This window comes from Paenibacillus sp. ov031, assembly GCF_900143165.1.
In the GTDB taxonomy this organism is placed as follows: Bacteria; Bacillota; Bacilli; order Paenibacillales; family Paenibacillaceae; genus Paenibacillus; species Paenibacillus marchantiae.
On record NZ_FRDO01000011.1, the window covers coordinates 57,672 to 115,342 of the forward strand.

Annotated in this window: 46 protein-coding genes (2 of these 46 cut by a window edge); 40 read left to right on the plus strand and 6 right to left on the minus strand. The window is 47.6% G+C overall.

Annotation, left to right across the window (positions count from 1 at the left end):
- The 8 genes from BUA17_RS28900 to BUA17_RS28935 all read left to right on the plus strand — a co-directional run.
- Positions 1–1,204, plus strand: partial view of a macrolide family glycosyltransferase gene (locus BUA17_RS28900; protein WP_072735770.1) — the 3' portion only. It extends 47 nt beyond the left edge of the window; 1,204 of the gene's 1,251 nt are visible here — the last part of the coding sequence; its start codon lies off the left edge, out of view; its stop codon occupies positions 1,202–1,204.
- 167 nt (positions 1,205–1,371) lie between these two features.
- Positions 1,372–2,226, plus strand: a complete 855-nt coding sequence (locus tag BUA17_RS28905; protein ID WP_072735771.1) for an aldo/keto reductase — start codon at positions 1,372–1,374, stop codon at positions 2,224–2,226.
- A gap of 335 nt (positions 2,227–2,561) precedes the next feature.
- On the plus strand, positions 2,562–4,139 hold the full coding sequence (locus BUA17_RS28910; protein WP_072735772.1) for an extracellular solute-binding protein: 1,578 nt from the start codon (positions 2,562–2,564) through the stop codon (positions 4,137–4,139).
- Positions 4,140–4,219: 80 nt separating this feature from the next.
- Entirely contained in the window at positions 4,220–5,146 is a 927-nt protein-coding gene (locus tag BUA17_RS28915; RefSeq protein ID WP_072735773.1) for an ABC transporter permease, read from the plus strand.
- Between the two features lie 29 nt (positions 5,147–5,175).
- Positions 5,176–6,060, plus strand: a complete 885-nt coding sequence (locus tag BUA17_RS28920; RefSeq protein ID WP_072735774.1) for a carbohydrate ABC transporter permease — start codon at positions 5,176–5,178, stop codon at positions 6,058–6,060.
- Positions 6,061–6,109: 49 nt separating this feature from the next.
- The gene (locus BUA17_RS28925) at positions 6,110–8,443 is read left to right on the plus strand and encodes a helix-turn-helix domain-containing protein (protein ID WP_072735775.1); all 2,334 of its coding nucleotides are present in this window, start codon (positions 6,110–6,112) and stop codon (positions 8,441–8,443) included.
- Positions 8,444–8,476: 33 nt separating this feature from the next.
- Positions 8,477–9,604, plus strand: coding sequence for a glycoside hydrolase family 88 protein (locus tag BUA17_RS28930; protein WP_072735776.1), 1,128 nt, complete (start codon positions 8,477–8,479; stop codon positions 9,602–9,604).
- Positions 9,605–9,754: 150 nt separating this feature from the next.
- Positions 9,755–10,264, plus strand: a complete 510-nt coding sequence (locus BUA17_RS28935) for a GNAT family N-acetyltransferase (protein WP_072735777.1) — start codon at positions 9,755–9,757, stop codon at positions 10,262–10,264.
- 203 nt (positions 10,265–10,467) lie between these two features.
- Here the strand turns inward: BUA17_RS28935 and BUA17_RS28940 are convergent, their stop codons facing one another.
- From BUA17_RS28940 to BUA17_RS28960, 5 genes are all read right to left on the minus strand, one after another.
- Positions 10,468–12,228 carry a sulfatase family protein gene (locus tag BUA17_RS28940; protein ID WP_170867964.1) on the minus strand — a complete coding sequence of 587 codons (1,761 nt, stop codon included), beginning with the start codon at positions 12,226–12,228 and terminating at the stop codon, positions 10,468–10,470.
- A gap of 144 nt (positions 12,229–12,372) precedes the next feature.
- Positions 12,373–13,374 (minus strand): 4-hydroxythreonine-4-phosphate dehydrogenase PdxA, encoded by a 1,002-nt coding sequence (pdxA, locus tag BUA17_RS28945; RefSeq protein WP_072735778.1) that lies wholly within the window; start codon positions 13,372–13,374, stop codon positions 12,373–12,375.
- Entirely contained in the window at positions 13,371–14,666 is a 1,296-nt protein-coding gene (locus tag BUA17_RS28950) for a four-carbon acid sugar kinase family protein (RefSeq protein WP_072735779.1), read from the minus strand. The genes pdxA and BUA17_RS28950 overlap by 4 nt, the downstream gene beginning before the upstream one ends.
- Positions 14,667–14,728: 62 nt before the next feature.
- On the minus strand, positions 14,729–15,715 hold the full coding sequence (locus tag BUA17_RS28955; RefSeq protein ID WP_072735780.1) for a 2-keto-3-deoxygluconate permease: 987 nt from the start codon (positions 15,713–15,715) through the stop codon (positions 14,729–14,731).
- 166 nt (positions 15,716–15,881) lie between these two features.
- Positions 15,882–17,564 (minus strand): sigma-54-dependent transcriptional regulator, encoded by a 1,683-nt coding sequence (locus BUA17_RS28960; RefSeq protein WP_072735813.1) that lies wholly within the window; start codon positions 17,562–17,564, stop codon positions 15,882–15,884.
- A gap of 384 nt (positions 17,565–17,948) precedes the next feature.
- Here BUA17_RS28960 and BUA17_RS28965 point away from each other — a divergent pair, with 384 nt between their 5' ends.
- The 27 genes from BUA17_RS28965 (at position 17,949) to BUA17_RS29090 (ending at position 51,107) form a co-directional block, all read left to right on the plus strand.
- A complete protein-coding gene (locus BUA17_RS28965; protein WP_072735781.1) occupies positions 17,949–18,899 on the plus strand; it encodes an alpha/beta fold hydrolase in 951 nt (316 codons plus the stop codon).
- 206 nt (positions 18,900–19,105) lie between these two features.
- Positions 19,106–19,810, plus strand: a complete 705-nt coding sequence (locus tag BUA17_RS28970; protein WP_170867965.1) for a PspA/IM30 family protein — start codon at positions 19,106–19,108, stop codon at positions 19,808–19,810.
- 44 nt (positions 19,811–19,854) lie between these two features.
- On the plus strand, positions 19,855–20,886 hold the full coding sequence (locus BUA17_RS28975; RefSeq protein WP_063566469.1) for a TFIIB-type zinc ribbon-containing protein: 1,032 nt from the start codon (positions 19,855–19,857) through the stop codon (positions 20,884–20,886).
- A 74-nt stretch (positions 20,887–20,960) separates the two neighbouring features.
- Positions 20,961–21,689: a TPM domain-containing protein gene (locus BUA17_RS28980; protein WP_244552248.1), complete on the plus strand. Its 729-nt coding sequence runs from the start codon at positions 20,961–20,963 to the stop codon at positions 21,687–21,689.
- A gap of 71 nt (positions 21,690–21,760) precedes the next feature.
- Complete coding sequence (locus BUA17_RS28985; RefSeq protein ID WP_072735783.1) at positions 21,761–22,777, plus strand: SPFH domain-containing protein; 1,017 nt, start codon at positions 21,761–21,763, stop codon at positions 22,775–22,777.
- A gap of 203 nt (positions 22,778–22,980) precedes the next feature.
- Positions 22,981–23,208, plus strand: coding sequence for a DUF896 domain-containing protein (locus tag BUA17_RS28990; protein WP_063566529.1), 228 nt, complete (start codon positions 22,981–22,983; stop codon positions 23,206–23,208).
- A gap of 68 nt (positions 23,209–23,276) precedes the next feature.
- Positions 23,277–24,239, plus strand: coding sequence for a ring-cleaving dioxygenase (locus tag BUA17_RS28995; protein ID WP_072735784.1), 963 nt, complete (start codon positions 23,277–23,279; stop codon positions 24,237–24,239).
- 58 nt (positions 24,240–24,297) lie between these two features.
- Positions 24,298–25,386 (plus strand): low temperature requirement protein A, encoded by a 1,089-nt coding sequence (locus tag BUA17_RS29000; RefSeq protein WP_072735785.1) that lies wholly within the window; start codon positions 24,298–24,300, stop codon positions 25,384–25,386.
- Between the two features lie 223 nt (positions 25,387–25,609).
- Positions 25,610–28,396, plus strand: coding sequence for a glycoside hydrolase family 3 C-terminal domain-containing protein (locus tag BUA17_RS29005; protein WP_072735786.1), 2,787 nt, complete (start codon positions 25,610–25,612; stop codon positions 28,394–28,396).
- A gap of 101 nt (positions 28,397–28,497) precedes the next feature.
- Complete coding sequence (locus tag BUA17_RS29010) at positions 28,498–28,686, plus strand: hypothetical protein (RefSeq protein WP_024629467.1); 189 nt, start codon at positions 28,498–28,500, stop codon at positions 28,684–28,686.
- A gap of 187 nt (positions 28,687–28,873) precedes the next feature.
- Positions 28,874–29,044 (plus strand): hypothetical protein, encoded by a 171-nt coding sequence (locus tag BUA17_RS31405; protein ID WP_161490621.1) that lies wholly within the window; start codon positions 28,874–28,876, stop codon positions 29,042–29,044.
- Positions 29,045–29,159: 115 nt separating this feature from the next.
- Positions 29,160–30,602, plus strand: coding sequence for an alpha-L-fucosidase (locus tag BUA17_RS29015; protein ID WP_072735787.1), 1,443 nt, complete (start codon positions 29,160–29,162; stop codon positions 30,600–30,602).
- Positions 30,603–30,744: 142 nt separating this feature from the next.
- Positions 30,745–31,611, plus strand: a complete 867-nt coding sequence (locus BUA17_RS29020; RefSeq protein WP_072735788.1) for a sugar phosphate isomerase/epimerase family protein — start codon at positions 30,745–30,747, stop codon at positions 31,609–31,611.
- Positions 31,612–31,870: 259 nt separating this feature from the next.
- The gene (locus BUA17_RS29025) at positions 31,871–32,929 is read left to right on the plus strand and encodes a Gfo/Idh/MocA family protein (RefSeq protein ID WP_072735789.1); all 1,059 of its coding nucleotides are present in this window, start codon (positions 31,871–31,873) and stop codon (positions 32,927–32,929) included.
- A 364-nt stretch (positions 32,930–33,293) separates the two neighbouring features.
- Positions 33,294–34,706 carry an alpha-L-fucosidase gene (locus BUA17_RS29030; RefSeq protein WP_072735790.1) on the plus strand — a complete coding sequence of 471 codons (1,413 nt, stop codon included), beginning with the start codon at positions 33,294–33,296 and terminating at the stop codon, positions 34,704–34,706.
- A 313-nt stretch (positions 34,707–35,019) separates the two neighbouring features.
- Entirely contained in the window at positions 35,020–36,000 is a 981-nt protein-coding gene (locus BUA17_RS29035; protein WP_082704297.1) for an ABC transporter permease, read from the plus strand.
- 15 nt (positions 36,001–36,015) lie between these two features.
- Positions 36,016–36,924, plus strand: a complete 909-nt coding sequence (locus BUA17_RS29040; RefSeq protein WP_231952803.1) for a carbohydrate ABC transporter permease — start codon at positions 36,016–36,018, stop codon at positions 36,922–36,924.
- A 128-nt stretch (positions 36,925–37,052) separates the two neighbouring features.
- Entirely contained in the window at positions 37,053–38,690 is a 1,638-nt protein-coding gene (locus BUA17_RS29045; protein ID WP_083584905.1) for a type 2 periplasmic-binding domain-containing protein, read from the plus strand.
- A 196-nt stretch (positions 38,691–38,886) separates the two neighbouring features.
- Positions 38,887–41,109, plus strand: coding sequence for a helix-turn-helix domain-containing protein (locus BUA17_RS29050; RefSeq protein ID WP_072735792.1), 2,223 nt, complete (start codon positions 38,887–38,889; stop codon positions 41,107–41,109).
- Positions 41,110–41,153: 44 nt separating this feature from the next.
- A complete protein-coding gene (locus BUA17_RS29055) occupies positions 41,154–43,466 on the plus strand; it encodes a glycoside hydrolase family 3 N-terminal domain-containing protein (protein WP_072735793.1) in 2,313 nt (770 codons plus the stop codon).
- Positions 43,463–46,564 (plus strand): alpha-mannosidase, encoded by a 3,102-nt coding sequence (locus tag BUA17_RS29060; protein ID WP_072735794.1) that lies wholly within the window; start codon positions 43,463–43,465, stop codon positions 46,562–46,564. Before BUA17_RS29055 ends, BUA17_RS29060 begins: the two co-directional genes overlap by 4 nt.
- Positions 46,565–46,703: 139 nt before the next feature.
- Complete coding sequence (locus BUA17_RS29065; protein WP_063566456.1) at positions 46,704–47,579, plus strand: sugar phosphate isomerase/epimerase family protein; 876 nt, start codon at positions 46,704–46,706, stop codon at positions 47,577–47,579.
- A 12-nt stretch (positions 47,580–47,591) separates the two neighbouring features.
- Complete coding sequence (locus BUA17_RS29070) at positions 47,592–48,464, plus strand: sugar phosphate isomerase/epimerase family protein (protein ID WP_072735795.1); 873 nt, start codon at positions 47,592–47,594, stop codon at positions 48,462–48,464.
- A 214-nt stretch (positions 48,465–48,678) separates the two neighbouring features.
- Positions 48,679–49,470 carry a carbohydrate-binding protein gene (locus tag BUA17_RS29075; protein WP_072735796.1) on the plus strand — a complete coding sequence of 264 codons (792 nt, stop codon included), beginning with the start codon at positions 48,679–48,681 and terminating at the stop codon, positions 49,468–49,470.
- Positions 49,471–49,588: 118 nt separating this feature from the next.
- Positions 49,589–49,816: a hypothetical protein gene (locus BUA17_RS29080; RefSeq protein WP_053782996.1), complete on the plus strand. Its 228-nt coding sequence runs from the start codon at positions 49,589–49,591 to the stop codon at positions 49,814–49,816.
- A gap of 79 nt (positions 49,817–49,895) precedes the next feature.
- Positions 49,896–50,456 (plus strand): hypothetical protein, encoded by a 561-nt coding sequence (locus BUA17_RS29085; protein ID WP_072735797.1) that lies wholly within the window; start codon positions 49,896–49,898, stop codon positions 50,454–50,456.
- Between the two features lie 219 nt (positions 50,457–50,675).
- Positions 50,676–51,107, plus strand: a complete 432-nt coding sequence (locus BUA17_RS29090; RefSeq protein ID WP_064641272.1) for a VOC family protein — start codon at positions 50,676–50,678, stop codon at positions 51,105–51,107.
- A gap of 121 nt (positions 51,108–51,228) precedes the next feature.
- On the opposite strand, the gene BUA17_RS29095 is transcribed toward BUA17_RS29090, so the two are convergent.
- Complete coding sequence (locus BUA17_RS29095; RefSeq protein WP_063566451.1) at positions 51,229–52,107, minus strand: hypothetical protein; 879 nt, start codon at positions 52,105–52,107, stop codon at positions 51,229–51,231.
- Between the two features lie 370 nt (positions 52,108–52,477).
- Here BUA17_RS29095 and ytxJ point away from each other — a divergent pair, with 370 nt between their 5' ends.
- The 5 genes from ytxJ to kdpC form a co-directional block, all read left to right on the plus strand.
- Positions 52,478–53,017 carry a bacillithiol system redox-active protein YtxJ gene (ytxJ, locus tag BUA17_RS29100; RefSeq protein WP_170867966.1) on the plus strand — a complete coding sequence of 180 codons (540 nt, stop codon included), beginning with the start codon at positions 52,478–52,480 and terminating at the stop codon, positions 53,015–53,017.
- A 308-nt stretch (positions 53,018–53,325) separates the two neighbouring features.
- Positions 53,326–53,388 (plus strand): potassium-transporting ATPase subunit F, encoded by a 63-nt coding sequence (locus BUA17_RS29105; RefSeq protein WP_231952816.1) that lies wholly within the window; start codon positions 53,326–53,328, stop codon positions 53,386–53,388.
- Positions 53,389–53,451: 63 nt separating this feature from the next.
- Positions 53,452–55,131 carry a potassium-transporting ATPase subunit KdpA gene (kdpA, locus tag BUA17_RS29110; RefSeq protein ID WP_072735798.1) on the plus strand — a complete coding sequence of 560 codons (1,680 nt, stop codon included), beginning with the start codon at positions 53,452–53,454 and terminating at the stop codon, positions 55,129–55,131.
- A gap of 67 nt (positions 55,132–55,198) precedes the next feature.
- Positions 55,199–57,337, plus strand: a complete 2,139-nt coding sequence (gene kdpB, locus BUA17_RS29115) for a potassium-transporting ATPase subunit KdpB (protein WP_240321502.1) — start codon at positions 55,199–55,201, stop codon at positions 57,335–57,337.
- Positions 57,338–57,561: 224 nt separating this feature from the next.
- Positions 57,562–57,671, plus strand: the 5' end (the start) of a protein-coding gene (gene kdpC, locus BUA17_RS29120) for a potassium-transporting ATPase subunit KdpC (RefSeq protein ID WP_063566449.1). 451 nt of this gene lie beyond the right edge of the window; 110 of the gene's 561 nt are visible here — the first part of the coding sequence; the start codon lies at positions 57,562–57,564; the stop codon falls past the right edge of the window.

Here is a 57,671-nt window from a genome sequence, read left to right on the forward strand (position 1 = left end):
TCCGACGCTCGGAATAATTAAGGAACTGATAGAGAACGGAGATGAAGTCGTCTACTGTTGTACGGAAAAATATCGGACGAAGATTGAAGCGTTAGGCGCACAATTTAAAGCGTACTCCTTCAACGAGGCAAGCCTGCTCAACAACCCAGATATGAAGCCATTTGAAATCAAGCACCCTTACCAATTTTTATATATGGTTTTGAAAAAAATTATTCAGCGGTTTATTCCGGATGTTCTGAATCTGATCGAAAATGAAACCTACGATTATTTAATTTTTGACTCCATAATAGGCTGGGGAGGACAAATTTTAGGTGAAAAGCTGGGTATACCAGCGGTATGCTCAACCACAACTTTTGTTTTTGTGGAGCCTCTCGGATCAGGTAATCAAAATCAACTGAAGGATGACGATGAGGAGGTTAAGGAGCTATATAACAGCATCATCGAGATGTCCCAGCAACTAGCTTCTCAGTTCAATGTAGCTGTTCCTTCTCTAGCGGATCTTTCAGGGCACCCAGGACAACTGAAGATTGTTTATACAAGCCGTTATTTTCAACCCATGGGGGACAAGCTGGATGACAGCTTTGTGTTCACTGGGCCATCTATTACACCCCGCAAGGATGCACCATCCTTTGCAAAGGAATCTCTGCAAGCCGTTTATAAACAGGCGGTTTATATTTCGATGGGAACCATTTTAAATAAAGATCTTGATTTTTATAAGCTGTGCTTTACGGCTTTTGGTGATTTGCCTGTGCAGTTTATATTGTCTTCAGGGAAGGATACTGATTTGGAGCCCATTGCTGATCTTATTCCTGACAACTTCATCATCAGACCCTATCTCCCACAATTGGAAGTGCTGCAGGGTGTAGATGCTTTTCTGACACATGCGGGCATGAACAGTGCAAGTGAAGCTTTGTATTATAATGTACCGTTGGTTATGCTCCCGTTAACCTCGGATCAGCCACGTGTAGCAGGCCGGGTGCAGGAGCTCGGAGCAGGTGTCATCGTGGATAAAAATAACCTTACACCTGACGTACTGAGAACCGCGGTGTTAGAAGTGCTCGGTAATGCCTCCTACAAGGAACATGCTGAGGTTATTGGGAAAACGTTACGCGATGCTGGTGGGTACAAGCAAGCTGCTATCGCCATTCAGAACTTTATGGGCCAGCGGTCGTTATCGGCCACGCCCATCTCTTCGCTTGAATAAAGAGGCGACTTGCCTCTATTAAAATTAGACGAGAAAGCCACCACCCCGTTAACGGGGTGGTGGCTTATATTTGATTCATCCGCGTATGGAGGGGTAGAATAAACGGAGAGGGCATATCACCTTTTCCATATCGTTTTAGTATATCTTTCGCAAAGGAGAGTTTACAGATGAATCATACAATTCCGGAATATATGTTGAATGATGGCTTAAAGGTACCTGCCATTGGCTTTGGTACCTATAGCTTAAAAGGAGAAAAAGGTGTTAAATCCATAGCGTCCGCGATGGATGCAGGTTACCGACTAATTGATACAGCGTATAACTATGAGAACGAGGCGACTGTTGGGAAGGCCATTAAACAGAGCTCCGTTTCCAGAGAAGACCTGCTCATTTCATCTAAACTGCCAGGGCGTTACCATGCCTTTGAAAAGGCGATTGTAGCCATCCAAGAATCTCTATACAGAGCAGATCTTGATTATTATGATCTATATCTGATTCACTGGCCAAATCCCAAGCAGGATATGTATGTGGAAGCGTGGCAGGCACTCATTGAGGCGAAGAAACGCGGATATATCCGTTCAATCGGAGTTAGCAATTTCCTTCCGGAACACAATGAACGCCTGATTAAGGAGACCGGAGTAGCGCCAAGTCTGAATCAGATTGAACTGCATCCATTCTTTGATCAAGCGGATCAGCGGGAGAAGGATTCGCAGCATGGCATTGTTAACGAATCGTGGAGTCCGATTGGTCGTGGCAATGATGCTGTACAAGATATCGTAAAAGATGAGCAGATCCTTCGTATTGCCGAGGCTCATGGCAAAACGGGTACGCAGGTTATTTTGCGCTGGCATACCCAGCTTGGGTCAATTCCGATCCCTAAAGCAGGCTCGCTTCAACACCAGCAAGAGAATATCGATATTTTTGATTTCGAGCTGAGCGAGAAGGAAATGGAAGTCATTTCTTCTTATAATCGTAAAGATGGACGGTTGTGGAATCAGGACCCGAGTGAATACGAAGAATTTTAAAAGGCTTATCATAAAAAGTTCGATTCACCTTACGGTGGGTAGAATGGTATAAAATAAATATGGCCTCCTAATCTACAGGAATGTAAATTAGGAGGCTTTTTGATGTATTTTTTTACAAACGTTTCATCACTTTCATGCTCACCGTTCAATCTGGATATATGATCTTGATCTCTTGCATTCATGTGCAAATCCTGCGCTGCACAAGGAAATATCAAATTTTGGATATGTCGGCAAGAATGGAGGATAGCCAATATAGCGGGCAAACGGTAACTTTATGGAGAGCGATGAGAGGGCTGCTTATCCACGATACAAATTCAATGGGGGGACGTGAAGTGATGAAAAGGTCATGGAGAAAACGACTGACAATTGGAATCTGCCTAATGATGAGCATTGCTGCTCTTGGGGGCTGTTCAGGAGACAACGGAAGTGCAGGTGAAGCAGGAGGAGATGGACCTACCCCCATTTCAATCTGGATGTCGATGAATACCAATGCTTCCATCACACTCAAAAGCATGAATGAAATCACGGCGATTAAGGAATGGGAGAAGAAAACCAATACCAAAATCGAATTCCAGCATCCCGCTGTGGGTGCCGAGACCGAACAGTTCAATGTCATGATTGCCTCGAATCAGCTGCCTGATGCCATGTTTGTCAATGGAGATTACGCCAAGCTATTCAATGATGGTATCATCATTCGACTTAACGATCTTATTGATGAATACGCTCCCAATTTGAAAAAGATCCTGGACGACAATCCCGAGGTTGCCAAACAGTTAAAAGCCGACAACGGAGATATCTATGCGATACCGCATCTGCGGCTGGGGGAATACAAAACCTTCGGCGGTACGTTCATCCGTCAGGATTGGTTGGATGAGCTGAAGCTGGAGAAACCGGAAACGATTGAGGAATGGGAAACGGTACTCAAGGCCTTCAAGGAGAAAAAAGGCGTAGCAGCGCCGCTATTGTTTGGTGCACCACCCAAAATGAGCACGATGGGACCAGCCGCACCGACATATCTGGAGGCTTACGGCATCACTAATAATACGTTTATGAAAGATGGCAAGGTGGTCTATGGACCAATCGAGCCAGAATATAAGGAATTTCTAACCATGTTCCATCGCTGGTATCAGGAGGGATTGGTTGATCCCGATTTTGCTACCAATGACCAGAAAACATACGACGCCAAAATTTTGAGCAGTCAAGCTGGTGCATTTTTCACCTTCATCGGTGGAGGTGTAGGCCGCTACCTGCCCGCTCTGCAGGAAACGGATCCGAACGCCAACCTGACAGCCACTCAATATCCAGTGCTGAATAAGGGTGATGAACCACTGTTTACCGGACGTTCCTGGGAGTGGAGCAGTAGCGGCGTTGTGCTCACCAATAGCAACAAACATCCGGAGGAAACGGTCAAAGCACTCGATTATTTCTTCAGTGAAGAAGGACATATGCTCAAAAATTTCGGTATGGAGGGCCTCACCTTTACGATGAAGGACGGTTACCCGACCTATACTGATGAGATTTTGAAAAATCCAGACGGTCTGTCGGTTGCTCAGGCCATGGCCAAACATTTTATTGCGAACTATCCCTTCGTGGGGGAGGATGACGATAGGTACAACGAGCAATATTATCAGCTCCAACAGCAGAAGGATGCGGCGGTTCTGTTCTCCAAATACAGCGAGAATACACTGAAGGTGGGCCTTCCTCCAACCAGTCTGACAACAGAAGAATCTACGGAGTACAGCAAGATCATGAGTGATATTGGAACCTACCGGGACGAGATGTTCGTCAAATTTGTCATTGGGGTTGAGCCGATTGAGAACTTTGACAAGTTTGTGGATCAGATCAACAAGTTTAACGTGAAACGGGCTGTTGAAATTCAGCAAGCTGCCCTGGACCGTTATAAAGCCAGATAAGGAAGAGATGTCCACGGTGGTGTAGCCGTTTTACGACTTTGCTGCCGTGGATGCCCTCTTTGGAATGAAAAAGGAAGGGGATGAAAGAGTTGTCGCACAAGCTTTCCTTGTTATGGCTCAATTACAAAAAGAATAAAGCCATCTATTGGATGGCTCTTCCCGTCGTTTTATATTTTCTCGTCTTCAAATACCTGCCGATGTACGGAGCCATCATTGCGTTCAAAGACTACTCGGTGGGCAAAGGCATATGGGGCAGTGATTGGGTCGGATTGCAGCATTTTCGTGATTTCTTTAAGAGCTATTATTTCTGGCGAATTCTGAAGAATACTCTTTTGCTAAGCTTTTATCAGCTGTTGTTCGGTTTTCCGGCTCCCATTCTTCTTGCTCTTCTGCTTAACGAGCTCAGACATGAAATCTTCAAACGTACGGTGCAGACGATCTCGTATATTCCTCACTTTATTTCCATTGTTGTCATCTGTGGCATGATTGTTGATTTCTCATCTCGTGATGGACTGTTTAACACCATCATTGGCTATTTTGGTGGACAGAGCAGCGCGCTTCTCAGCGATCCGGCCAATTTCCGTACCATTTATACCGCCTCATCGATCTGGCAGGAGCTCGGCTTCTCCAGCATCATTTATTTGGCTGCACTTAGCGGCATTAACCCTGAGCTCTACGATGCTGCCAACGTGGACGGAGCGAGTCGGCTTCGCCAGGTGTGGCATATCACGCTTCCCGGCATCATTCCGATGATTATGATCCTCCTCATACTCCGCATTGGTGGACTGATGGAGATTGGGTTCGAGAAAATTATTCTGCTCTATAATCCGAATGTGTATGATACGGCAGATGTGATCTCGACGTTTGTCTACCGCAAAGGGATTAGTGAAAGTGCCGAGTTCAGCTATACCACCGCGGTGGGTCTCTTCCAGTCGGTCATCAACTTTACGCTGCTAATAGGTGCCAATCGCCTGTCCAAGGCGATATCCAATACCAAGCTGTTCTAGCCAAGAACGAGGTGAAGGGAGGGATTTCTTTGCGAATGAAAAGGTCCATTGGAGAGCGTCTGTTTGGCGGTGCCAACGCGATTCTGATGACAGGGCTAATTATCGTAACCTTGTATCCACTGCTGCATGTGCTAAATGCATCGCTTAGCGACTCAGGTCAACTCATGGCCCATAGAGGCCTGCTGCTTTTCCCCAAAGGGATTACGATGGAGAGCTACAAGCTGGTGCTGAGCAACCCCAACATCCTATCCGGATACAGGAACACGATATTCATTGTGGTGGTGGGCACGGCGCTTAATCTGCTGTTCACCATTCTGGGGGCGTACACGTTGTCCCGCAAAAGCTTTATGCTCCGCAATCCGATTATGCTGGCGATTGTATTTACGATGTTTTTTAACGGCGGAATTATACCGTCTTATCTTTTGATCAATAACACGCTTCATATGGGCAACAGCCTCTGGGCTCTGATTGTACCTGGTCTAATCAGCAGCTATAATCTGATTATTATGCGAACTTCCTTTGCGGAAATCTCGGAAAGTCTACTAGAATCGGCCCGTATAGACGGGGCGGGAGAGATGCTCATTCTGTGGCGGATCGTCGTACCATTGTCCATGCCCGTTATTGCGGTGATGATTCTCTTTTACGGCGTCGGTCACTGGAATTCATGGTTCAGTGCGATCTTGTATATTCGGGACCGGAACCTGTTTCCACTTCAACTGGTGCTGCGAGAAATTCTGATTCAGAACAGTACAGACTCGATGACCACAGGAGCGACCGCTATGGACAAAGAGGCCATCGGGGAAAGTGTGAAATACGCAACCGTCATGGTAGCCACCCTGCCTATATTGTTCATCTATCCGTTTCTGCAGAAATACTTTGTTAAAGGTGTTATGATCGGAGCAATCAAAGAATAGAGTTGCCTTATCAAGCCATACCAAATAACAAACGGTGAGGAGGAGACGCATGAAGAGAAAAAGCATCCTGTTATCCTGGGGCATTTCTTACATGGTCATTCTGCTCATACCGATTGTGATCGGTGCTGCTGTTTTTGCCGAGTCTCGCATGTTGCTTGAGGAAGAAGTTAATCGTTCCAACATGGTGCTGTTATCTCAGGTACAGGAAACCATTGATAACCAGATTGGTGATATTGGCAGCATTAGCAATCAATTAATGGCTGACTCTCAACTCATGAGCTTCATTAATCATGCATCTGAACAGGATGCCCGCTGGAGAGTCATGGGGATTGATCTGATCAAAAACCTGAAATCTACACGCGTCGGAAACGGCTTGATTAGTGAACTATACATTTATATCAAACAACCCGATATCGCGTTGTCCTCGTCTTCACTTATTCAAAAAAATTATTTATATGACATGTTCTATCAGGGCACCAATGTAACCGAGGAAGCTTGGACCCGGCTTATGCATGATTCCGGTAAGAGCATGTACCGAAAGATGGAGGTTCGGAGTGAAGATCGACGGATTGAAGACACGCTTGTCTATATTCAGCCGTTTCCTATTCAGAATGGCGCTGACAGCCCTGCGACCTTCGTTGTTAGCCTGGACCCTAACCGATTCCAGCAAGCCATTGATAACGTACGTTTGGAAAAAGAGAGCACCGTGTTCATTCTAGATCACGACGGTCAAACGTTATTTTCTACCGGATCACTTGAAACCCCTTACATAAGTGGGGAAGGTCTTAACCTTTTCAATGATGCTGGGAAAAGAACGGAAACGATCGATTGGAACGGAGAATCCGTGACCATATCGCAGATTTCTTCTAAGATCCAGGACTGGAAGTATGTATCCATCATACCTACCCGAATCTATGCCAAGAAGCTGACGGTTATCCGCGATATTACGCTTGGAGGCGTTGCTGCAGGGCTTATCCTTGGCGGGGTGGCAGCCTGGTGGTTCACTAGACGGAATTACCGTCCGCTGGGACGGATCATGAACATTATCTCGGATAAGGTTAAATGGAAACTGGAACAGCCGGACGATGAATATGGTATTTTGCAATCTGTTCTGATGCAAGCCTGGGAAGAGCAGGATCAATTTGCGAACAGGCTTAAGGATCAGCAAAGCGTTATACGGAGCAGTCTGCTCTCCAAGTTGATGAAGGGTAGGGTACAGGTGGGTGAGGAGTTTGCTTCGACCTTGGAACGTTCAGGTATTCGATTCGAGACGGAGTCGTTTGCTGTATTGCTCCTGCACATTGAGGATGTTGAAGGGCTGTTTCGTTCCAGAGTACGTGAGCAGGACCAGGAGGAGAAGCATCAATTTGTGCATCTGATTCTGACCAATGTGCTGGAGGAGATGATCGGCTCAATCGGTCATGTATACTCTGCGGACATTGATGGAAGAATTGCGTTCCTGATCAATATTCGGGAGTGTGAGGAGGATACCAGTCATCGGTTAATTCGTGCAGTCGAAGAAGCCCAGCGTTTCATCGGCTCCCGATTCTGCGTGTACTTCACTGTTGGCGTTAGCCATGTTCATCACCGTATTGGGGAAATCGCGGATTGTTTCCGGGAATCGGAAGAAGCGCTGGAATACAGGCTGATTCTGGGGATCGGTCAAATTATTGATCCGAACCGGATTCGTAGGCCTAAGGAGGAGCTGTATTACCCTCTTGATCTGGAGAGACAGCTCATCAATTATATTGCTACTGGAAATTATGCCCGTTCCACGGAAGTGATGAATGAGATTCTCATGACTAATTTTGCGGGAGAGCCCTTGTCTGTTGAACTGGCTCGCTGTCTGATGTTTGAGTTGATCGGTACCTTTCTGAAAGCTACGGAGCAGATCAAGACGGACGACCAGAACGAGATGACGCAGCGCAACGATCTGATTCGGCAATTGTTTGCATGTGAGACCTTTGAGGAGATTGAGTCCGAATTGCTTCGGATACTGGAGACGGTATGCCAGACGGTGCATGAGCGCAAGCGGTCCCGCAGTGAGGAATTGAGGGATCAACTGGTGGAATTCATTCATGAGAGTTATGCAGATGTCAATCTGGGCTTGACCCATTTATCCGAGCGCTTTCGGTTTCATCCAACCTATGTCTCAAAGTACTTCAAGGAACAGACCGGAGTCAACGTGATCGATTACATCAACCAATATCGAATTGAGCAATCCAAGAAAATTCTACAGGCAGAGGAACTGACGATCCAGGACGTATCCGAGCGGGTGGGTTTCCTGAACAGCAATTCGTTCATTCGTGTTTTCAAGAAATATGAGGGGATCACTCCCGGTCAATATAAGCAAAATAGCAGACTTGTCCAGCAAGAGGCTTGAAGAATATGACTTGTCTAGAGGAGGAACTGTTCCATGTGGAAAAAAGCTATTGAAGATGCACTCCATGTCACTCGGCATAATATAGATCGATTCGAAGGACGCTTTCCCCATGTTAGTAATGGGGATGAGCATTATGTGCTTAACGATAATACGGAGTGGACGGCAGGGTTCTGGTCAGGCATCCTGTGGTTATGCACGGAGTATACTCAGGACCCGAGGTTTCGTGAGGCTGCCGTGAATAGCGTCGATAACTTCCGTCGGCGAATGGAACAGAAAATTATTTTCGATCATCATGATATTGGCTTCCTTTATTCGTTGTCTTCTAAGGCACAATGGATTGTGGAGCATGACGTCGCTGCAAGGGAACTCACGCTGGAGGCAGCCGATATGCTGATGAAACGCTGGCGGGAGGATGCTGGACTGATTCAGGCCTGGGGGCGGAAAGGTGATGTGAATAACGGAGGGCGAATTATTATCGATTGCCTGCTCAATCTTCCACTGCTGTTCTGGGCGTATGAGCAGACCAATAACGAGGAGTATCGCCGCGTTGCCGAACTGCATGCACTGAAAAGCCGCCGCTTCCTCGTTCGTGGAGACGACTCAAGTTATCATACCTTTTATTTTGACCAGGCTACCGGAGAGGCTATTCGAGGCGGTACGCATCAAGGCTACAATGATGGCTCTACCTGGACTCGCGGACAGGCATGGGGAATATACGGATTTGCACTGTGCAGCCGCTATCTGCAAAGTACAGAGATGCTGGAGACAGCCAAACGTCTTGCCCGTTATTTCCTTGCCCATCTTCCGGAGGACGAAGTAGCGTATTGGGATTTTGATGCCCCGCAGACGCCTGAACCGAAACGGGACAGTTCTGCATCGGCTATTGTTGCCTGTGGTCTGCTAGAAATTGCCGGACGGCTTGATGAAGCCGATCCTGAGCGGGAGGCTTTTCGGAAAGCAGCGGAATCGTCCATGAAATCCTTATTTAATCATTATTCCACGCAGGGCTCGGATACAGCGGAGGGTCTGCTGAAGCATGGTTCATACTCCGTAAGAGGTGGAGATTCACCTGATGATTACACGATCTGGGGCGATTATTTTTATCTTGAGGCGCTGATGCGTCTGGAAAGAGGTATTCCTGGATATTGGTACGATCGATAAGGTGACTCCTTATATACATTAGTTTTTTTGTTGTATCAACTTGTGAAGTAAGATTAAGGGTCAGTATAATGTTATCTATTGAGAGTATTGGGCCAAACATTTATATTCTGGTGGGTTTCATCGTCCATGCTCCAGAAGGGGGATGTTTTCTTGAAAGTTCTTGAAACAGATCGGTTAAACCTTCGTTGGCTGTCACCGGATGATGGGGAGTTTATGCTTGAGCTTTTGAATGATCCTTCCTGGCTGGAGTTCATTGGCGACAGAGGTGTGAGAACCGTGGAAGGCGCACGTGAATATATCCTGAATGGCCCAGTCGAGATGTACAACCGCTTAGGGTTCGGGCTGTTCTTGACGGAGCGGAAAGCGGATGGTGTTCCGGTCGGGATTTGTGGGCTGATCAAACGAGATTCTTTGGAAGATGTGGACATCGGGTATGCTTTTCTTCCACAGTTCTGGGGGAATGGATATGCGTACGAGTCGGCTGCGGCAACATTGGACCATGGAAGAACGGTGCTGGGCTTCGATCGGATCGTGGCGATCTCTTCATCAAATAATCAAAAATCTGCAAAGCTTCTTGAAAAACTGGGATTAAAATTTGAAAAAATGATCCGGTTTTCGGATGATGCAGAAGAGCTAAGATTGTATGGTTCAGATAAATAACGAAATTGGGCTTGGATGATGAGTCTCCATTTCAATATTAATATAAATATATAAAAGGGGATGTCCCATAAGTCATGAACATGACGAGGACATCCTTTTTAGCTTATTACTATTTAACGAAACGAGCACATGTTATTAGCTGCAATTTCCATAAGTCTACGATTTGGTTTAACGAATGATAGAGATGTTATTTCTCCAAATCTCTATATCGTAGATTGATGAGGATACAAACGTTTTTGTTTCCGTTGTTCCTCCAGAAGTTGCATCATCCATTGCTGAATGTTCATCGTCTGCGCAGTGGCATAGGCGGAATGGGCGAGATTGCAGGTCTCCAGCGGGTCATCTGTCAAGTTGTACAATTCATATTCATCCTGTACCGGCTCTGTTTTCGTTAACGTTACACATTGTCCTGAAGCGGGCTTTCCAACGGGCTGTGTGATGACATCTTTTACCCCAGGCTGACTCCAAAATTGAGTATTGTCAAAATACCGGGAAAATTTCCAGATTTCCGGTTTGTTGTTTTTATAAAGGGTGGTAATTACGGTTTCGATATGGTTGGGTTGTACCACAGACGAATAGGGCATGCCTAATGGATTGGTTTGGTGCTGACCACGTGTGACATCATCGTCCGTCATAAAATAGACCGGTTGCTGGGTCAGCGCCGGATTATTATTTCCATAAACAAGAGGCGTGAGATCACGTCCTACCAAATGGCGGGCTTCACTGAAATTCTTTTGCAATCGTCCATGGATTTCGGAAACGTTAATATTGGCCAGACCCAGCATGGTTGGCAGCAGATCGACATGACTTGTCAGGCTATGCACATGTTGTTGCTCGGGAAACAGTTGTTTATTGTGAATCAAAAAAGGAACATGAAGGTATTCCTCATAGGCACAGTACCATTTTTGATGAAGATTGCCGTGAGCGCCCAACAGGTCGCCATGATCCGATGTGAAAATAACAATGGTATTGTCATAGAAGGAGGAGCGCGTAAGAGCCTCATACACTTTGAACATTTGGCAATCCGCATTTTTTTGCAATTGGTAATATAGCTGGCGGTAGAAGCTCTGATTGGTGATAGGCTGTAAAGCTCTTGGATACAAGTCTCGGTAATTTGCCTGACAACGTGGTTTGGTACCCAGCCACTCGTGTATTGTCGGGGGAGCGTCGACTGCGGGCATCGGATCTACCTCGAATTTGAAATCGGGTAGGCGCGCGGCGAGATCACCATATAACGTAATATCATGGGGGTTCACAAAGGAAGAGACAATGAGCCAGGGCTCGACTTGTTGGTGTTCATTCTTCCTGCGATCAAGGGACTCAATGAGATGAACTGTTTCGGCGGCGTATACCTCATCCCGTCCACTTAAGCCAAAAGCGGCGGAGGAAGCGGAGTTTCGAGGGTTTCTGCCTATGGGATCAGGGCCGATCCAATCGGAGAATCCGAAGTCCTCCAAACGACTCGCGTGAAGGTACAGGCTTTCCAACTGGGGTTCAGGAACCCCGGTCAGGGGGTGGTAACTGGGAACGCTTTGGTGGATGCCGGGAGAGATGATATCCGCATTGGATATATGCCATTTTCCCTTATAGTACGTCTGGTATCCTGCTGCTCGGAAGTAATTGCCCATCGTAGGCACCGTATTAGGATTCAGCCAGAACATGTCAGAGTCATACGATTCCTTGGCAATGCCGACAGTCTGACTGACACCGTGCAGTGATGGATACTGACCTGTGAAAATGGTAGCCCGGCTGGGACAGCAGGCGGTTGTTCCGATATAATGCCGATGGAATTCCATACTATGAGACTTTAAACGTTCCTGGGTAATCAGATTTTCTCTACGCCATGCCTGTATTTCTTTACTCTCATATACAGGAGGATAACGCTCTTCATCTACAAGAATGACGAGAAAGTTGGGTTTCTCCATAGTAGAAGATGGCAGGGAAGTATTGTTCACGGAGTTCATACACCCTCAATCGTTTTTTACTTTAAGGTATGTGATGATGATTACGAAAAGTCCATATCCACTGACTGCGCTTGTACACAAAACGACCGTTTCCCAGTAGAAGAATGGGGAACGGTCGTTACTGTATATATCTCTTGGATTACTTTAAATTTGCGTTTTGGGCGCAAGTTCAATGGCGGAACGGATGGCGGCCAGCATGCTTTTGTCATCGGCGATGTTTTTGCCTGCGATGTCAAAGGCTGTTCCATGGTCTACAGAAGTACGGATAATGCCGCCTTTGAGACCCACCGTAATGTTCACGCCTTCTTCAATGCCCATGACCTTAATTGGTGCATGTCCTTGATCGTGATAACAAGCCACAACGATATCAAAATCGCCACGGCCAGCGCGGAAGAATAACGTGTCCGCCGGAAGTGGACCAACGACGTTAATGCCTTCCTTTTGCGCACGTTCGATGCCGGGCTGTAGTTTTTCTTCCTCTTCACCATTACCGAACAGTCCGTTCTCACCTGCATGCGGGTTAATACCGCAAACAGCTACACGCGGATTTTCGAAGCCAGCTTTTTTCAAAGTATCATGAGCCAGTTTAACCACAGTGTATGTTCTTTCCGGGTTGATGCTGGCAATGGCATCAATCAGACCCATATGCGTCGTAAGGTGAATCACTCGCAGATTGGGTGTAGTCAGCATCATGGAGAAATCCTCGGTATCGGTCAAATCAGCCAAAATCTCGGTGTGACCTGGATACAAGTGCCCACCTAGGTGCAGGGCTTCCTTGTTCAGAGGCGCCGTGCAGATGGAGTGAATTTGCTGTTTTTTCGCCAGATCAATGGCTTTCGCCAGAAACTGAAATGCTGCATCTCCCGCAACGGAAGATACTTTTCCATATTCCAGATCTGCAGGAATGAGATTCAGATCAATAATGTCCACAGTACCGAATTCATACTTGGCTTCGGATGGTTCATGAATGGCATTTACTTTCAGGCTCGATCCGATGACAGGCAGGACACGCTCCAATATTTTTGCATCGCCAATGACGAGTGGATTGCAATTGTTGTAGACCTCCTGATGGCCCAATGCTTTCATAATGATCTCGGGTCCAATACCTGCTGCATCGCCCATTGTAATTCCTACGGTTGGTTTCATATGGTAACTCCTCCTTTTAATTTCTCAATGGCATGGATGAAGACGTCGGGCTTGCCGAACCCGCCCGCTTTGGTAATCACGTGCAGATCCTCAATTCCAATAAATTTCGATATCGGTACACCAATTTCAAGCTCATCAAGCAGCTCAAAACCGCTGATATTCCACTTCATACAGATTTGCTTAGCTGTATCTCCGCCCGTCATGGATACACCTTTGAAATACCCATTCTCCAGCAGCTTGGCGCAGATTTCACCTATGGCCCGTACAATTTCATTGCTGACCTCGGTGTGATTAAGTCCTCTGACTTCACCCTTAGCACGTGCTAGCTCAATATCTACCTGTTCGGCGGTTGAATAGAGGACAACGTCATTGCCCTCTACGGCTTTGGCCATCACTTCCTCATACACACGATCGATTTCTTGCTCACGATCTGCTGCACCCGATACGGCTTTGAACGAGTGGAACGGGATGGATGATACGTCGGTTTTCTGTAGCAACAGCTTGAGCTGCTCACGAGAGTTTTTGTTCACACTCCCTACAACGGTGAGGATCGGACCTGGGTTTGCCGGAATGGTCAATTCCGCAGATTTGGCTCCCAAGCCGTAATGAGTGGGAAGGTAGTTCGCAATTCCCGCCGATCCTGCCCAGGCAAATGAATAATCAAGCTTGCTGGTGATGCTTAGAACCTGCTCCAAATGCTGTTCATCTGTCGAGTCGACGAGGATATAGGGAATGCCGTTTGCCTTAAAGGTTTCCAGTTGCGTCTTCATATGATCTGTACCCGATTCAAGATCACTCACCGTAATCTCGCCCACTTCATACTTGGTCTGAAGCTTGAGCAAATCCGGAAGATATGAAAGAGTGACAGGTGTCTTCGGATCATTCGCAATCTCGGTATCGGCTAGTGGAACCCCGTTCAGATAATGCGTGCCATTAAGAATGGTGCGATTGTTCTTGGGATAGCCTGGGGCGATCATCATAAAATCGGGCTTGACCACATCATACAAAGCGTCGATCTCGATCCCGATGTTTCCGCGCATGGTTGAATCCATTTTTTTGAAAATGGTGCCAAATCCGTTCTTTAACAGCAGTTCGGCTGCTCGACTAACCCGCTGATATGCATCCTCCGGTGTGATGGAACGGCTGTCGGTATCAAACACGACCGCATCGTAATTACGAATGTTATCTTCGTCCATGTTGAATAGTACGCTTGTCTTTAATCCATGACGGGCAAGCTGCACCCCGCTGTCATTGGCGCCGGTCAAATCATCTGCAATAATGGCTAATTTCATGCAGTCATCCCTCCTTGAAAATCAAAATTAAATATAAGTCCGGTCAGCTAAATTCAATGCATTTATGTGGACGGTCTTTGATTGTATTTCTCGACACCGCCTGATTTCTCCAGCCTTTTGGAGAGGAATCCGATGAAGATCGGCAGTAGAATGGCAGTCGTCACAACACTCGCAGCAATTTGTACTGTAGCAATCTCGGCAATCGGAGCAAATGAAGCATTGGCAGCCACGATGGCAGCAGGTGTACCTACAGCGTTACCGGCTGTGGAACCTTCCGAAGCTCCGACAATGGGATTCCAGCCAATGGCTTTGAAGAGCAGGTAGCCGACGCCGCCAGTAATCAATACAGTAATTACACCCAGCATGATGCCGCTAAGTCCGCCTTGAATGATGGACGAGAAGTTGATGCCCATACCGAGTGAAAAGGCGAAGAATGGAACGAGCTTGTCACTGCCTTTGTGCAGCCAATCAGCAAGGTTACGATCCAGGTTACCGATAACAACACCGACGATCAGTGGAAGCAGTACGGCTACAAAAGCCATCGGGGAGAACATGCCGTTGGCAAAGCCCATCGCACCGAAAATGGAAAGAGCAACCATGGTGAGGAACGGTCCGTCGCTGAGTGCGAGGAACGGATAAGCCGCTTTGTCATCTTCTTTGCCGTATTGTCCAGCCAGCGCGATGTACAGTCCACCATTGGAATTCGTCATTGCAGCGATAATAGCAAGCGGCGCCAAACCAAGGAATAAACCATTGGAATCCGCAAAATAGATGGCGATCAAACCTAATACTGCACCAACTGCCCACTTGAACACAAGCAAGGTAACGCCTTTACCAACCGAAGAACCGGCCGTCTTGAACGTAATTTGCGTACCAGCAATCAACAGGAACAGGGCGATCAATGTGCTTGAGCTATTTACGAACAGGGCTTCCGTGAAACCCCCGATTCGCAAAGCATTCGGAAAGAATGTGTTAATGGTTGCACCGAGCAACAGGGGAACAACCATCATACCGCCAGGAATACGATCTAATGTTGCTTTAATGTTCATAGTAGTGGCTCCTTATGAAGTAATCGTTTTTATAAAGCGTTTGCAGGGATTATGTTATCTCATATTGTTTATTTTAGCAACACTTAATTATTGTAAATTTTAAGTAATAGTTATAAGTGTTTAATTATGCAACACATATAATCGTAAAAAAAGCGTAAACCTAAAGTTACTCTTTAAGTTTACGCCATAACGTGGCACGGTTAATCCCTAAGCGTTCGGCCGCCTTGGATTGATTATTGTTTTCCTCATGTAGAACGAGTTGAATAATCTCTTTTTCGATCTCTTTCAGCGTACCACTGAGTTTCATCGTATTGGATGAGGGTTGTTCACCGAGCAGATGTGATAAGGTCTCGGCTGAGATCACGTAGTCCTGTTCATTCAGTGCAGCCTGTTTGATTAGATGTCTCAACTGGTTTACAGTCATATGCGGAACTTGATCCTTAACTAGCTGCAACGCGTCCTCTTTCATCTTCACCGCAACTGTCCCATACTTCTGGTAGTAATCGCTGAGGAAGTGCTGGATCAGTGGCGCAAGATCCTCCTGCCTGTCCACAAGGCTCGGCATAATGATCGTATTCAGCTCGACATCCAGCGTTTTATTAGGATTCAATCCCTGTTCCCCCAGGATGAATACCCCGATCTGCCTCTGTAGACAGGTCTGAATGAATGAGATCAACTCCTCATCTTTCGAACCATTTTCCAAAAGATTAATTTCTACGTTTCGCACTTTGGAAAGTGGAATTTTGTGCAAATGTCCTGGAGGAACCTGGGCAAGATCGATTTGGAGCATCAGCCCACCGCTGGAGTACATTTGATGAATATGTTTTACCAGAAAAGACTTGCCCGAATCCGCTTCGCCTAGCAGATAAATGGGTTCATGGTTTTCGTAAAGCGCCCGGATATTCTTCAATACGGCCTGCATGGCAGGGGATTCGGCAACAATCGGCTCCATGGATATATCGGTATATGCCGTTATGCCGAATTGTGCAAAAGCATAGGGCTGTCCTTTTTCAAGGGAGTATACTTTATAGGTTTTTTTACTTAACGTCGTTTCGTAGGCCGTCACCGTAAGCTGGTAATCATCCACGATGAACACATTTTGAACTTGGGATTGATGGAAATCCAGGTTGGTATTGGTGAGGTAAATCTGATTATCGGTAAGCGGATTCTGCTCAAAATCAGTTAAATTCTCGAATACAACTTCGTTCTGGTCGTCCAAGATCATGAGATTTGGATGCTCCTGGGTAACCAGGTTGTTCAGTATGATGGATATCGCGTGATTTTTGCTCAAGTACCGATATACCAACTGTGCATCTTCAAGCGCTCTGAGAATGGATTCCTTGCCAGACTGGATCAGCAATCCTTCCATTCCATAGGTTTTGGCTGTATTCACGGTGATAACATCGCCAACAATCTGACGATACCCTGACGCTTTCAGCTCCAGCAGCAGCCTTGCCACATCCTCCGAGCTGCGTATGGTATATACCTTTAAAGGCAGTTCCATCAGATCGATAATCGACTGTGCCCCTGAAGTAATATTGGCAAAGCCAACGATAGCGGTTTGGCCGTTGAACTGGCTCGCCAGCGTTAGCGAACGAATCATGTCATATCCGGATAACTGCACATCAATGACGGGAATGGTTACGGCTTCCTTGATTAGTTGTGCAGTACCGCCGCGGCTAATCATAATCTCCGCTCCGTTTCGTTCAGCCTGGGCCGCCAATTCGGCGCCTTTCATCAGGTCGCCCACCTCATATTGAATGGCTAACTGGGGAAATAGCGGAATGCACTCTTCTATAATAGTGGTCATGGATTCGTAAGGAGCGATAATATGAACTCGTGTACGCATAATTTTCCTGCCTTTTATAAAAATCATTCATGGTTCCTGCCGGTACATCAGACCAGAGGGCTTTCCTTATTATAGCCAACTTGCAGAGGAATGGCATCCCTGGCTCCTGACGGATTCAGTTATGCTGACAAGCAAACAGATTATCTGGATGTACTCTCCTCCTTGGAAGTGTGATAAAGATGACGGAATACCATATTCGGATTTTTCAAACGGGAAGCACAACTGGCGCAGATTGCCGCATACGTTCATGCTAATTTTGACGTCGATCTGCTGGATGTCTTCTTCACAGCGGTGGAGAGCCTTCCCGTGGAATCCTAGTAAAGTATACGTCTATGAACACATGTTATAATAATTGGAAATGGGACAGAATGTTGGGGGAATGTAATGAAAATTGTACAACGAATGGGTTATGGTGTCTTGGCTTTAATGGGTATCCTGCTTTTGTTCATAGCGATTAGTTTCACGAATCATACAATTAAACTAAAGAAAGAATCGGCTATACTATCACCCCCAGGTGTAATGGTTGATGTTAATAATCACCCAATGCATGTCTATACAGAAGGTTCCGGAGAACATACACTGGTCTTTATGTCAGGTGGGGGCACATCTTCTCCTGTATTGGATTTCAAGGCGCTCTATTCCAGATTGTCGGATCAATACAAGATTGCTGTTGTTGAGAAGGCAGGCTACGGTTTCAGTCCAACGGCAAAGGCCCCCCGTGATATCAATACGATGTTGGAAGAAACCAGAGCAGCTCTGACGTTAGCGGGAGAAACACCGCCCTATGTGTTGTTTCCGCATTCCATGTCGGGTATAGAAGCACTATATTGGGCACAAATGTATCCAAACGAAGTTGAGGCTATTAATGGTCTTGATCCTGCTATTCCAGAAGTTTATGAAAAGTATCCTCTACCTTCAGCTGGTATGATGAGCCTTACAAGCCTAGGAGCTCGTGTCGGAATAACCCGTTTTTTCCCCGACATCGTTAACTCGTCCGCTGCAATTGAAGAGAAGAGGTTGTCCTCCCAAGAGGAGGAGATCTATAGGGCATTATTTTATAAGAAAACGCAGACACTGAACATGAATGAAGAAGTTAAAATGATTAGGAATAATGCATCACAAGTTTTAGAACGAGGTATTCCGGATGTGCCCATGTATTTTTTTATATCGAATGGAGAGGAATTACCTGTCGAGAATTGGCGAAATTACTTAGTGAAGTATGTTGAGTCTGTGAAGAATGGGCGCTATCTGTTGTTACATAACGGTCATTACGTTCATGATACTGATCCGGATCTAATTGCAGAGGAAAGTATCAAATTTATAGAAGAACTGTGAATGATGAAAAGGAAATCACTGATTTCGGAAGAGGTTTTAGTTAATGAGGCGACGCCATAGGCGATCGTCTTTTCTTTTATAATGTAAGGAGATTGTGTCACGCTTGGATTACTTCAGATTTATGGTTGCAGTGGCAGTAAATGAAACCTTCATCCCCATATTCATGTATTATAGTACATATGAACTGATCGAAGGAGGAACGAATGATGGGAATCTTATCGAGGTTTAGGGACGTGATGAAAGCGAATATGAACCATGCGCTGGCTCGGTCGCAAGATCCGGAGAAGACGGTGAATGAATATATGCGGAGCTTGAGCAGTGATTTGGGTCAGGTGAAGGCAGAGACGGCTGCGGTTCTCTCGGATGAGAGCCGGGCGAAGAGGGCTTTGGACGAATGCAGTGCAGAGATTAAGAAATTACAGCGGTATGCAGAGAAATCTGCGGAGTCTGGTGATGAAGCCAAGGCACGTGGTTTTTTGGAAAAGAAGGCAGAGCAGGCTAAGAAACGGAATGAATTACAAGCTGCCTATGATCGGGCTTCTGCCAAAGCCAAAATGATGAAGCATATGCACGAGAAGCTGGTGGCGGATATGGGGCAATTGGAAGCTCGGCATACGGAGCTGAAGGGCAGAATGGCGGCTGCCAATGCGCAACAACAGGCCAATGAACGGAACGCCTCCGCCGCCAATGCGAATGCTGCTTTGAAGGCGATGGAAGACAAAGCGAATCAGGCACTTAATGAAGCTGAGGCTTTGGCTGAACTGCGTGCTGGGGCACAGGAAGATGATCTGGATGTGCTAATTGCGCAGTTGGAGCAGCAAATGAATGCCGATGCGGGTAATAATGCACAGGTGACGCCGAGTCCAGAGGAAGAGCTTGCAGCAATTCAGAAGAAATTGGAAGATAAATAACGATATATGATGTAATACATTTCGTTAAACATTGAGGTGAGCAAATGCCGGTAATCGAGTACAAGTGTCCCAACTGCGGCAGTGGAATGCTTTTTGATAGTGCAACTGGAGCGTTATCCTGCCCCAGCTGCGGACGACAGGATAACATCGAACAGATCCCCGATCCGCTGAAGAAACAGGTGTTCACGGAGAATGAGGTCAAGGAGTATCACTGTAACAGCTGCGGCGCCGATATTGTGACTGAGCCGGAGACAAGTGCAACGACATGCAGCTTCTGTGGAGCTGCCGTTGTTCTGAGTGATCGACTGACGGGAGATCTGGCACCGGCCATGGTCTTACCCTTTTCGATCAGTAAGGATGAGGCCAAGCAGGCGTTCAAAAAGTGGTGCAGAAACGGCTTGCTGACACCTAGCGGATTCATGACGGCTGACCGAGTCAAGAGCATTACCGGGATATATGTGCCTTTCTGGTTATATGAGTTACATAACAAAATCGAAGTTCATGGCCGTGGCACAAAGATCAGAACTTACACGCAGGGTGATTACCATTACACGGAAACGCAGCATTTCGATATTTACCGGAGAATCCGGCTGAATTATGTGAATCTGCCCATTGATGCATCGGAGAAAATGAAAGATGAACTGATGGATAAGCTGGAGCCATTTCCTTATAACCAGTTAAAGCTTTTCAAAACACCGTATCTCGCCGGGTATATTGCGGAAAAATATAGTTATACCGATGAGGAACTATACCCGCGCGCCAAGGAAAAAACGAGCTCTTATATCGATTCTTATATTGCATCAACGGTTTCTGGTTATAACAGTGTTAGTTACACGGACAAACAGATTGATACTACGTTAAAAAATGCAGACTATGTGCTGCTCCCAGTATGGATGGTTTACTATGACTACAATCGTTCGCAGTATACCTTTGCCATGAATGGACAGACGGGTAAAGTGGTTGGTAAACCGCCTATTAGCAAAGCTAAAGTTGCCGGATGGTTCGCAGGTATTTCAGCCGTTTCTTTGTTGTCATTGAAACTGGTCTCCTGGATGATGGGAGGTGGATTCCTGTGAGGGAAAGAAAACATCTGGCATGGATGGCAGCACTCATTTTATTGGTGATTACCCTCGTGTCTCCATTGATTCCAATGTCAGTTGTATCGGCAGCAGACAGCAAGAACCTGATTTACGATGAAGCTAATCTGCTGAACGAGCAGGAGAAAGGTGAACTGAACGCATTGGCGAATGAGTATGGGGCGGAGAGGCAGACGGATTTTGTTATTCTGACAACGAATAATACACAGAATCAGGATGTACAGCTGCTGACAGAGGATTTCTATGATGAGCACGCTCTTGGGTATGACAAAGCGAATGGAAATGCGGTCATTCTGACGATGGACATGAATAATCGGGAAGTGTATTTGGCTGGATTCTATAAAGCTGAAGATTATCTGGACAACGGTCGGCTGCAATCAATCCGAAGCAGGATTACCTCTGAATTATCTAGTGGGGATTACAAACTCGCTTTTGAGAAATATATTAAGCTTTCCTATAAATATATGGGGTATGAACCTGGTGTGAACCCGAACAATATTTTATTTAACGGTTGGTTCCAATTAGGAGTATCGGTATTAATAGGAGGCGTTGTTGTTGGGATTATGACTTACCGTTCTGGCGGACGTGTGACGGTCAATCGGGCGACCTATGAAGATTCAAGTACTTCCAGTGTAATCGATCGTCAGGATCGGTATATTCGTACTACTGTAACCAAACGCAAAATTGAGAAGAACAACAATAACGGTGGCGGAGGTGGCGGTGGGGGCGGAGGTACCAGCCGAGGCGGTCATTCGCACAGTGGTAGTAGAGGATCTTTCTAGCAGGAAAAACAACAACTCAACTTATGTCATGATGATGCAAAATGCTTACTATAGAAGGGATGGGAACGAGTATGGGATTTTTCAAAAATCAATTTTCGAATGTGGTGGAATGGGAAGAGTTCAGAGATGATATGATTTTCTGGAAGTGGAGTAACCGTGAGATCAAGAAGGGAAGTAAATTGATTATCCGTTCGGGGCAGGATGCGATCTTCCTGAATAACGGCAAGGTGGAAGGGATTTTTGAGGACGAAGGGTCGTTTAATATCGATTCCGAGATCATTCCGTTTCTGTCTACCTTAAAAGGCTTCAAGTTCGGATTCAACAGCGGCATGCGGGTCGAAGTGCTGTTTGTGAATACGAAGGAGTTTACGGTTCGATGGGGTACGCAAAGTCCGGTATTAATTCCAACTCCTCAACTTCCAGGTGGAATGCCGGTTCGTGCGAATGGTACGTTTAATTTTAAAGTGAGTGACTATGTTACATTGATCGATAAAATCGCGGGTATCAAGCAGAGCTATCTGGTCGAGGATGTCAAAATCCGGATTACGTCTGTGCTGGATCAGTTGCTAATGAAATGGATTAGCCGTGAGGGTAAGGACATGTTCAACCTGCAGGCGAATGCCTCGGATATTGCCAAAGGTATTCAGGAAGATCTGGATATGCAAATGATGGACATCGGAATCGGAATTACAGGCTTCCAGGTGATGAGCTTCAATTATCCGCAGGAGATCCAGGATATGATTACGAAGACTGCTTCACATGAAATGATCGGCAATTTGCAAAAATATCAGCAGGTCAGCATGACTGATGGTATCTCATCCGGTAAAGTTAAGGGTGGCGGCGCTGCTTCGGATATGGCGGGCATGATGATGGGCATGAACATGGCGAATGAAATGATGAAGAACATGAATCAGAATCAGAACAACCAGAATCAGAATTCGGATCAAAAGCCTGCGGCTAATCAAAACAGCGATGCAGGTGCATCTTCTTCATCTGGAGACCATAAAAAGCCGAATTTCTGTCCGAACTGTGGCGCTAAGAATGAAGGAGCAAACTTCTGTCCAAACTGTGGTCAGAAGTTGGGTTAACCTATATCTAAAATATAAGAAGGGCTTACTCTAAGGTCAAACTTTGGAGTAGGCCCTTTTTTTTCATTCTATTTTAAATGGTAGAAAACGGTTGACAACGGAGCATAAATCATTTATCTTTAAACTAAGATATTTAATTTGAATATAAAATACACTCAAAAAAACAAATATCTTAATTCCGATTACGAGGAGAGATCAAGATGATGATTCCAACATTGACCAGAATAAATGAACTTTCAAGAAAAGCCAACGCGGCAGGATTGACGGAGATGGAGAAAGCAGAACAAATTCGTCTGCGCCAGGAATATCTGCAAACCTTTCGCGGTTCGATCAATGATATTCTGCTGAATGTAACCATCTATGATCCGAACGGCGACGACGTCACTCCGGATAAACTGAAACAGGAACAGGCCCAACAAAATAATAACTGAATCAGCTCGGTTAAATATCTTAATATTAAGATAATATAAATGATCTATAAACCTAGGAGGAAATGATGATGACCATTCAAACTGCAGGTATTCACCATATTACAGCTTTTGCGGGAGATCCACAGGCTAATGTCGACTTTTATGCTGGAGTTCTGGGACTTCGGCTTGTGAAAAAAACGATCAACTTCGATGCACCGGATGTGTACCATCTGTACTTTGGGGATGAGAACGGAAGTCCGGGTACCATTATCACATTCTTCCCATCAGCCGGATCACCGCGAGGCAAAATTGGTGGCGGTCAGGTCGGCATCACCTCATATGTGATTCCACCTGGGACTATTGGCTTCTGGCAGGATCGGCTGGAGCAGTATAACATTGAGGTAACCAAAACAAGTCGTTTTAACGAAGAGCTGCTGCAATTCGAAGACAGTGAGGGCTTGCGTCTGGAACTGGTTGAACGTGAAGAGGGCCCAGCCAGCACCTGGGTGCATGAAGGCATTCCAGCGGACAAAGCCATCAAAGGATTTGGAGGTGCCGTGCTGTTCAGCGTCAATCCGCAGAGAACGATGGATGCGCTGGACAAAATACTCGGATTCACCAAAGTAGATGAAGATGAGGAGTATGTACGTTTCCGGTCCTTCGGAGATATCGGCAATATCGTGGATGTTCCTGTCACCCGGATGGCTTTGGGGGCAGGCGGAGCAGGGACGGTCCACCATATTGCGTGGCGTGCCAAAGATTTTGCAGAACACGAGCAGTGGAGAGAAGCTGTACAACAGTACGGCTATCAGCCAACCCCAGTTCGGGACCGTCAATATTTTAACGCAATCTATTTCAGAGAAGCTGGCGGAATCTTGTTCGAAATTGCTACCGATCCTCCTGGATTCGCGAAAGATGAGCCAGCGGAGTCGCTCGGACAGAAACTCATGCTGCCTGAGTGGTTTGAGCCATATCGTGCCCAAATTGAAGGCAATTTGCAGCCGATCCAAGTAAGAACGTTAGAGCCTTCGCATTCTATGATGGCACGTTAAAGAAGGGCCAGAACAAGCAATCTTTTTGATATGAATTCAACTAAAGGAGCATTGAAGGATGATGGAGAAAAAGGTTACCTGGCTGGAGCTGTTCTATGATTTGCTTTTTGTAGCAGCGGTCTCCAAAGCGGGACATGTCCTGCTGCATGCCGAACACGGCGTGATTTCCTTTGAATATCTGATGAAATTTGTTTTGATTTTTATTCCTGTCTGGTGGGCATGGGTCGGTCAGACCCTATTTATTAACCGTTATGGTCAGGACATTTTCATCCATCGAGTCTTTCTTATCCTTCAACTCCTGTCTGTTCTGGTGATGACGGCGAGTCTCTCGGTTGATTTTGATCAATACTATCTTCCTTTCTTTGCCGGTTATATTGGTTCAAGGGCATTGACTGCCATTCAATATTTTATGATTCATAATTCCAAAAGCGAACATCAACAAAAAGCCGCTCGTTATCTGGGTGTATGCTTCATCATCGGCATATTGATCTCAACAGGTTCCCTGTTCTTTGATTCATGGCTGCGATATGCGATTTTGTACGTGGGAATTGCCGTGGATATCATTCTCCCGCTCATCGGACGCAAAAATCTGGTGAAGGTTCCGATACACACGCATCATTTATTGGAACGTTTCGCTCTGTTCACGCTTATCCTGCTTGGTGAGTCAGTCGTCAGCATCATTGCAGTGCTGCAAATGGATCACTGGGATGTACGATCTGTTCTGTTCGCGGCGTTTACATCCATATTCGTGATTGCGATGTGGTGGCAGTATTTTGATAATGTTGAGAAAAAGGTCAGCAAAGAAATTCAGACCGCCGGGCAAGCGATCATATACGGCCATCTGTTCATCTATATATCCATGAGCATGATTGCCGCTTCTATTCAACTTTTATACCTGAATGAACTACATTATGGTTTCATGTTGGCCTTTGTATTTGGCTCGGTTCTGCTGTATTTTCTGTCCACCTCGCTGGTGTTCCACCGATACAGACATGCTCATCTGCGGCTCCGTCCGCGTCACTTGGTGTTTATGCTGGGGATCATGGCGGTGTTTATCGTTGTGGATTTGATTTATCGCGTGCCTAATTATGCAATCGTGGGAGAGAACATGGTGTTCTTCCTTGTCTACGCCAAATTAACGACCTAATGCATAGGTCACACAAGAATAAAAAGTCACGGACGAATGACGTTCGTGGCTTTTTTAGTTGAATCATCGTAAAATCATGTCCACTGTGAGAAAAAACGTTTAACCTGATTTATTTTCTACTATAGAATCTGTTAATATGAGACTAGATACAAGTGAATCTACCAGATTAACGAATATACATAGTGATTCGTGGAGATGGAGATGACAATCAGGAGGGAAATCATTGAGCACACATCAAATCGGAGTTCCATTGGAAGGGTTTGCAGAGTTTAGCCGCACGGTTGCCGCTGAAGGCGCAGTGCTTTTGAAGAACGAAGGACAAGCTCTTCCGATTCGAAAAGACGAAAACGTTTCAGTGTTTGGACGGATTCAAGTCAACTATTATCGCAGTGGTACAGGCTCAGGCGGCAGCGTTCATGTGGCGTATACTACCAATTTGTTGGATGGTCTTCGCAGCGAAAAAGGATTTAAAGTTAATGAAGAATTGGCAGCTGTCTATGAAAAATGGATTGAGGATAACCCGTTTGATGACGGTGGAAAAGTATGGGCGGCAGAGCCTTGGAATCAGAAAGAAATGCCTTTAACGGATGAAGTGGTATCCCAAGCCAGAAGTAAATCCAGCAAAGCAATCGTGGTGATTGGACGAACAGCAGGCGAAGATCAGGATAATCTGGATGCACCAGGCAGCTACCGGTTGACGGAAGATGAGAAAGCGATGCTGAAGCAGGTCACGAATCATTTTGAACAAACGATCGTCGTGTTGAATGTATCGAACATCATGGACATGAGCTGGTTGAATGATGAAAGTTACGTTCATCCGATCCAAAGTGTCATTTACTCGTGGCATGGCGGTATGGAGGGTGGTAATGCGATCGCCGATGTACTGGCCGGAGACGTTACACCAAGTGGTAAATTGACCGATACGATTGCGTATTCCATTGAAGATTATCCTTCCACAAGCAATTACGGGAATGAGTTTAAGAACCTTTATCAAGAAGATATCTACGTAGGCTACCGTTATTTCGAAACGTTTCGACCTGAAAAAGTACAATTTGAATTTGGATACGGCTTGTCCTATACCACGTTCACAACCAAGGCAGAAGACGCAAAATGGATCTCCCAAGACGGAGAAAATAGCATTAAGGTGAATGTAACCGTAACCAATACGGGCACGACCTATGCCGGTAAAGAAGTAGTGCAGATCTATTATGAAGCCCCACAAGGTCAATTAGGGAAACCTGCAAAAGCTCTGGTGGCATTCGGCAAAACGAATCTGCTTCAGCCAGGTGAGTCTCAGCGCCTGACCGTGAGCTTCCCTGTGGATTCCATGGCTTCCTATGATGATGCTGGCGTAACAGGACATGCATCGGCGTATGTACTTGAGCCAGGAACATATCGTTTGTACGTAGGAACCAGTGTCAAAAATGTGGAGCATGTCAGCATTGATGGCCAAGATGGCTACGTCGTAGAAACGATTCAACTCGTGGAACAGCTCCAGGAGGCAATGGCACCGACTGAAGGCTTTACGAGAATGAAGCCGGGAGCGCGCAAAGAAGACGGATCTTACGAGCTGATTTTTGCAGATGTACCGACGCGCCAAGTATCCATGGCTGAACGAATTGAACAATGCTTACCGCAAACGCTGGAGCAAACGGGCAATCAGGGCTACAAGCTGAGAGATGTGAAGGATGGCAAAGTCAGCCTGGAAGCATTTATTGCCCAACTGAGTGATCAGGATCTGGCAGCCATTGTAAGAGGCGAAGGTATGAGCAGCCCGCTCGTTACATCGGGTACAGCTTCCGCATTTGGCGGCGTGAGTGACAGTCTGTTCAATTACGGAATCCCTGTTGCATGTACTGCAGATGGTCCATCCGGTATTCGTATGGATAGCGGGGAGAAGGCTACACAAGTTTCCATTGGAACTTTGCTGGCCGCAACATGGAATGCAGAACTCGTCGAAGAGCTGTATGTGATGGAAGGTCAGGAATTGCTGAGAAATCAGGTGGATGCATTGCTCGGGCCTGGATTGAATATTCGCCGGAGTCCGATGAATGGACGTAACTTTGAGTATTTCTCAGAAGATCCGTTGATTTCTGGTGTATTTGCTGCTGCTTGCACAAAAGGAATCATGAAGGGTGGCTCTAATGCTACACTGAAACATTTCGCCTGCAACAATCAGGAGAAACATCGCAGTAAAGTGGATGCTGTTGTATCTGAACGTGCATTGCGTGAGATCTATCTGAAAGGGTTCGAGATTGCCGTGAAAGAAGGCGGTGCGAACTCGATCATGACCTCCTACAATCCGATTAATGGACATTGGGCGGCTTCGAACTACGATCTGAACACGACCATTCTTCGTGGGGAGTGGGGCTTCCAAGGTATCGTGATGACCGACTGGTGGGCTATTATGAACGATGGCGTTGAAGGTGGACCAGCAGATCGGAAAAACACCAACTGGATGGTTCGCGCTCAAAACGATCTGTACATGGTTGTACCTAACTATGGCGCAGAAATCAACGGCTGGGATGATAACACGATCGAATCTCTGGAAAATGGGACGTTGACACGCGGAGAGCTTCAGCGCTCGGCTATGAATATTTGTGAGTTCATCATGAATGCACCTGTCTTCTCCAGAAAACATGAGATTGTAGAGAATGTCGCTTCATTCCAAGCGAATGCTTCACTTTCCTCAGAGCAGGCACAAGTGCTGGCTAATGATGCACAGGTCAAACCCGCTGTGGGCGAACCTGTCTACATGAAAGTGGATGAAGCAGGTCAATATCGGATTATTGTACAGATCATGTCTCCTGAGCCGGAACTGGCTCAAAGTGCATGTAATGTGATTCTCAATGATCAATTGATGACGACCATTCAAACCAATGGTACTGAAGGTAAGTGGATCAGACAGAAACTTGTCAAAGTGGAGCTGGAAGCAGGCTTGTACGAATTGAAGCTGGACTTCACCAAACCGGGTCTGCAGATCGACTGGATCGAATTCAAACAAGTGTAACGCAGGATCGTCTGATCTGTTGTAACTGAACATGACGACTGTTATGATTGTGTTATGAGATCCGGAATTTCTGAACAATCTGGTCAGGAGTGTTGCGAAGGATGAGAAGGTATAATTTTTGGAGCCCCATTCTGCTGATTGCGGTTGCGCTGATTGTCAGAGGCCTGGTTACCAATCTGGGCGTTCTGTTCGGCATGTCGCATGATGCAGCAAGTAATATCGCAATTGTTGCCATGTTGATTGCTGCACTGATCATGTTTAATCGAATGACAAAGGCAAAGCGAAAATGAACATAATAATATTCGATATTGATCAAGAGAGAGGCACCCTTAGGGGTGTCTTTTTTGTGTATTGACGTTTCATTCATAACGTCTTAGACTGTTTATGAATAAAACAATAACATTTTTATAATAACGAAAATAACAAATGTGATTACTCCAATGGCTAACCCATCATTTTCCGAAAGGAGACCCATTCATGAAGGTTATGGCGGCATGGTTTGCAGGCAAGCATGAAAAGGCAATGGATGTGGTGAGCAGGATGTGGGGACAGCAGGAGGGTTCGTGGATCGTTCCGCTGAGATTGGTAGAGTCTTCGTGGCACAGGGATCGAATTGCAATCAGGCAGCTGACTTTCAACGACAGATGAACATAATTAAGGACCGCTGGAGATGCTGTGCTCTGTCGGTCCTTTATGGCATTTGACGGAAAGCGGACAGAGAACCGCATGAGAGGAGAGGAATCCAGTAAATACAACCGATTGGGTGAAGGCAGCAGCACAGGTCGTGCCATCAGAACGTCAGCTGAAATGGCAGGAGATGGAGTTCTATGCATTTATTCATTTTACCATGAATACTTTTACAGATCAGGAGTGGGGAACGGGAAATGAAGATCCCGATATCTTTAACCCTTCTCATCTGAGTGCCCGGCAATGGGTTCAGGCGTGCAAATCTGCCGGTATGACCGGATTAATTCTCACATGCAAGCATCACGACGGGTTTTGTTTGTGGCCAAGCCAGTACACGAAACATACGGTAGCCGCCAGCCCTTGGCGAAATGGTGCGGGTGATCTGGTGAAAGAAGTTGCCGATGCCTGCCGTGAAGGCGGGTTGAAGTTCGGTATCTATCTGTCTCCTTGGGACCGTCATGAAGCATCCTACGGAGATTCAGAGCGATACAACGAATTTTTCGAAAATCAGCTGCGTGAGCTGTTAACCCAATATGGTGAAATTTTCTGCGTGTGGTTCGACGGAGCTTGCGGAGAGGGGCCGAATGGGAAAAGGCAGGTCTACGATTGGGATTCCTATTATGCGCTGATCCGGGAGTTGCAGCCAGAGGCTGTAATCTCGGTATGTGGACCGGATGTTCGCTGGTGCGGCAATGAGGCAGGTCATACCCGGACTTCGGAATGGAGCGTCGTACCTGCCTACTTGCAAGATAATGAGAAGATCCAGGAGCAATCGCAGCAGGTGGATGATGGTGAGTTTGCCAGCAGAATTAATACACAGGATGCCGATTTGGGGAGTCGGGAAGTGATCCGGCAGCATGAGGGCAAGCTCATCTGGTATCCCGCAGAAGTGAATACATCCATCCGTCCGGGTTGGTTCTATCATGCAAGCGAGGACGATCAAGTCAAATCGCTGGAGGAACTGCTTGGCATCTATGATGGAGCGGTTGGCGGCAACGCCAATTTTCTACTAAACCTTCCACCAGATCGACGCGGCCTTATTCACGAACAGGATGTTGAGCGGCTGCAGCAGCTCGGAGACTTTTTGTGCGGTACTTATCGGCAAAGTTTGGCTGTTGGGGCGAGAATTCACGCATCGGATACCATGGGTGATGAACATGTGGCTACCCAGGTATTGCTTGAGGAATCTGATACGTTCTGGTGCCCATCTGAAGGAGCTGAACTGGCTTGGCTGGAGATAGAACTGCCGGAGGAAAAGCAGTTCGACCGAGTCGTTCTCATGGAGCATATCCGTTCAGGCCAACGAATTGAGCGGTTTACGCTGGAGGCAAAGGGTGAGGGTGGGGATTGGCAGGAGCTGTATCGCGGCACGATTGTTGGTCACAAACAAATCTGTAGTTTCGAACCTTTTACCGCCAGAACTATTCGTCTGGCCATTCATGAATCCAGATGGTATCCAACGTTGTCCTGGCTGGGTGTATATCTGAGCAAACAAGAGGTGCATGAAGCTGGCGATTGAGCCGTAACATTTGTAGATAAGCCGATTTTGGATTCATCCCATGGAAAATAGAGTAGCAAACGATTATTGGTAATTGTATGATCTTATGGAAAAAGGTATATGTAAGGTAGAGCCACACACCAGCAGGAGAGGATGAGAGGATATGAAAGTAGGACTCAGCACATACAGTCTGCAACAGGCATTGGATGCCAAGGAACTGACTGTACCCGACGCCATCCGTTACATCGCCGAGCAGGGCGGAGAACATGTGGAGATTGTTCCGATCGGGTACAGCCTGATCGACCAACCGGAATTAATTAACCAGATTCGAGAGGCTGCGCAAGACGTGGGAATTGATATTTCCAATTACGCAATAGGTGCCAACTTCGTTACAGGAGAAGGCCCGGATGCACTTGAAAATGAGATTGCTGCTGTCATGAAGCATGTGGATGTCGCTGCCGCACTTGGCGTTACGAGAATGCGCCATGATGTTGCGTTTCGTCCTGCACAGGAGGGCACTGTCGCTCAGTTTGAGGCGGATCTGCCTGTTCTGGTGAAGGCCTGTCAGCGAATTGCCGATTACGCAGCGAGTCACGGCATTACCACAAGTGTGGAGAATCATGGTTACTATGTGCAGTCCAGTGAGCGAGTCCGGCGGTTGGTGCATGAGACGGCACGTGAGAACTTCAAGACAACGCTGGATATCGGCAACTTCCTGTGTGTGGATGAAGACCCGGTTAGCGCTGTTAAAAACAACATTCCTTATGCATCCATGGTGCACGCCAAAGATTTCTATCGGAGACCTTCCTACCGTAATCCCGGAGAGGGCTGGTTCCAGACCGCACACGGCAATTACCTGCGCGGAGCGATTGTGGGTCACGGGGATATCGACATGCCGGAAGTATTCCGTGTGTTGAAGCAGTCCGGTTACGACGGATACATCTCTGTAGAATTTGAAGGTATGGAAAATTGCAAAACAGCATCCCGAATCGCGATGGATAACGTCCGCCGCTTCTGGGAGGAAGTATAAGCAGCTACTTACTACTATATAAGTGGAATCAATTTTTATATGTAAGGCTGAAGTAACAGAGGTGAAGTTTGGAACTGTAGGAGCGGTAGCGTCCGCCTTTGTCTGCGGATTTCAACTGCTGAGAGCAGTTGATACAAGAAATCTGTAGACAACAGCGGCCGAAAGTCCAAACATTCACCGTAGTTACGTTAAGCCGATTATCATATGTTTTGAATCAACTGATATGACCATCATTCAACTTATTATGGAGGGAAAATCCATGTCCAAACTTAAAATTGCCGTTATCGGTGCAGGTTCAATTTCCGATTTTCATTTACAAGCGTATGACAGTAATCCCGAAGTTGAAATATACGCTATATGCGACCTGAATGAAGCACGTGCCCAGGAAGCGGCGAAAAAATATAACGCTACCCATGTATTCACCGATTATAAGGAACTCCTGGCACTACCTGAAATCCATTCGGTGAGCATCTGTACCTGGAATGATACACATGCCGAGATCAGCATTGCTGCTCTGGATGCTGGTAAAAACGTACTTTGCGAGAAGCCGCTCTGTCAGACGGTAGAAGATGCGTTGGAAGTGGAGAAGGCTGTTCATCGCAGTGGAAAGCTGCTTCAAGTTGGCTTTGTGCGCCGTTATAGCGACAATGCGCAGATCCTGAAGAAGTTCATTGATGAAGGTGAGCTGGGAGAGATCTATTATGCCAAGGCATCCTGTCTACGGCGTTTGGGCAATCCGGGCGGATGGTTTGCGGATGTGGAACGTTCTGGCGGCGGCCCGTTGATTGATATTGGCGTGCACATTATTGATATCTCCTGGTACCTGATGGGCAAACCGAAAGTGAAAACCGTTTCTGCGAATGTCTCCAATCGATTGGGTAACCGTGCCAATATCCGTAATTTGTCATTTTACCAGGCTGCGGATTATGATGCGAACAAAAACACCGTGGAGGATATGGCTAATGCGTTGATTCGTTTCGAGAACGGGGCAAGCCTGCTGGTGGATGTAAGCTTCACACTGCACGCGAAGCAGGATGAAACTTCGGTCAGACTCTATGGCGATAAAGGTGGCGCTGAACTGGAACCGGAAATTTCACTGATCGGTGAGAAATTCGATACCATTTTGAACATGACGCCGCAGGTGGATTTCAAATCCCTTGATTTCGCAGGTTCATTCCGTAATGAAGTCAATCATTTTATCGACAGTGCCCAAGGGCGCAAAGAGACACTAAGCCCCGTTGAGGATGGCGTTGAAATCATGAAAATCCTTTGTGCCATCTACAAGTCCGCACGTGAAGGACGCGAAATTTCACTGTAAATATGGTGTTGCAATCCGAAAATGGCAACACCGCTCGAAGTAGTGAGGTCTAACAAGTCTATACTTGTTGAACCAAACATTTCGCCAAAACGGACTTAGAACCATTCTGAAGAATGCACTGCTACCGAAATGACTGGGCTTAATATGTCTTTCTTAGTTGAACGAAACATTTACACAATAACGGAGAGGGCAGAACGAATCTGAAGAAGCGAAGCGCTCGCCTTTATCCCCGGATTTTCCCCTTAGGAAAGGAATCAAAAAATTCTGGGGATAACAGCGATCGGAAGATTGTTTTGACCGCGTAGTGACCTGTGTAAAGCTACATTTTCAACGTATGACATCCAATCCGAAGGAGATGAACGGGATGAGCGAAACCAAAGATACGGTGCTGGAACAGGAAGAACAGGTCGTCGAAGCTGGGGTGCATAACTTTAGCAAAGAAGAGGAATGGGTGAAGCCTGAAGATCCGTTGCTGAATGAACGCCTGGAGTGGTTCAAGGATCAGAAGCTGGGGCTGATGATGCATTGGGGTCCCTATTCCCAACTTGGACTCGTGGAGTCCTGGGCGCTAAGTGATGAGGATGGCGATTGGTCGCGCAATGATATCGACTGGACTGACGACATGGAGCATTTCAAGCAAGAATACTTTGATCTCAACAAAACCTTCAATCCCATTCGCTTTCAGCCTGAAGAGTGGGCACAGATGGCCGCTGATAACGGGTTCAAATATTTCCTGTTCACCACCAAACATCATGATGGTTTCTGCATGTGGGATACACATACCACCGATTATCGCATCACGGGCAAGGATACTCCTTTTCACACTCATAAGTATGCGGACATTTGCCGTGCGCTTTTTGACGCTTTTCGTGCCAAGGGTCTTGGCATCTCGGCTTACTTCTCCAAAGCGGACTGGCATACGCCATACTACTGGACACCTGGCATGGAGCGGGGAAGCCATATGTGGCGTGGACCATCCTATGACCCGAAAGCGTATCCATGGCTGTGGGAGAAATTCGTGGAGTTCACGCATGAGCAAATTATGGAACTGCTGACCAACTACGGACGAATCGAATGTCTGTGGCTGGATGCAGGCTGGGTACGTGAAGGACGCCACGGTCAGGATATTCGATTGGGCGAAGTGGTGGAGCGGGCGCGTCAGACAACACAGCCGTGGCTCCTCGCAGCAGATCGCACAGTAGGCGGACCGTATGAGAATATCGTAACTCCGGAACAGACCATCCCTGAGCATCCAATGAATATTCCTTGGGAGAGCTGCATCACGGTGGGCAATTCCTTTGCGTTTGGATATGATGATCAGTATAAATCAGCAAGACAGCTGGCGCATATTCTGCTTGAGGTAGTATCCAAAGGTGGTAACCTTGCGCTGAATGTGGGGCCACAACCGGACGGGCGTCTTCCAAAAGGGGCAGTGCGAAGTATTAAAGCCCTCGGAGAATGGATCGGTACTCACGGGGAGGGCATCTATGGTACGCGGATTTGCGGACCATACTTCACAGGAGAGTGGGCCTTTACACGTAAGGAAGATCTCAACGTATCGTATGCCTTCCGTCTGTACAGAAGCGAGAACGAGGCAGTACAATCACAGGTAATCATTCCATATATGGAAAAGGTGGAGCGAATTGAATTCGTCGGCACAGATGATGTGCTGTCATTCCAACGGACAGAAGATGGACTTGCTGTAGAGTTGCCGCAAGCGGTAGTTACAGAAGTAGCACCTATCACGCTGACGTTCAGATTGTTCACAAACCAATAAATCTATACTTCAAATCCCGGGGGACTTTTAAAGTCCCCCGGGATTTTTTGGGTTGGTGATTTTTGCGATATACCTATCCTAAAGGACGATTTTTCCTTGTCCGGCAAGGGTTTTGGGAATAAGGAGAGGTGGGAGAAAATTGCAAATTGATAAAAGAACACCGCTCAAGGTACTATCGATTTAAGAAAGCGTTACCTGACATTAATCTTCACACGGATGACGCTAATACAGAAAAATGAGTCAAAGAAAAGGATGTTTAAGGGATGTAAATGTAATGTATTATTACACTTAAGGTGTAGAAGGAGTGACGCGAATGAGTCGAGCTACGGAAAGCATACCTGCACCGGTGGAGCTCCAGCAAGGAAGGAATGACGCAGAACCCAAGCGACAGCATCCATTTATCAGAAGCCTCAAAAAGCATTGGGAGCTCTATCTACTGGTGCTTCCTCCCGTATTGTATCTATTGATCTTCAAGTACATTCCAATGGTCGGTGTACAGATTGCCTTCAAAGACTTCAGTGTCGTCAAAGGAATCTGGGGCAGCCCATGGGTTGGACTGAAACACTTTGAGGCCTTTTTTGAATCCCCAAACTTCTGGCTGCTGATCAAAAATACGATTGGGATCAGTTTCTACTCGTTACTCGCCGGATTTCCCATTCCGATCCTGCTGGCGCTCGCGCTGAATGAGATCCGAACAGGTTACTTTAAAAAGACCGTCCAGATGGTCACGTACGCTCCGCATTTTATCTCCACAGTCGTTATGGTATCCATTATCATTCTGATGCTGTCACCGCATGTGGGTGTTGTAGACAAGCTATTTACCTTCCTGGGTTTCCCGATGACCAACTTTATGGGCATTCCCGAATACTTCAAATCCATCTATGTGTGGTCGGGTGTCTGGCAAGGCATGGGCTATTCATCGATCATTTATATCGCGGCTCTCGCTGGGGTTGATCCATCCCTCTATGAGGCAGCGAAGATGGACGGCGCTTCAAGGCTCCGGAAAATTTGGCATATCGATCTTCCAACGCTCGTACCGGTCACCGTCATCATGCTGATTCTTAGCTTGGGCAGCATTATGGGCGTGGGCTTTGAAAAAATATATCTAATGCAGAATCCGCTCAACACGAGTGCATCGGAAGTCATCTCCACGTATGTGTACAAGGTCGGTCTGATCGGGGCCAACTTCAGCTTCTCCTCGGCGGTAGGATTGTTCAACTCCGTTATCAACCTGATTCTACTGGTTATCGTCAACGGCATTTCCCGCAAAGTATCCCAGAACAGCTTGTGGTAAAGGAGGAGCTCATCCATGTTCAACCTGATGAATCGTAACCGGATCAAGGACCCGCTCGGTGACCGTATCTTCATGACATTCAACTATATCTTTCTGTTCGCCATACTTCTAACAGTGTTTTACCCGCTCTTGTATATCATCAGTTCTTCGTTCAGCTCCTCACGTGCCGTTACATCCGGTCAGGTGTGGCTGTTCCCGGTAGACTTTAACATCAAGGCCTATATCTCCATTTTCAAAAGCCAGCAGCTCATGCTTGGTTTCTACAACACGATCATCTATACCGTTGTAGGCACATTTATCAATGTGGCGCTAACGGTCATGCTCGCGTATCCGCTATCGCGCAAGTCGTTTTACGGACGGGGTGCCATCATTATTTTCATGATGATCACGATGTTCTTTGATGGCGGTCTGATTCCAACCTATCTCTTGATGAAAGACCTTCATCTGCTGGATACACGCTGGGCGATGTGGCTGCCAGGGGCGCTCGCAGTGTTCCAAGTTATCGTAGCGAGAACCTTCTTCCAATCTTCCATCCCGGAAGAGCTGGGGGAGGCGGCGGAAATGGACGGATGTCGGGACATCCGGTATTTGATCAGCGTAGTTCTTCCGTTATCAAAGCCGATTCTGGCGGTCATGACCCTGATGTATGCGGTGGGCCACTGGAATGCGTACTTTGATGCCCTGATCTATCTTCGTTCCGAGAAGCTGTTCCCACTCCAGTATGTGCTGCGCAATCTACTAATTCTAAACGCCGCAGACCCAGCAATGTTGGCCAATACGAGCCAGCAGCTAAGAGATCAGGGGTTCGAACAGGTCCTAAAATACGCACTGATCGTAGTTGCCAGCATTCCTATTCTCATCATGTACCCGTTTGTGCAGAAGCATTTTGTTAAAGGGGTTATGGTTGGCTCGCTCAAAGGATGATCTTTGTCATCTGCGTCCGTTACGTCACTTGAAAGGAGGTGGGGGAACACTCCGGCTTCCGGGATAAGGTTTAACACGAGTACGTAATCAGAATGTTATGCCGTTTTCAACAAAAAGGAGGAGTCAGATTGAAAAAATCTTGGATTTCGATGTTGTTTCTGGTCTTTGCTTCGATGGCTTTGTTGTCCGCATGTGGTTCATCCGAGGATGCGGGTACAGGGAGCGACGGTAGCGGGGAGAGCGGTGGCCCGGTAACGATGACCTTCTTTGCCCCCCAAGGTAAAGCGTCCATGGAAGAAAATGAGTTCACCAAATTTATCGAAGACAAGTTCGATGTTACCCTAAAATGGGATCTGGCCCCGACGGACGCTCTGCAAGACCGCAGACAGTTGCTGCTGGCGAGTGGGGATTATCCCGAAGTGTTCCTCCATGGCAAGTTCACGACCTCAGACCTTCAAACGTACGGAAAACAGGGCGTGTTCCTCCCGCTGCAGGATCTGATCAAGCAGTACGGTCCGAACCTGTCCAAGATGATGGAGGAGAAGCCGTACTTCAAAGAAGCGGTAACTGCGCCGGATGGCAACATCTACGCTCTGCCGATTTTCAATGAATGTTACCACTGTACGTATGCACAGAAATACTGGATTAACACCGAGTGGCTGGACAATCTGGGTCTCAAAATGCCTACCACGACCGATGAACTCTACACGGTTCTGAAGGCGTTCAAGGAACAAGACCCGAATGGCAACGGCAAAGCTGATGAGATTCCACTCACGGGTGCACCCAACAAGTACGTGTGGAACGGCAACATCGATGCCTATTTAATGAACAGCTTTATCTATAATGACAACGATAAATATCTGATCGTGAATGATGGCAAGGTTGATTTTGCAGCGAATAAGGAAGAGTGGAAAAAAGGGCTGGAGTACATGCATAAGCTGTATGCAGAAGGCCTGATTGACCCGGCTTCCTTCACACAGAACGATCAGGCAATCGGGCAGTTGGGTAACAAGGAAGGTGATGAGGTGGTCGGCTCTATAACGACAGCGCTGGTCAGTTACCTCGTGAACACGTATGACAAAGATATCACCCGCCACCAGCACTGGGACATCGTGCCTCCGCTGAAAGGGCCGGATGGTGTGCAGACGACAGGTGCTACGCAAAGCGTAGGTGAGTTTGAGTTCGCCATCACCAATAAAGCGACCGAAGCACAACAGATCGCTGCGATCAAAATTGTAGATTATATGTTCAGTGAAGAAGGCGCTTTATATGCAGAGTACGGGCCGACCGAAGGAAAGGGCTGGAAGAAGGCGGATGCCGATGAGAAAAACATCAATGGTGAGCCTGCCAAATACAGCTACTACAACCTGCCTGAGCGTGACCCAAATGTTGTAGTCAACGAGAGTTGGTCACAGATCGGAGCACATGACTTGTCCAATACGTTCCGGAATCTTTTTGCAGAAGGTCAGAACCCACTGGAAGCGGAGGGTTACGGTACACGTCTAGCGCAAGCAACCAATGTATATGAACCTTATGCGCCAAAAGAAGTCTATCCTGCGAACGTATTTATCCGGCCTGAAGATACAGAAACCGCTGCGCAGCTCACGACAGCCGTCAAGGATTACGTGATGACCAATATGGCTCAATTCATTATCGGCAGCAAGAGCATCGATAAGGAATGGGACGCGTACGTGAAAGGTTTTGATGGTCTGGGACTCAGCAATTACCTTGAGATTTACCAGCGTGCGATTGAGAAGAATCAATAAAGCTTGATGGATTCATGAATGAGGCTGTCCCGATGCCAACACAGGAATCGGGACGGTCTTCTCCTTTTGACAACCCCACTTCATCCGATATAATTTACTGAATATTTATGGAAAATTAGCGACCAGATTGGCGTGGTTGTCATTCCAGCTTATGCAAAATGCTCATGCGTATAAACAGTGGTGGGGGGCCTCGGAGATGAACAACAGTTGGTTTAGACGTTTGCTGCTATCGTATTTGCCTGTTTTTTTTATCATCACCACAATCCTGTTTATCATTTTCTTTCAGGTATTCAATGAACAGAACCGGAGAGAAGCACTCAAGGCCAATGAATTTCTGGCGTCACAGGTAACGCAATATTTGGACAATTCACTACGTTCCATCGACTTCAAGGTGCTGCGTGATATTTTGACCAATCCCAACCTGAAAAATTATTATTCGGTAACCGGAAGCGAGGATGTGTATGCCGGAATTCAAGCAGTCCAGGTTATTGATGAATTAAAAATAGAGTATCCGCTGATTGATTCCATATATCTGGTGAGATACAACGACGATACGGTATTCAGCAACGGCAAGGCAGTGCCGATTGAGGAATTCCCGGATGCAGCGTTTATTAAAGACAGTCGTGCTGCGGCAACGCAAAAGTGGGTGGGGGCGAGATCCTTTAAGGCATTTCCGACAGAGGAAGGAAAACAGGTCATTACACTCATTCGCGGTGTCGGAAACGGCACGGGTCTTGTGGTTGTTAACGTCGATCTGCCGACCTTGCAGAAATCCATCATGCAGATGTATGACCCTGAATTCACCTTCGTGAATATCTTCAATCGCTCCGGTGGCAATCTGTGGGACGGAGGAATTCAGGATGGAATTACGGCGGTTTCTCCCACAACAGACTCAGGTGAAGTATTCTCCGAGTTTACATCCAGCTACAGCGGCTGGAAGGTACAGACGGGACTGAATAATGGCAAGATCGTCAAATTTGCCCTGAAATTTTATAATATCTGGTTTGTTTTTGCCGTTGCAGTTGTCCTGATTGGTGTGGTGTGGGTGATCTATGTGACACGGAGAAATTACAAGCCCATCCAGCAGATTGTCACGTTGATTGAGACGGTGGCTTCGCAGAAACAGTCAGGGGCGGGTTATACGAAGGATAACGAGTTCCGTTTTATCCAGACTACGCTGGAGCGAATGATTGATCAAACCAAGCAATATCAGGAGGAGCATGAAGAGAACCTGATTTTGCAGAAGAAATATTTCTTTCAGGAGCTGCTGGAGGGTACGCGGGACTTTACTGGAAATGAACTGACAGCGGAGATGAGCAGGTTCAAGCTCCCGCAGTTAGAGGATCGATGGGCTGTAATGGTGGTGGAGATTGATCAGTATTCACGGTTCATGGAGGAGTACCACAATCAGGATCAATCCCTTCTGAAATTCGTGTTATCCAGCATTCTGCAGGAGAGTGCAAGGCACGAGGGCACCGAAGTGTGGGCAGAGTGGATATCGGATCAGCGTCTGTATGCCATACTCTGGATTCCCGAAATGGAGAAAGGTGAGGAAACCGAGCAGAGACTGCTCTCCGGTTATCTTGACAGGGTTGGGCAGTATTTGAACTTCACCGTAACCATTGGTATTGGAAGAGTGGCAGTGGATGTCCGTGGTCTGAGAGCTTCGCTGAAGGAGGCGGTGCATGCCTTGGAATACAAGGCTGTGCTCGGCATGAATCGGATCATTCCATGCGGGGAGGTACCGAGCTCAACCAATGATGTGTATGAGTTCCTGAAGACGATCTCTTTGCTGGTGCAGGCGATGCGACTCTCGGAAGATGTGTGGGAGAAGCATTTTGATCGCTTGTTCGAACAGATCCATGAATCCGTGCTCTCCCGCCAGGAGATTATGAATACGGTCCAATTGCTGTTCCAGCACTATAACCGGGAGTTCGCAGAACTTCCACGAGAGTATCAGGAGCGATGGGCATCTGTATTTACACCACTTCTTCCTAGGTTGGAAGGTTGGGAGACGTTGGATGATTTACGCGCGCTGTGCTGGGAGGGTTTCCGTGAGCTGGCTGATGAGATGCAGACGCTTCATTGCTCCAGAAAACATCGATCTCATATTCTTGAAATTCGCAAGTATATTGAACAGAACTACAACAACCCCGAGTTGTCGCTGAATTATCTAAGTGATCTATTTGATATCAATCCGAAATATTTAAGCAAGCTGTTTAAGGACGAAATTGGTGAGAAGTTCGTGGATCTTCTGATTAGTCACCGTATTGAGAAGGCGAAGCAGCTCATGCTGGAGACGGATAAGGCCATTCAGGAGATCAGTGAGGAAGTTGGGTATACGAATTACAATTCCTTCAATCGGGCGTTCAAGAATGTGGTGGGTGTAGCGCCTAGCGACTACCGAAAAGCCATGTGAGCCCATGCACCAGACTAAGCCGAACTCATAAGGAGAATGTGCATATGGACTATAAAGATGTTTCGCTTCCCATTCAGGAGCGGACCCAAGATCTGCTCGGACGGATGACCACGGAGGAGAAGATAGGACAGCTGATCCAGCCGATGGGGTGGAAGACTTATGTTAAGGAAGCAGATGGTACGGTTCAGGTTACAGATGAGTTTAAAAAGGACATCGCAGAGGGCGGGATTGGGTCGTTGTATGGAGCACTTCGTGCTGATCCCTGGACGGAAGTGACGCTGGAGACTGGCCTGACCCCTAGGCAAGGAGCTGTTGCCACTAATGAAATTCAGCGGTATGCCATGGAGAACTCCCGGCTGGGAATTCCCATTTTGTTCGGGGAAGAGTGTTCTCACGGGCATATGGCCATTGGGGCAACTGTATTCCCGGTGCCGTTAGCAATAGGAAGTGCTTGGAACACGGAATTGTACCGCAAGATGTGTGAAGCGACTGCTGTGGAGACTCGGAGCCAGGGAGGAGCGGCAACATATTCTCCTGTGCTTGATGTCGTACGGGACCCGAGATGGGGACGGACGGAGGAATGTTTTGCCGAAGATCCATACCTGATCGGTGAACTGGCGGTTGAAGCGATAAAAGGTTTACAGGGTGACCGGCTCGATTCTAATCGGACGATTGTGGCGACACTCAAACATTTTGCAGCCTATGGCAGCTCGGAGGGTGGGCGCAATGCTGCTCCGGTGCATATGGGACTGCGAGAGCTGCACGAGGTGGATCTGCTGCCGTTCAAGAAAGCAGTGGAAGCCGGAGCATGTTCTGTCATGACAGCGTATAACGAGATTGATGGTGTGCCTTGTACGTCGAGTTCGTATCTGCTGAATGATCTCCTGCGCGAGCAATGGGGGTTTGACGGATTTGTCATTACTGACTTTGGTGCAATTCAGATGCTCGTCAATGGACACAACACCGCGAAGAACGGGGAGCAGGGCGTCGCTCAGTCGCTTAAGGCAGGGGTGGATATGGAAATGTCCGGGTACATGTACCGTAAGCATCTCGGGCAGGCCCTGTCGCAAGGATTAATTGAAGAGCAGGATCTGGATACAGCGGTAAGGCGGGTGCTGGAGATGAAGTTCAGACTGGGCTTATTCGAACAACCTTTCGTTGATCCTGACTTTGCAGAGCAGGTGATCGGATGTGAAGAACATATTCAGCTGGCGAGAAAAGTCGCGCAAGAGGGAATCATTTTACTCAAAAATGAAGACAACACCCTTCCGCTCGGTAAAACAGGTACAAAACTGGCGGTCATTGGCCCAAATGCGAACCACGTCTACAACCAGCTTGGCGACTACACCTCGCCGCAGCCGAGAGGACAGATCGTTACGGTGCTGGATGGGATTACGCGCAAGCTTGGTGCTGAAACCGGAAAGGTGCTGTACGCACCAGGCTGCCGGATCAAAGGGGATTCCAGAGAGGGCTTTGCGCAAGCGCTCGCCTGTGCTGAAGAAGCAGACACCATCATTATGGTGATGGGAGGGTCAAGTAGCCGGGATTTTGGCGAAGGGACCATTGATCTGCGGACGGGGGCATCCGTTGTTACGGATGATCCATGGAACGATATGGAGTGCGGCGAGGGGATAGACCGCTCGTCTCTGAACCTGATGGGTGTTCAATTGGAACTGGTGCAGGAAGTACATAAGCTGGGGAAACCGGTTATTGTCGTATATATTAACGGCCGGCCGATTGCTGAATCATGGATTGATGAGCATGCCCATGCCATTGTGGAAGCGTGGTATCCGGGGCAGGAGGGAGGCAACGCTATTGCAGATATTCTGTTCGGTGATGTGAATCCATCTGGTCGTCTTACCGTCTCCATTCCCAAGCATGTAGGTCAGCTTCCGGTCAGCTACAATGCCAAACGCACTCGGGGTAAGCGATATCTGGAGATCGATCTGGTACCACAATATCCGTTCGGCTTTGGGCTGAGTTATACAGAATTTAAGTACGAGAATGTAAGAGTTGTGCCGGAAGTGATCGGACCAGACGATGAAGCAGAGGTGCAGGTAGAGGTCACAAATACGGGAGTGGTTGCGGGAAATGAGGTGGTGCAGCTGTATATTACGGATGTATCGGCTTCGGTCACCCGAGCCGAAATTTCGCTGAAGGGTTTCCGTAAAATTCATCTAGAGCCGGGACAGACCCAGACGGTGACGTTCCCTGTGCAAAAAGAACATCTGGAGCTGATCGACTCCAGTCTTCAGCCTGTTGTGGAGCCTGGTGAATTCAGACTGATGGTTGGCAGCAGCTCCAGAGACTGGACTGCTTGTAGTTTACACATCCAGAAGGTGGGGGTGGAGGTATGATTCGAATTCAGCGATTCATTCAGGATCTGGCTCAGCAGCAATGGAAGGATACCCTTGAGCTTCCAGAGTGGCAGATGCAGAAGACCAAGTATATCCGGCCAGGGGTATATGAGAATGAACAGGAGAATGCGGCTGTTCAAAGCTTGAATCCGCTCCATAGCAACCATGGAACGACTTATTTTCTGAGCAAAACCGTAAAGATTCCGGCTAATTGGGAGGAAGATGTGGTCGGATTGATCTTCGAGGCCGGGGGTGAAGGGCTGCTAAGGGTAAATGGCATGCCTTATCACGGACTGGACCGTAATCATGGGTATGTACCGTTACCGAAGAGCCGTGTGGGAACTACGCCTTTGCTGGAGATTGAGCTATATGATCCCATACCGGAACCACATGACCCCTTGAATCGACAGGCGGTCATCCAGCCGCCAATTCAGGGCATCCGAGCCGCTTTGGTTCGTGTTAATTCGCCTTTACAGAGTCTAATGTATAGCATTACGGTACTTGCAGAATCACTCAGAGCATTGCCGGAGAAAGACTTAAAGCGCACCCGTCTTATCCGGGATATTCATCAGGTGATGGATAAGATGTACAACGAGCCGGAGCGCTGGAGTGAAGCGGCGTGGGTGCAGCATTGGGAAGAATGGCTCGCACAGTCGGTGCAGGAGGAAGACCCGGAAGAGTACCGGGACGGATTCATGCATCTGGTTGGGCAGTCCCATATCGATATTGCCTGGCTGTGGCCTGTGCGTGAGACCGTGCGCAAGTCCAGCCGCACCTTCTCCACGATGTGTACTTTGATGGATGAGTATCCGGAGTTCGTGTATTCGCAGAGTCAACCACAGCTGTATGCATTCGTGAAAGAGCACTATCCAGAGCTGTACGAACGCATCAAAGCCCGAATTGCCGAAGGCCGCTGGGAACTAGTTGGTGGCATGTGGGTAGAGCCTGATCTGAACATTCCGAGTGGCGAATCGCTGGTGCGGCAGATCTTATACGGGCAGAACTTTTATCAGGAGGAGTTCGGCAAGCGTTCAAACATCGAGTGGCTTCCTGACACGTTTGGCTACTGTGCTTCGCTGCCACAACTGCTCAAGCTGGCTGATATTCCTTATTTTATGACCACTAAGCTCAATTGGAATGATACCAACGTTTTCCCGTATGATCTGTTCCACTGGGTGGGCATTGACGGCACCTCGGTGCTTGCGTATCTCAATCATGGAGTGAATGAACATACCCGGCCCAAAGATGTCGATGAGCACTGGCAATCCTACAAGCAGAAGGATGTACACCCCGAGCAAATGCTGCTTTATGGGCATGGCGATGGTGGAGGTGGGGTAACGAACGAAATGGTTGCATTCGCAGAGCGATCCCATTTCATGGTTGGGCAGCCCATTAGCAATTTTAGTACAGCAGGCGCGTTTTTCGAGGAAATTTCGAACAACAATCCTAAGCTGCCCCAATGGCATGGCGACTTATATCTGGAACTGCACCGTGGAACCTATACAACCCATGCGCGCAACAAACGGAGCAATCGCAAAGCGGAGGTGTTGTATCGGGAAGCGGAAATCTGGGGGCAGTTTGCCGGAGTTGAAGCAGCTCAGTCGAAAAGTGATCTGGATGAAGGCTGGAAGCTGATTATGCTGAATCAATTCCATGATATTATCCCGGGCACGTCCATTCCCGAAGTATACGTAACATCTATGGAAGAGTATACGAAAGTATTCGCTCTGGGGACATCGGCTATGGATGGTACTCTTGGCCGTATTGAGGACCGCATTGCGACAGATGGCTTCGACGGTCTGCCCTATGTTGTATTTAATAGTCTGGGCTGGGAGCGGGGAGAAGTCGTTACGATTACAGGCGACGAGAAACTGAGCGGTATAGCAGCGTTTGACCATCAGGGTAATCGTCTGCCGAGTGACCTTGAGGCAAATGGAGACGCACTGACCTTGTCAGTCTATGTCCGATCTATTCCGGCCTTTGGATATACAACGTTATGGCTACGCCATGAACCGGATGCCAATCTTCCTGCATTGAAGCAGGATGAATCCTTTCCTTCTGTCTGGGAAACGGACTTTTACACGCTTGAGTTTAACGATGTAGGAGAGATCACCAGATGGTATGACAAATCCATGCAACGGGAGTGGCTGAAGCCGGGCGATAAAGCGAATGAGTTACAGTTTTTCCATGACAGGCCAACGTATTGGGATGCTTGGGATATTGATCCGCGGTTTGAATCGCAGCGAGCAGGAGTGGCAGAGCTGATCTCCAAAGAAGTAGTACAGCGTGGAGTAACGCAGGATATCCTTCGGTTTCACTGGAAGTTAAACGAATCGGAGATTCACCAGGATATTATCCTGTATCGTCATCAGCGACGTGTTGATTTCAAGACAAAGGTGAACTGGGCGGAGAGCCATAAGCTGCTTAAAGTGGCTTTTCCCGTTGATTTGGTATCAGCGAAAGCTACCTATGAAATCCCGTTTGGTGCGCTGGAGCGCCCTACTCATAACAACACCAGTTGGGAGCAAGCCCAGTTTGAAGTGTGTGGTCACCGCTGGGCGGATATCTCTGAGGGCAACAGTGGTGTAAGCCTGCTGAACGATTGTAAATATGGATATGACATCAAGGATCAGACGATCCGTCTTTCCCTGCTCCGTGCTCCTAAATGGCCGGATGAACATGCTGACCGGGGTGAGCATGAATTCACGTATTCCCTGCTGCCGCATCAGGGAGATTGGCGGGAAGCGGGTGTGGTACGACGTGCGATGGAACTGAACTACCCGGTTCGGGTTGTTGCAAGTGAACGACACTCTGGCACATTGCCAGCAGAGCACAGCTGGGTTCATTTCCATAGTGAACATGTCATTCTGGATACGATTAAGGCTTCCGAAGACGGTACGGGAACGGTACTTCGTTTCTATGAGTCATCTGGTGGAAGAGAAACGGTTGAGATTCAATGGGCTGACGCGCGTATACAGACGTCTGTAGTCAATCTGTTGGAGGATGATATTAGACCACTAGCTTGTCATGAAGGGAATTTTGAGCTGACGTTCAAGCCATATGAAATTCAAACCGTGAAGCTGGTCTCAGCAGATTAGTCTCAAGAAACCGGATAAGAAATGATCGGAGAAAAAGGAGTGACCGGGTAGGGGTCGAAAATTGTATAGAGCATTCCGTCCATCATGAAGGCTCACCAGGAATGAAAAATCAAATACCGATTTAACGGGAGGGTATGGCATGAAATTAACAAACAAGATTGGCGTGATCGTGGATAGCTTCGGTGTAGGTGTACGTGAAGGATTAAGCAAAGCGAAGGATGTAGGTGCAGAAGGCGTACAGATCTATGCAGTCCATGGAGAGATGGACCCTGAGAACCTCTCTCCGACAGCTCGCAAGGAGTTAAGAAGTTATATCGATTCTCTTGGTCTTGAAATTTCTGCCCTGGTTGGCGATTTGGGTGGTCACGGGTTTCAGGTCAAGGAAGATAATCCGTGGAAAGTAGAGAAGTCCAAGCGCATCGTGGATCTTGCTTTGGATCTAGGTACAAATATCGTCACAACACATATCGGTATTGTTCCGCACGATCCTTCCTCCGAAGTGTATGCCACACTGCATGCCGCATGTGAGGAACTGGGGCAATACGCCAAAAGCGCAGGAGCCTACTTCGCGATTGAGACGGGACCGGAAACGGCAGCAGACCTGAAAGGATTTCTGGATACCCTGTCGACTAACGGGGTTTCAGTGAATTTTGACCCGGCGAACATGGTGATGGTTACCGGAGATGACCCTGCACGAGGTGTTCATCTGCTCAAGGATTATATTGTGCATACCCATGTGAAAGATGGTGTGCGCCTGAAGGAAGTAGACCCGAGGGACGTATACGGTGCAGTAGGATATGCGCCTATGGATCATGAGAAAATTGCCGAAATGGTCTCTTCCGGAACATTCTTCCGTGAGGTACCGCTGGGCGAGGGCAGTGTGGATTTTGACGCATACTTTGCAGCCCTTCGGGATATTGGCTACAAAGGTTATCTGACGATTGAACGCGAGGTAGGCGACCAGCCGGAACAGGACATTCGCAAAGCGGTTAAATTTATCCAACAATACCGATAGGGAGCTGAGCAGATGAAGGTGGGCCTGAGTACGTATAGCTTGTTGAACGATCTGAATTCAGGTGAAATGACGGTTCTGGATATCATCGACTGGATTGCTGCGAATGGTGGCGAGCATATGGAGATGGTTCCGTATGGCTACACCGTGGAGGACAATCCTGATCTCGCCGACGCCATTCGGGAGCGGGCTGCTTCTGCGGGTATTGAGCTGTCCAACTATTCGATGCCTGCGAATTTCGTACAGGAGACGGAAGAAGCTTTTGAAAAAGAGATAGCTCGGGTCAAAAGACATGTCGATGTTGTACACCGGATGGGTGTAAAGCATATGCGTCATGACGTAACGGCGTTTACTTTGCCTAAGGAGAAAATGACCATTGCCTGGTTTGAGGAAAATTTGCCGCTGATGGTGAAGGGAAGCCAGATCATTGCTGATTATGCTGCACAGTTTGGCATTACAACAACCATTGAGAATCACGGCTTCAGTGTGCAGGCCAGTGATCGTGTGCAGCGTGTGCTTCATGCTGTAGATCGTCCCAACTTCAAAACGACACTCGATATTGGCAACTTCATGTGCGTGGATGAGAATCCGATTATCGGGGTCATGAAAAATCTGCCGTACGCTTCTCTGGTCCACTTCAAAGACTTTTATTTCCGCCCTTATGATGAGCATCCGGGTGAAGGGGAATGGTTCACAACCGCTTACGGCAACTTCCTGCGCGGTGCCATTGTTGGGCAAGGCGATATTCCAATTCGCAAAATTGTGAGGCTGATCAAAGACTCCGGTTATGATGGTAACATTACGATTGAGTTTGAGGGCATGGAGGAATGCAAATCTGCTTCCAAAATCGCCATGAGCAACCTGCGCCGCTTCTGGGAAGAGGCTTAGGGCAATCATTTAGTTTTACATTGTGGGGCCACTTTAAGGAAGTGGCTCTTTTTGCACTTCTTATGTTGGAAAATATACTCGTCTTTGTGTTAAATAAGTCATTATTCAGGGATGCCCAGTCCCGTGATTATGATAAAGTATAATAAAGCGAAGCGCTTTCATATTTTCTAATCAAGATAATTATAAATAATATTAATAGAAATGGAGAATGTAGATGACGAACTTATCGCTCGAAATTCAAAATGCGGACGGTGTGGTGCTCGAAACGCGGACGGACAGTGAACAAGTAAATCTTGTGTACAGACTGGCTTATGGATCAGGGGACAGTATCGTTCTAAGAAGCTCTGATGTAAACGTATATCTGATCATCCAGCTGGAGGATTCCATGAACCCGGCTTTCGTTTATTTTACAGGTGAGGAGTATCGTTATGCCATTCCTTTTGACGAGAAACGAGTGTCCTATTCACCAAAGTCATTTACGGGTGACAAGCATGTTCTACATGCTCGGTTGGCTACACGTGAAGAGATTGAGGCATATAAAAATGTAGCGCTGAATCCTTATGATCAGCATGGAAACGAAAGCTGTTTTCCCCATGCCTCCGCCAACGTGGAAACCCGTGGAGAGTCCGTATTTGCAGCACGTAACGCCATTAATGGCAACAGCGCCAATGATTCACATGGCGAGTGGCCTTACGAATCTTGGGGGATCAACCAGCGGGATGATGCTGCCATTACAGTCAACTTTGGACGTACGGTGTCTATCGACAAAGTAGTCCTGACCTTGCGTGCAGATTTTCCCCACGATAACTTCTGGGAGCGGGTTACTCTTACCTTTTCCGATGGCAGCTCCGAGCAGGCCAGTTTGATCCAAACTCATAAACCACAAACGATCGAAATTCAGTCGAAGGACGTGGAATGGGTAACGTTAAGCGAACTGATTAAGTCGTCAGATCCCTCTCCATTCCCGGCATTAAGTCAGTTCGAGGTGTTTGGTCGCGAAGCCTAAATTCATTAACATTAATTGGTTCTCGATAAGGATTAAGTTACGATCATCACAAGTATGGTATAATAGATCTATTCAGCCTGGAAAATGACTGGCTATGGATAGGGGAGATCACTGATCTATGCAGGTATTCGAGGACTGGAACCAGAAAGTGAAAAAAACGTTTAATGCTACGAATCCCGAGGTTGTATTGACGGTATCTGAAGCAGGGAGTTTGCTCGGTCTGACCAAAGATCAGATGAAACTTTATGTAGACAAGAATAAACTAACTAAGGTCCCGATCATGAGAAGTGTTCACCGATACCTCTTGTTGAAAAGTGAAATAGATAGCATCGTAAAAACGCGCTAACCTCATAGGATCGACCGCAGCCATTTTACCGACAGGATTCGGGAGAGTGGTTTTTTTTTGGAGATAGGAGGAACAGACCATGCTGAGCAAACTCTCGAGAGGGCTATACCATTGGGTGAATTGGAAATGGGTGGTGGCTTCAGTTGTTATTTTTGCATGCTTTATTGCATTCATTCTTCCCTGGCAGGCGGCGAAGTCGGAAGAAGTAACAGGAAGTGGAGAATCACCGGATACATCCTTCCTGTATTCGGCAAATGATCTCTACCAGATGGCTGAACAATATGGCGAAGAAGGGCGTAGCGCTTATATCCAGGCACGTTTTACATTTGATCTCGTCTGGCCGATCGTTTATCTGTTCCTGTTGTTGGTTTTGTTGTCTATTCTGTATCGAGTGATTCCGCCAGAGAATCGCTGGCGAAGGCTTAATTTGCTTCCAGTTGGAGGATGGGCCTTAGATATGCTTGAAAATGCAGGTGCCTCCTTGACGATGTATCGTTATCCTGTACATACTCCCGTGGTAGCAGAATTGACTCCGATTTTTACTCTGCTGAAATGGTGTCTCATCTCTGCCAGTTTTGCTGCGCTGGTACCGGGTATTATCCTAACAATCTTTCATTTCGCTCGCACAAACCGGGGATAAAATAAGGAATACAGGACAATCCTACCACTGGATGATTTTTGTGCCCCAGTACTGCTGGAAGTGGAATGATAGTGGTCAGAGCTCCTTTGGAGAGGGGAATTTGTTCTTAGAGGAGCCTGTGGAAATACCTTCTTGTCAATGGACAACCTATTCGTATATACTCTTGTCGCAAGTGGCAGGAATGGTTCAATTACATGATATCAAGGAGATGAAGCACGAATGGCGATTAGCTTGAATGTGTATCTTGTAACGGATGGTAACGGACGTGAAGCAGTAGAATTTTACAAAAAGGCATTTGGAGCGGAAGTGCTGGCTCTCCAGACATTTGGCGATGGTCCTTCCAACCCAGACCACCCCGTACCTCCCGAAGCGAAAGACCGCATCATGCATGCTTCTTTGCAGATTGGCAGTTCTGTACTGATGTTATCCGATACATTCCCTGGCATGCCTTATATTGTGGGTAATCATGTGAATGTTACGGTGAACACGGATACTGCGGATGAAGCCAAAGCAATTTTCAACCAGTTGCAAGACGGTGGTGAAGTGAAAATGCCGATCCAGGAAACATTTTGGAGTCCAGCCTACGGCATGGTTATCGATAAATTTGGCGTTCAGTTCCAGATCAGCTGTACAGCAGCCAACCATCAGTAAAATGTAAGTTAGTGTCTCTGACATAAAAGATAAAACTACAAAACCTCCAGGACATGAGTAACGTGTCTGGAGGTTTTTTTGTGACTCCTGCAAGGAGTGTGTATACTTGCTAATCTAAAAATTAGACTTCTTTCTGAATCTTGGAAGGATTATTGATTTTGTAGGGAACAGGGTTCTTGGTCAGCTTTTTCTTGATAATCTTTGCTTCAAAAGTAAGCACATCGCCAACCTCAAGCTCCTGCTTCTTGATCGTGGCACTGTGGCTGGACCAGGCTTCGCCAACGTCAATAACTTCGGGCTCGGTGATCGTAAGAGCTTCATAGATAATGACTTCATCATCATTGTCGGAGAAATGGTTAGGCACGGTCGTAAATTCCTTCACAACAGCGGACATTTTCACTTTACCCTCCGGCAATTCAATCTTAAGCGATTTAGCTTTACCTGCGGTTTTTGCCTTTGGTTTAGCAGCACTGCTTGTTGCGTTAGCGGGTCCAACATACTCTTCCACCAGACCATCAGGGTCGCCTTTTAGCTCGGAGGAGGTATCATCGTTATCCGTGTCCACATCCAGTTCGGAATCAAAGTCACTCATACCGGATGGAATCTTATCCGAATAGGAAGCAGTAACAGGATCTTGTGCAGCATCAGAGCTAGGGAGCTCTTCTAAGTTGGTTGTAGCGACTGGTTCATTAGATTTGTCCTTTGCCGTACCCGCTCCAACCGGACTTTTTACATTATAGCTGGACGCCTGCATTTCTTTCAGATAAGACGGATGAATGCAGTGTTTCTGGTTATTGTCCAATTGAATGACTGCTGCCATATGATCGACAAAGCCAATGATGGTGCAAGGCATATTCAGCCCATTCCCTTTATAATAGAACGTTTTGACCTTCGTTGCTTTTTCCGAAAGCAAGCCCCATTCCTGGCACTTCTCAATCAACTCGTCCTCGTTCTCCAAAGCGGTATAATACTGCGGTTCGATCATAAAAGCATATGCCATAACGAATTTCCGCCTTTCCAATCATATCTTCATGTTCATCGTTGCCAAATTACACTCAGTGTATCACAAAAGTGGACTCTTCGATGAGGAATATAAAAGCGCCTGCGTAGGCGCCTATGGTATAATTTTGGTAGACAACGGGTGGGCATTACCGTAATGAAGTCATAAACAAAAACCCACCGTTAAACAGGTTGAACTCCTGCGGTGGGATTTGCTCTGCATCTGAACAGACGTGCGCCGTAAGAGGATTTCACCTCTACATGTTGTCTATTCTTATGTTATCATAGCCATTTTATACAGGCAAATGAGTGACTGTTCCTACATTAAAATTAATATTTTTTTATGAATATCTTCAAGGAGGATGATCTCCATGGACAAAAAAGTGAATCCTCAAACTCTTTGGCTTGGGGTGGGTATTGCCATTGGAACGAGTATTGGCGTGGCAACAAACCAGATCGCTCTGGGGGTTGCCTTTGGTGTGGCAATGGGCGTCGTGGTTGGATCTGCCGTTAGCAAACGTGCAGGCTCGGGGCTGGATGATATGCTGAGTGAACATGTCAAGGAATTGTATAAGCAGGAGGAATGGGAAGAGGTACTTGAGCGGTCGCAGGATCATCCGGTCCTGCTTCTGAAACACAGTACGACTTGTCCAGTCAGTGCGAGGGCATACAGGGAGTTTATGGCCTTTGTGGGCTCGAATGCATCAGATCCCGGCCAGAAGATGGAGTACCGGATCGTCAAAGTCATCGAAAGCCGCTCGCTTTCCCGCCGCATTGCGGAAGATACCGAGGTTCACCATGAATCGCCGCAAGTCCTGCTGCTGGACGGCGGCCAAGTTATTCAACATACGTCACACGGGAAAATTACCCGGAAGAGACTGCTGCAATGGGCCCAGAATCCGTTTGGATAAAGGGCACCCAACATACATAGACCCGCTTCCTTCAGCTAATCGCTGAGTGGAACGGGTCTTTTTTACGCTTTTTTTACACCCTGGAGGGTATTTCTTTACCCCCTTTTTACAGCGTTTCGTATTACGATTTCATATGTAGAAGGTTGCAAGAACGGTAGAGAGAGGGAGGGGAGCACATGGTGAATGATGCCACGATAATTGGGCTGGTCGTGCTGTTGTTTGTGGTGTTCTGGGGCTTTGTAAAATTTTGTGAGAAGGCATGAATGCATAGGGCATGAAAGGGGAGAAGCCGTATGATCGTCATCGGCATGATTGTGCTCGCACTGGTAGTCTATCTTGGTTACGTGCTAGTGAGGCCGGAGAAGTTCTGATGGTCGCTTGGGGCACGAAACCAGAAGCACTCGGATCGTCGATTTTAGGGAGGAAATGCGGATATGAGTAGCGGTTTATTACAAGTGGCGGTGACGCTGCTGATCATCATACTATTGGTGAAGCCAGTAGGGAGTTATCTGGTGAAGGTGTTTGACGGCAAACGAACAGGACTGGATCGGATATTTGGCGGGCCTGAGCGATTGCTGTATCGATTGATGGGGGTGAAGGAGAACGAGTCGATGGGTTGGAAAAAGTACCTGTCAGCCGTGCTCATCTCAAACTTCGTCATGCTGTTATTAATGTTTCTGGTGCTGCGGCTGCAAAAGTATTTGCCACTCAACCCGGATGGCATCGGTAATATGCCTGCGGCACAGGCCTTTAATACAGCTGCATCGTTCATGACCAACACGAACTGGCAGTCTTACACGGGTGAGAATGCCCTGTCGTATCTGTCGCAGATGCTGGCCGTGACGTTTCCAATGTTCACCTCAGCCGCGACCGGCTTCGCGGTCGCTATTGCCTTCATTCGCGGCCTGGTGGGCCGACGGGATGAACTGGGGAACTTCTACGTCGACGTGGTACGGTCGATTACGAGAATCTTTTTGCCGCTGAGCTTCATTGTGGCGTTGTTCCTCGTATTCCAGGGTGTGCCGCAGACACTGGCGGGAGCGGTGAACGCAACCACACTGGACGGGGCACAGCAGACGATTAGCCGCGGGCTGGTCGCTTCGCTGGAGTCGATCAAACACTTGGGTACCAATGGTGGAGGCTGGTTCGGAACCAATGCAGCGCATCCATTTGAGAACCCCACAGCGTTGTCGAACCTGGTGCATATCGTCTGCATGATGCTGCTTCCTACTGCGCTGGTTTATGCCTTCGGCATCATGGTGAACAACCGGAAGCAGGGCTGGACGCTGTTTGCGGCTATGAGTTTACTTTTCCTCGTGATGCTGACCACGGTATTTGTTTCGGAATATCGCGGTGTGCCAGCGCTGGATGCGGTGGGAATCCAAGGTAATATGGAAGGCAAGGAAGTCAGGTTTGGGGTATCCGAATCGGCGCTTTTCACAGCGGTGACTACAGCAGCTACAACCGGGTCGGTGAACAATATGCATGAGTCGCTTACCCCGCTTGGTGGCATGGTTGCACTGGCCGAGATGATGCTCAACAACGTATTCGGCGGTAAAGGGGTAGGTTTGCTCAACGGATTGCTCTATGTGATTCTGGCCGTGTTTATCTGTGGGTTGATGGTTGGGCGGACCCCTGAATTTCTTGGCAAAAAAATTGAGGGTAAGGAAGTGAAGCTCGCGTCTATCGCGCTGCTTGTTCATCCTTTGATTATTCTGGCTCCGACCGCGCTGGCGCTTATGCGTCCTGAGTCTGTCGCTTCAATTTCGAATTCAGGCATGCATGGTCTGACCGAAGTGTTATATGCCTTTGCATCCGGAGCCGCCAATAATGGATCGGCGTTTGCCGGGCTGAATGCTAACACGGACTTTTACAACATCGCCATTGGTGTGGTGATGCTGCTCGGAAGATACATTTCCATGATCGCGATGCTCGCCATTGCCGGATCACTGGCCACCAAACGAATGGTTCCCGTAACAACGGGTACACTGCGTACGCATACGCCTCTTTTTGCAGGTATTCTGGTGATGATGATTGTGGTAGTAGGGGCGTTGACGTTCTTCCCATCACTGGCGCTTGGACCAATCGCAGAACATCTGGCGATGATCCGATGATGAACGGCACGGTGATCGGATATGGGAATAGGAGCAAGGACGTAAAGTGCGGAGGTGGATTATCACAATGAATGTAGTAGAACGAAAGAAGGAGCAGACGGTGGAAGGATTAGACAGAGGCACGATCAGAACCCAGGGTAAAGGAACGAGAGGTACGGGTACGGATCCCGGTACGCCCAAAAGAAGCAAAACATTAAGTCGGGATATTCTGCTCCAGGCATCTCTGGATGCCTTCAAGAAACTGAACCCGGTCGTCATGATCAAAAATCCGGTGATGTTTATCGTCGAAGTCGGCACACTCATCACATTGCTGTTATGTATCAATCCGGATCTATTTGTTGCATCCGAGGCAGGGCGAGGGTACAACATCGCGGTGTTTCTCATCCTGTTGTTCACGTTGCTGTTTGCCAACTTTGCTGAAGCACTGGCAGAGGGACGGGGTAAAGCTCAGGCAGATACGCTGCGCAAGACGAAATCGGACACGACTGCAAAGCTAGTACAGAAAGACGGGACCATTAAGCAAGTGTCTTCGACCCAGTTGAAAAAAGGAGATATCGTCCGTGTAGAAGCAGGCGAACTGATTCCCACGGACGGTGAGATTATTGAAGGGCTGGCCTCTATCGACGAGTCCGCTATTACCGGGGAATCGGCTCCCGTAATCAAGGAGGCGGGCGGTGACTTTTCCTCCGTTACCGGAGGCACGCGGGTTACTTCTGACTATATTGTGATGCGTGTGCAGACCGATCCGGGGGAGTCGTTCCTCGACCGAATGATCTCACTCGTTGAAGGTGCACAGCGCCAGAAAACGCCGAATGAAATTGCGCTGACAACACTGCTCGCCGTGTTGACGCTGATATTTCTGATTGTCATCATGACCATGGTGCCAATGGCGAATTATTTGGGCATCCGGCTTGATCTGGCTACCCTTATCGCGTTGCTTGTCTGTCTGATTCCGACGACGATCGGCGGGTTGTTATCCGCGATTGGTATTGCCGGGATGGACCGTGTCACGCAGTTCAACGTACTCGCCATGTCGGGTAAAGCGGTGGAAGCGGCAGGGGATATTGATACGCTGATTCTGGACAAAACCGGAACAATTACGTACGGCAACCGCATGGCCTCGGAGTTTATTCCCGTTCAGGGCGTATCTGCACAAGAGATGACCCGGGCTGCGCTGCAAGCTTCCGTAGTGGATGAGACACCAGAGGGACGCTCGGTCGTCGAATTGGCTGGTAAGCAGGGGGAGAACTGGGCGGAGACAGAATATGCAGATGCAGAACATGTGAACTTCACCGCAGAGACCCGCATGTCGGGTCTGAATCTAAGCGGTGGGAAGCAGATTCGCAAAGGTGCGGTGGATGCAATCAAACGCCATATTTCCTCCCGTGGAGGACGGATACCCGGCGATTTGGACGATATAGCTAACCGAATTGCAAAGGCTGGGGGTACACCGCTTGCTGTTGCGATTGATGACCAGATTTATGGTGTGATCTATTTGAAAGATACGGTGAAGCCGGGGCTGAAAGAGAAGTTTGCGGAGATGCGAGCCATGGGTATCAAGACGATCATGTGTACAGGGGATAACCCCCTGACGGCGGCGACCATTGCGCTGGAAGCGGGCGTGGATGATTTTATTGCCGAGGCCAAGCCGGAAGACAAGATTAACGCGATCAAAAAAGAGCAGCAGGAGGGTAAGCTCGTCGCCATGACCGGCGACGGCACCAACGATGCTCCTGCTCTAGCGCAGGCCGATGTCGGCCTCGCGATGAATTCGGGCACCATGGCGGCCAAGGAAGCGGCCAACATGATCGATCTGGATTCCGACCCGACCAAGCTGTTGTCGGTGGTCTCCATTGGCAAGCAGCTGCTCATTACCCGCGGCGCACTGACGACCTTTTCGATATCCAATGATATTGCCAAGTATTTCGCCATCATTCCGGCCATGTTTATTCTAGCCATGCCGCAGCTTCAGGCACTCAATATTATGAATCTCGCTTCACCGCAGTCCGCAATTTTGTCAGCGCTGATCTTCAACGCCATCATTATCCCACTGCTAATCCCAATCGCCATGCGGGGTGTGAAATATCGGGCTATGTCCGCGGAGCGGCTGCTTGGACGAAATGTGTTCATCTATGGTGTGGGCGGTGTAATTGTTCCGTTTATCGGTATTAAGCTGATTGATCTGGTCCTGTCGGGGCTTATTTAACTAAGTATTTAAAAAGAAGCCTTGATTTACACGACAACGAAGAGTGCAGAACCAATCTGAAGAAACGAAGTGTTCGCCTTTATCCCCGGATTTTATCCCTTGGAAAAGGGAATCAAAAAAAATCTGGGGATAACAGCGATCGTAGGATGGTGCTGCAATCGGAGTGAACCAGTGTAACACGTATAGGTTGAGTTTTTACAATAACAAATCAGGATGTGATTCATATGAAACAGGTACTGCCCGCCATTCGGTTGTCTGTCGTACTTATGCTAATTTGCGGTATTATCTACCCGCTTGTTACAACCGGAGTGGCGCAGCTGCTCTTCTCAAATCA

Bases quoted from the DNA above. Each gene is read 5' to 3' on its own strand.
- BUA17_RS29090 (WP_064641272.1), top strand. From the start codon at position 50,676: ATGGCGATTAGCTTGAATGTGTATCTTGTAACGGATGGTAACGGACGT.
- ytxJ (WP_170867966.1), top strand. From the start codon at position 52,478: ATGGACAAAAAAGTGAATCCTCAAACTCTTTGGCTTGGGGTGGGTATT.
- BUA17_RS28995 (WP_072735784.1), top strand. From the start codon at position 23,277: ATGACCATTCAAACTGCAGGTATTCACCATATTACAGCTTTTGCGGGA.
- BUA17_RS28955 (WP_072735780.1), bottom strand. From the start codon at position 15,715: ATGAACATTAAAGCAACATTAGATCGTATTCCTGGCGGTATGATGGTT.
- BUA17_RS29095 (WP_063566451.1), bottom strand. From the start codon at position 52,107: ATGGCATATGCTTTTATGATCGAACCGCAGTATTATACCGCTTTGGAG.
- BUA17_RS29065 (WP_063566456.1), top strand. From the start codon at position 46,704: ATGAAATTAACAAACAAGATTGGCGTGATCGTGGATAGCTTCGGTGTA.
- BUA17_RS28905 (WP_072735771.1), top strand. From the start codon at position 1,372: ATGAATCATACAATTCCGGAATATATGTTGAATGATGGCTTAAAGGTA.
- kdpA (WP_072735798.1), top strand. From the start codon at position 53,452: ATGAGTAGCGGTTTATTACAAGTGGCGGTGACGCTGCTGATCATCATA.
- BUA17_RS29010 (WP_024629467.1), top strand. From the start codon at position 28,498: ATGAGAAGGTATAATTTTTGGAGCCCCATTCTGCTGATTGCGGTTGCG.
- BUA17_RS28970 (WP_170867965.1), top strand. From the start codon at position 19,106: ATGGGAATCTTATCGAGGTTTAGGGACGTGATGAAAGCGAATATGAAC.
- BUA17_RS29040 (WP_231952803.1), top strand. From the start codon at position 36,016: ATGTTCAACCTGATGAATCGTAACCGGATCAAGGACCCGCTCGGTGAC.
- BUA17_RS28915 (WP_072735773.1), top strand. From the start codon at position 4,220: ATGAAAGAGTTGTCGCACAAGCTTTCCTTGTTATGGCTCAATTACAAA.
- BUA17_RS28975 (WP_063566469.1), top strand. From the start codon at position 19,855: ATGCCGGTAATCGAGTACAAGTGTCCCAACTGCGGCAGTGGAATGCTT.
- BUA17_RS29075 (WP_072735796.1), top strand. From the start codon at position 48,679: ATGACGAACTTATCGCTCGAAATTCAAAATGCGGACGGTGTGGTGCTC.
- BUA17_RS28985 (WP_072735783.1), top strand. From the start codon at position 21,761: ATGGGATTTTTCAAAAATCAATTTTCGAATGTGGTGGAATGGGAAGAG.
- BUA17_RS28940 (WP_170867964.1), bottom strand. From the start codon at position 12,228: ATGAACTCCGTGAACAATACTTCCCTGCCATCTTCTACTATGGAGAAA.
- BUA17_RS29030 (WP_072735790.1), top strand. From the start codon at position 33,294: ATGAGCGAAACCAAAGATACGGTGCTGGAACAGGAAGAACAGGTCGTC.
- BUA17_RS28925 (WP_072735775.1), top strand. From the start codon at position 6,110: ATGAAGAGAAAAAGCATCCTGTTATCCTGGGGCATTTCTTACATGGTC.
- BUA17_RS29085 (WP_072735797.1), top strand. From the start codon at position 49,896: ATGCTGAGCAAACTCTCGAGAGGGCTATACCATTGGGTGAATTGGAAA.
- BUA17_RS29060 (WP_072735794.1), top strand. From the start codon at position 43,463: ATGATTCGAATTCAGCGATTCATTCAGGATCTGGCTCAGCAGCAATGG.
- BUA17_RS28910 (WP_072735772.1), top strand. From the start codon at position 2,562: ATGAAAAGGTCATGGAGAAAACGACTGACAATTGGAATCTGCCTAATG.
- BUA17_RS31405 (WP_161490621.1), top strand. From the start codon at position 28,874: ATGAAGGTTATGGCGGCATGGTTTGCAGGCAAGCATGAAAAGGCAATG.
- BUA17_RS29080 (WP_053782996.1), top strand. From the start codon at position 49,589: ATGCAGGTATTCGAGGACTGGAACCAGAAAGTGAAAAAAACGTTTAAT.
- BUA17_RS28930 (WP_072735776.1), top strand. From the start codon at position 8,477: ATGTGGAAAAAAGCTATTGAAGATGCACTCCATGTCACTCGGCATAAT.
- BUA17_RS29070 (WP_072735795.1), top strand. From the start codon at position 47,592: ATGAAGGTGGGCCTGAGTACGTATAGCTTGTTGAACGATCTGAATTCA.
- BUA17_RS29035 (WP_082704297.1), top strand. From the start codon at position 35,020: ATGAGTCGAGCTACGGAAAGCATACCTGCACCGGTGGAGCTCCAGCAA.
- BUA17_RS29025 (WP_072735789.1), top strand. From the start codon at position 31,871: ATGTCCAAACTTAAAATTGCCGTTATCGGTGCAGGTTCAATTTCCGAT.
- BUA17_RS29050 (WP_072735792.1), top strand. From the start codon at position 38,887: ATGAACAACAGTTGGTTTAGACGTTTGCTGCTATCGTATTTGCCTGTT.
- BUA17_RS28960 (WP_072735813.1), bottom strand. From the start codon at position 17,564: ATGCGTACACGAGTTCATATTATCGCTCCTTACGAATCCATGACCACT.
- BUA17_RS28980 (WP_244552248.1), top strand. From the start codon at position 20,961: ATGTCAGTTGTATCGGCAGCAGACAGCAAGAACCTGATTTACGATGAA.
- BUA17_RS28950 (WP_072735779.1), bottom strand. From the start codon at position 14,666: ATGAAATTAGCCATTATTGCAGATGATTTGACCGGCGCCAATGACAGC.
- BUA17_RS29055 (WP_072735793.1), top strand. From the start codon at position 41,154: ATGGACTATAAAGATGTTTCGCTTCCCATTCAGGAGCGGACCCAAGAT.
- BUA17_RS29020 (WP_072735788.1), top strand. From the start codon at position 30,745: ATGAAAGTAGGACTCAGCACATACAGTCTGCAACAGGCATTGGATGCC.
- pdxA (WP_072735778.1), bottom strand. From the start codon at position 13,374: ATGAAACCAACCGTAGGAATTACAATGGGCGATGCAGCAGGTATTGGA.
- kdpB (WP_240321502.1), top strand. From the start codon at position 55,199: ATGAATGTAGTAGAACGAAAGAAGGAGCAGACGGTGGAAGGATTAGAC.
- BUA17_RS29000 (WP_072735785.1), top strand. From the start codon at position 24,298: ATGATGGAGAAAAAGGTTACCTGGCTGGAGCTGTTCTATGATTTGCTT.
- BUA17_RS28990 (WP_063566529.1), top strand. From the start codon at position 22,981: ATGATTCCAACATTGACCAGAATAAATGAACTTTCAAGAAAAGCCAAC.
- BUA17_RS28965 (WP_072735781.1), top strand. From the start codon at position 17,949: ATGAAAATTGTACAACGAATGGGTTATGGTGTCTTGGCTTTAATGGGT.